Origin of the sequence: Hymenobacter lucidus (assembly GCF_020447265.1) — a bacterium.
Lineage (GTDB): Bacteria > Bacteroidota > Bacteroidia > Cytophagales > Hymenobacteraceae > Hymenobacter > Hymenobacter lucidus.
The window spans coordinates 57,672-115,342 of the sequence record NZ_JAJADR010000002.1; the positions used below are offsets into that span (position 1 = coordinate 57,672).

Annotated in this window: 49 protein-coding genes, 1 other RNA gene and 1 riboswitch (2 of these 51 cut by a window edge); of the genes, 29 read left to right on the forward strand and 21 right to left on the reverse strand. The window is 60.6% G+C overall.

The genetic code is table 11. The annotated features are described in order from the left end of the window. On the forward strand, nt 1–1,641 hold the 3' portion of the coding sequence (locus tag LGH74_RS07010; protein ID WP_226173846.1) for a heparinase II/III domain-containing protein. Its footprint begins 1,341 nt before the window's first position; 1,641 of the gene's 2,982 nt are visible here — the last part of the coding sequence; its start codon lies off the left edge, out of view; its stop codon occupies nt 1,639–1,641. Between the two features lie 148 nt (nt 1,642–1,789). Here the strand turns inward: LGH74_RS07010 and ffh are convergent, their stop codons facing one another. Next, nucleotides 1,790–3,133 carry a signal recognition particle protein gene (ffh, locus tag LGH74_RS07015; protein ID WP_226173847.1) on the reverse strand — a complete coding sequence of 448 codons (1,344 nt, stop codon included), beginning with the start codon at nt 3,131–3,133 and terminating at the stop codon, nt 1,790–1,792. Nucleotides 3,134–3,417: 284 nt separating this feature from the next. Here ffh and LGH74_RS07020 point away from each other — a divergent pair, with 284 nt between their 5' ends. After that, nucleotides 3,418–4,713: a glycosyltransferase family 4 protein gene (locus LGH74_RS07020; RefSeq protein WP_226173849.1), complete on the forward strand. Its 1,296-nt coding sequence runs from the start codon at nt 3,418–3,420 to the stop codon at nt 4,711–4,713. A gap of 42 nt (nt 4,714–4,755) precedes the next feature. Here LGH74_RS07020 and LGH74_RS07025 read toward each other — a convergent pair whose 3' ends face one another. Next, a complete protein-coding gene (locus LGH74_RS07025) occupies nt 4,756–6,606 on the reverse strand; it encodes a hypothetical protein (protein WP_226173851.1) in 1,851 nt (616 codons plus the stop codon). Between the two features lie 203 nt (nt 6,607–6,809). Here LGH74_RS07025 and pseB point away from each other — a divergent pair, with 203 nt between their 5' ends. Further along, nucleotides 6,810–7,829, forward strand: a complete 1,020-nt coding sequence (gene pseB, locus LGH74_RS07030) for a UDP-N-acetylglucosamine 4,6-dehydratase (inverting) (RefSeq protein ID WP_226173859.1) — start codon at nt 6,810–6,812, stop codon at nt 7,827–7,829. An 85-nt stretch (nt 7,830–7,914) separates the two neighbouring features. Here the strand turns inward: pseB and LGH74_RS07035 are convergent, their stop codons facing one another. Beyond that, nucleotides 7,915–10,968, reverse strand: coding sequence for a T9SS type A sorting domain-containing protein (locus tag LGH74_RS07035; protein ID WP_226173861.1), 3,054 nt, complete (start codon nt 10,966–10,968; stop codon nt 7,915–7,917). Between the two features lie 161 nt (nt 10,969–11,129). On the opposite strand from LGH74_RS07035, the gene pseC reads away from it, so the two are divergent. From pseC to LGH74_RS07080, 9 genes are all read left to right on the forward strand, one after another. Next, a complete protein-coding gene (gene pseC, locus LGH74_RS07040) occupies nt 11,130–12,281 on the forward strand; it encodes a UDP-4-amino-4,6-dideoxy-N-acetyl-beta-L-altrosamine transaminase (RefSeq protein ID WP_226173863.1) in 1,152 nt (383 codons plus the stop codon). Between the two features lie 4 nt (nt 12,282–12,285). Further along, nucleotides 12,286–13,029 carry a glycosyltransferase family protein gene (locus LGH74_RS07045; protein ID WP_226173865.1) on the forward strand — a complete coding sequence of 248 codons (744 nt, stop codon included), beginning with the start codon at nt 12,286–12,288 and terminating at the stop codon, nt 13,027–13,029. Continuing rightward, nucleotides 13,029–14,519, forward strand: a complete 1,491-nt coding sequence (gene pseG, locus LGH74_RS07050; RefSeq protein WP_226173867.1) for a UDP-2,4-diacetamido-2,4,6-trideoxy-beta-L-altropyranose hydrolase — start codon at nt 13,029–13,031, stop codon at nt 14,517–14,519. The genes LGH74_RS07045 and pseG overlap by 1 nt, the downstream gene beginning before the upstream one ends. Before the next feature lie 8 nt (nt 14,520–14,527). Next, nucleotides 14,528–15,580: a pseudaminic acid synthase gene (gene pseI, locus LGH74_RS07055; RefSeq protein ID WP_348532988.1), complete on the forward strand. Its 1,053-nt coding sequence runs from the start codon at nt 14,528–14,530 to the stop codon at nt 15,578–15,580. Nucleotides 15,581–15,619: 39 nt separating this feature from the next. Beyond that, nucleotides 15,620–16,567, forward strand: coding sequence for an acyltransferase (locus tag LGH74_RS07060; RefSeq protein ID WP_226173870.1), 948 nt, complete (start codon nt 15,620–15,622; stop codon nt 16,565–16,567). After that, the gene (locus LGH74_RS07065) at nt 16,554–17,258 is read left to right on the forward strand and encodes a PIG-L deacetylase family protein (protein WP_226173872.1); all 705 of its coding nucleotides are present in this window, start codon (nt 16,554–16,556) and stop codon (nt 17,256–17,258) included. The genes LGH74_RS07060 and LGH74_RS07065 overlap by 14 nt, the downstream gene beginning before the upstream one ends. A 36-nt stretch (nt 17,259–17,294) precedes the next feature. After that, nucleotides 17,295–18,575 (forward strand): glycosyltransferase family protein, encoded by a 1,281-nt coding sequence (locus LGH74_RS07070; RefSeq protein WP_226173874.1) that lies wholly within the window; start codon nt 17,295–17,297, stop codon nt 18,573–18,575. 64 nt (nt 18,576–18,639) lie between these two features. Further along, entirely contained in the window at nt 18,640–19,995 is a 1,356-nt protein-coding gene (locus tag LGH74_RS07075) for a DUF7033 domain-containing protein (RefSeq protein WP_226173876.1), read from the forward strand. Between the two features lie 80 nt (nt 19,996–20,075). Continuing rightward, nucleotides 20,076–21,551 (forward strand): lipopolysaccharide biosynthesis protein, encoded by a 1,476-nt coding sequence (locus LGH74_RS07080; protein WP_226173878.1) that lies wholly within the window; start codon nt 20,076–20,078, stop codon nt 21,549–21,551. Between the two features lie 366 nt (nt 21,552–21,917). On the opposite strand, the gene LGH74_RS07085 is transcribed toward LGH74_RS07080, so the two are convergent. Beyond that, complete coding sequence (locus LGH74_RS07085) at nt 21,918–23,366, reverse strand: amino acid permease (protein ID WP_226173880.1); 1,449 nt, start codon at nt 23,364–23,366, stop codon at nt 21,918–21,920. Nucleotides 23,367–23,693: 327 nt separating this feature from the next. Continuing rightward, nucleotides 23,694–23,787: riboswitch (SAM riboswitch) on the reverse strand. A 204-nt stretch (nt 23,788–23,991) separates the two neighbouring features. Here LGH74_RS07085 and LGH74_RS07090 point away from each other — a divergent pair. Together LGH74_RS07090 and LGH74_RS07095 are read left to right on the forward strand one after the other, a co-directional pair. Then, nucleotides 23,992–25,836 (forward strand): glycoside hydrolase family 13 protein, encoded by a 1,845-nt coding sequence (locus tag LGH74_RS07090; protein WP_226173882.1) that lies wholly within the window; start codon nt 23,992–23,994, stop codon nt 25,834–25,836. A gap of 70 nt (nt 25,837–25,906) precedes the next feature. Then, complete coding sequence (locus tag LGH74_RS07095) at nt 25,907–26,680, forward strand: TIGR02117 family protein (protein WP_226173891.1); 774 nt, start codon at nt 25,907–25,909, stop codon at nt 26,678–26,680. Here LGH74_RS07095 and LGH74_RS07100 read toward each other — a convergent pair. Continuing rightward, nucleotides 26,644–27,372, reverse strand: coding sequence for an EcsC family protein (locus LGH74_RS07100; RefSeq protein ID WP_226173893.1), 729 nt, complete (start codon nt 27,370–27,372; stop codon nt 26,644–26,646). The two genes, LGH74_RS07095 and LGH74_RS07100, sit on opposite strands and share 37 nt — an antisense overlap. A gap of 116 nt (nt 27,373–27,488) precedes the next feature. Continuing rightward, a complete protein-coding gene (locus LGH74_RS07105; protein WP_226173895.1) occupies nt 27,489–28,361 on the reverse strand; it encodes a hypothetical protein in 873 nt (290 codons plus the stop codon). A 240-nt stretch (nt 28,362–28,601) separates the two neighbouring features. Here LGH74_RS07105 and LGH74_RS07110 point away from each other — a divergent pair, with 240 nt between their 5' ends. Both LGH74_RS07110 and LGH74_RS07115 read left to right on the forward strand, forming a co-directional pair. Further along, a complete protein-coding gene (locus LGH74_RS07110) occupies nt 28,602–29,612 on the forward strand; it encodes a fasciclin domain-containing protein (RefSeq protein ID WP_226173897.1) in 1,011 nt (336 codons plus the stop codon). 163 nt (nt 29,613–29,775) lie between these two features. Continuing rightward, a complete protein-coding gene (locus tag LGH74_RS07115) occupies nt 29,776–31,410 on the forward strand; it encodes an alpha/beta hydrolase family protein (protein WP_226173899.1) in 1,635 nt (544 codons plus the stop codon). Between the two features lie 182 nt (nt 31,411–31,592). On the opposite strand, the gene LGH74_RS07120 is transcribed toward LGH74_RS07115, so the two are convergent. Together LGH74_RS07120 and LGH74_RS07125 are read right to left on the reverse strand one after the other, a co-directional pair. Beyond that, entirely contained in the window at nt 31,593–32,618 is a 1,026-nt protein-coding gene (locus tag LGH74_RS07120) for a Gfo/Idh/MocA family protein (RefSeq protein ID WP_226173901.1), read from the reverse strand. 480 nt (nt 32,619–33,098) lie between these two features. Further along, entirely contained in the window at nt 33,099–34,265 is a 1,167-nt protein-coding gene (locus tag LGH74_RS07125; protein ID WP_226173902.1) for a DegT/DnrJ/EryC1/StrS family aminotransferase, read from the reverse strand. A gap of 160 nt (nt 34,266–34,425) precedes the next feature. On the opposite strand from LGH74_RS07125, the gene LGH74_RS07130 reads away from it, so the two are divergent. Then, nucleotides 34,426–35,337, forward strand: a complete 912-nt coding sequence (locus LGH74_RS07130) for a DUF6565 domain-containing protein (RefSeq protein ID WP_226173904.1) — start codon at nt 34,426–34,428, stop codon at nt 35,335–35,337. 31 nt (nt 35,338–35,368) lie between these two features. On the opposite strand, the gene LGH74_RS07135 is transcribed toward LGH74_RS07130, so the two are convergent. The 7 genes from LGH74_RS07135 to LGH74_RS07165 all read right to left on the reverse strand — a co-directional run bounded on the left by LGH74_RS07135 (nt 35,369) and on the right by LGH74_RS07165 (nt 39,557). Next, nucleotides 35,369–36,301, reverse strand: a complete 933-nt coding sequence (locus LGH74_RS07135; RefSeq protein ID WP_226173906.1) for a glycosyltransferase — start codon at nt 36,299–36,301, stop codon at nt 35,369–35,371. Between the two features lie 5 nt (nt 36,302–36,306). Next, nucleotides 36,307–37,011: a cell division ATP-binding protein FtsE gene (locus LGH74_RS07140; protein ID WP_226173908.1), complete on the reverse strand. Its 705-nt coding sequence runs from the start codon at nt 37,009–37,011 to the stop codon at nt 36,307–36,309. A gap of 105 nt (nt 37,012–37,116) precedes the next feature. After that, complete coding sequence (locus tag LGH74_RS07145) at nt 37,117–37,323, reverse strand: fructose-6-phosphate aldolase (protein ID WP_226173910.1); 207 nt, start codon at nt 37,321–37,323, stop codon at nt 37,117–37,119. A gap of 73 nt (nt 37,324–37,396) precedes the next feature. Beyond that, the gene (gene fsa / locus LGH74_RS07150; RefSeq protein ID WP_226173919.1) at nt 37,397–38,053 is read right to left on the reverse strand and encodes a fructose-6-phosphate aldolase; all 657 of its coding nucleotides are present in this window, start codon (nt 38,051–38,053) and stop codon (nt 37,397–37,399) included. Nucleotides 38,054–38,138: 85 nt separating this feature from the next. After that, nucleotides 38,139–38,235: signal recognition particle sRNA small type (gene ffs, locus LGH74_RS07155), an RNA gene on the reverse strand. A gap of 111 nt (nt 38,236–38,346) precedes the next feature. Further along, on the reverse strand, nt 38,347–38,760 hold the full coding sequence (locus tag LGH74_RS07160; RefSeq protein ID WP_226173921.1) for a carboxypeptidase-like regulatory domain-containing protein: 414 nt from the start codon (nt 38,758–38,760) through the stop codon (nt 38,347–38,349). Between the two features lie 278 nt (nt 38,761–39,038). After that, a complete protein-coding gene (locus LGH74_RS07165) occupies nt 39,039–39,557 on the reverse strand; it encodes a carboxypeptidase-like regulatory domain-containing protein (protein ID WP_226173923.1) in 519 nt (172 codons plus the stop codon). A gap of 270 nt (nt 39,558–39,827) precedes the next feature. On the opposite strand from LGH74_RS07165, the gene guaA reads away from it, so the two are divergent. Continuing rightward, nucleotides 39,828–41,360 carry a glutamine-hydrolyzing GMP synthase gene (gene guaA / locus LGH74_RS07170; RefSeq protein ID WP_226173925.1) on the forward strand — a complete coding sequence of 511 codons (1,533 nt, stop codon included), beginning with the start codon at nt 39,828–39,830 and terminating at the stop codon, nt 41,358–41,360. A gap of 164 nt (nt 41,361–41,524) precedes the next feature. Next, on the forward strand, nt 41,525–41,713 hold the full coding sequence (locus LGH74_RS07175; RefSeq protein WP_226173927.1) for a hypothetical protein: 189 nt from the start codon (nt 41,525–41,527) through the stop codon (nt 41,711–41,713). Between the two features lie 24 nt (nt 41,714–41,737). Here LGH74_RS07175 and LGH74_RS07180 read toward each other — a convergent pair whose 3' ends face one another. Then, entirely contained in the window at nt 41,738–43,612 is a 1,875-nt protein-coding gene (locus LGH74_RS07180; RefSeq protein ID WP_226173929.1) for a DUF4153 domain-containing protein, read from the reverse strand. Between the two features lie 232 nt (nt 43,613–43,844). On the opposite strand from LGH74_RS07180, the gene LGH74_RS07185 reads away from it, so the two are divergent. The 7 genes from LGH74_RS07185 (at nt 43,845) to LGH74_RS07215 (ending at nt 51,569) form a co-directional block, all read left to right on the forward strand. Next, the gene (locus LGH74_RS07185) at nt 43,845–44,513 is read left to right on the forward strand and encodes a hypothetical protein (protein WP_226173931.1); all 669 of its coding nucleotides are present in this window, start codon (nt 43,845–43,847) and stop codon (nt 44,511–44,513) included. A gap of 2 nt (nt 44,514–44,515) precedes the next feature. Beyond that, complete coding sequence (locus LGH74_RS07190) at nt 44,516–45,223, forward strand: type 1 glutamine amidotransferase (RefSeq protein WP_226173933.1); 708 nt, start codon at nt 44,516–44,518, stop codon at nt 45,221–45,223. 184 nt (nt 45,224–45,407) lie between these two features. Beyond that, on the forward strand, nt 45,408–47,444 hold the full coding sequence (locus LGH74_RS07195; RefSeq protein WP_226173935.1) for an ABC transporter substrate-binding protein: 2,037 nt from the start codon (nt 45,408–45,410) through the stop codon (nt 47,442–47,444). 164 nt (nt 47,445–47,608) lie between these two features. Next, complete coding sequence (gene hemL, locus LGH74_RS07200; protein ID WP_226173937.1) at nt 47,609–48,922, forward strand: glutamate-1-semialdehyde 2,1-aminomutase; 1,314 nt, start codon at nt 47,609–47,611, stop codon at nt 48,920–48,922. A gap of 249 nt (nt 48,923–49,171) precedes the next feature. After that, a complete protein-coding gene (locus LGH74_RS07205; protein ID WP_226173939.1) occupies nt 49,172–50,038 on the forward strand; it encodes a hypothetical protein in 867 nt (288 codons plus the stop codon). Nucleotides 50,039–50,151: 113 nt separating this feature from the next. Next, a complete protein-coding gene (gene dcd, locus LGH74_RS07210; protein WP_226173941.1) occupies nt 50,152–50,691 on the forward strand; it encodes a dCTP deaminase in 540 nt (179 codons plus the stop codon). 365 nt (nt 50,692–51,056) lie between these two features. Then, nucleotides 51,057–51,569 carry a DUF4890 domain-containing protein gene (locus LGH74_RS07215; RefSeq protein WP_226173943.1) on the forward strand — a complete coding sequence of 171 codons (513 nt, stop codon included), beginning with the start codon at nt 51,057–51,059 and terminating at the stop codon, nt 51,567–51,569. Nucleotides 51,570–51,741: 172 nt separating this feature from the next. Here the strand turns inward: LGH74_RS07215 and gldC are convergent, their stop codons facing one another. Together gldC and dnaN are read right to left on the reverse strand one after the other, a co-directional pair. After that, complete coding sequence (gldC, locus tag LGH74_RS07220; protein WP_226173945.1) at nt 51,742–52,080, reverse strand: gliding motility protein GldC; 339 nt, start codon at nt 52,078–52,080, stop codon at nt 51,742–51,744. Nucleotides 52,081–52,201: 121 nt separating this feature from the next. Continuing rightward, the gene (gene dnaN / locus LGH74_RS07225; RefSeq protein WP_226173947.1) at nt 52,202–53,326 is read right to left on the reverse strand and encodes a DNA polymerase III subunit beta; all 1,125 of its coding nucleotides are present in this window, start codon (nt 53,324–53,326) and stop codon (nt 52,202–52,204) included. A 224-nt stretch (nt 53,327–53,550) separates the two neighbouring features. On the opposite strand from dnaN, the gene LGH74_RS07230 reads away from it, so the two are divergent. Further along, entirely contained in the window at nt 53,551–53,994 is a 444-nt protein-coding gene (locus LGH74_RS07230; RefSeq protein ID WP_226173949.1) for a BLUF domain-containing protein, read from the forward strand. Here LGH74_RS07230 and LGH74_RS07235 read toward each other — a convergent pair. Both LGH74_RS07235 and LGH74_RS07240 read right to left on the reverse strand, forming a co-directional pair. Then, nucleotides 53,991–54,479 carry a hypothetical protein gene (locus LGH74_RS07235; RefSeq protein WP_226173951.1) on the reverse strand — a complete coding sequence of 163 codons (489 nt, stop codon included), beginning with the start codon at nt 54,477–54,479 and terminating at the stop codon, nt 53,991–53,993. The two genes, LGH74_RS07230 and LGH74_RS07235, sit on opposite strands and share 4 nt — an antisense overlap. After that, nucleotides 54,476–55,588: a radical SAM family protein gene (locus tag LGH74_RS07240; RefSeq protein WP_226173953.1), complete on the reverse strand. Its 1,113-nt coding sequence runs from the start codon at nt 55,586–55,588 to the stop codon at nt 54,476–54,478. The genes LGH74_RS07235 and LGH74_RS07240 overlap by 4 nt, the downstream gene beginning before the upstream one ends. 125 nt (nt 55,589–55,713) lie before the next feature. Here LGH74_RS07240 and LGH74_RS07245 point away from each other — a divergent pair, with 125 nt between their 5' ends. Beyond that, nucleotides 55,714–56,268: a hypothetical protein gene (locus LGH74_RS07245; RefSeq protein ID WP_226173955.1), complete on the forward strand. Its 555-nt coding sequence runs from the start codon at nt 55,714–55,716 to the stop codon at nt 56,266–56,268. Nucleotides 56,269–56,335: 67 nt separating this feature from the next. Then, a complete protein-coding gene (locus LGH74_RS07250; RefSeq protein WP_226173957.1) occupies nt 56,336–57,202 on the forward strand; it encodes a DUF7003 family protein in 867 nt (288 codons plus the stop codon). A gap of 25 nt (nt 57,203–57,227) precedes the next feature. On the opposite strand, the gene LGH74_RS07255 is transcribed toward LGH74_RS07250, so the two are convergent. Beyond that, nucleotides 57,228–57,671, reverse strand: partial view of an ABC transporter permease/M1 family aminopeptidase gene (locus LGH74_RS07255; RefSeq protein ID WP_226173959.1) — the 3' end only. Its footprint extends 3,120 nt past the window's final position; only the last 444 of its 3,564 coding nucleotides appear in the window; the start codon falls outside the window, past its right edge; it ends in the stop codon at nt 57,228–57,230.

Genomic DNA, 57,671 nt, shown 5'->3' on the forward strand with positions numbered 1-57,671 from the left:
CACAGCCAGGCCGATGCCGGCAGCTTTCAGCTCTATGCTCACGGTCAGCTGCTGGCCCTCGACCCGGGCTACCTCAGCTACGGCCGCCGCGACTCGCTGGGCCAGGCTACCAACCACAATATGCTGCTGGTGGATAATGCCGGCCCCGCCATTGGTACGCCCGGCGCGCCCAACGATGCGCCGGCCACTATTCGCAATGCTTTCCAGACTGGCCAGCTCACCTACGGCGAAGTGCAGACGACGTACCAAACGGCCAGCATCACGCGCAAAACGCTTTTTGTCCGCAACCGCTACTTCCTGCTAGCCGACTTCGTGCGGGCCAGCGCGGCCCACACGTATACCTGGCAGCTGCACGGCTACGGCCTCGAAAATGGCCCGGCCGCCACCGGCAGCTTCACCGATATACTGACCGGCCACGAGGGAATCTGGCGGAAAAACGGGGCGGCGCTGCAGGCCCACGTAACGGCCACCGGCGGGGCCAGCACCTACGCCAAAGCCACCAACCGCCACGAGCTGACCTACAACGTGTCGGAGAAGCACACCACGCTGCTTGTGCGCAAAAGCGGCGCGGCCCAAACGCAGTTTCTGGCGGCCCTCTACCCCTTTACGGCCGATGCCCCGGTTATTACCACCACCAGCACCGCCTCTACTGCCGCCCTGGCCGCTACTACCGACTTCCGGGACGTCGCCTTTGCCCAGGCCGATACCGTGCTGACGACTGATACCGGCAGCCTGCTCCCGCAAGCTGTGCAGGCCGATGGATTGGTTAACTTTTACTCAACGGACCTGGCCGGCAATTTCGCTCAGCTTTTCCTGGAACAAGGCACTACGTTGCGCTACGGAAACTTAACCGTCCTCCAATCGGCCCGGCGGGCCACCGTGGCCTGGCAGCGCACCGATGCCACCGCCTACGCCGGCTATATCAGCCGCGCTACTACGCTCACCGTGGCGCTTAGCAGTGCGCCCACGGCCGTCACGGGTGCCGGCGTGGCCGCCTTCCGCTACGATGCCACTACCCAACAGCTCAGCATTACGCTCACGCAGGCCACCGACTTCCGGGTGAGCGTGGCCGTACCGAATGGTAATGTGCTGCCCGTCGAGCTGACCGCTTTTACCGGTATGCGGCAGGAAAACACCGTGCAGCTGGCCTGGAAAACCGCTTCGGAGCACAACAACCGCGGCTTTGTCGTGGAGCGCCGCATTGCGCCGGAAACCGGTTTCCGGGAAATTGGCTTCGTAGCGGGCAACATTAATTCCACCACCACCCGGCGCTACCAGTTTGTGGACGAAGCCGCTCCCGCCGGGCCAGCGTACTATCGATTAAAACAGCTGGATACGGACGGCAAATTCACGTATTCGCCCGTCGTGGCGCTGGCAGCCAGCCCCGCCCGGGCAGCACTGACGGTAGCCCCCAACCCGGCCCACGACTTTCTCCAGGTTTCCTACTCCGGGCCGGCCGACCAGGAGGATTTGCAGTTGCAGTTGACGGATCAGCAGGGCCGCACAGTGCTACGGCAGCGCATGCGGCGGGCAGTGCAGCTCAACGTCAGCAGCCTGGCACCCGGCCTATATTTCCTGCGGGCTACCGATGCAGCCGGCCACGCGGTGGGCAAAGGCCAGAAGGTACTGCTTGGGCTATAAGCCGCGTAAATAGCTTCCTGTTGCCTGTTGCCAGCTCTTAATTACCCGCACGCATACGTGTGGGCACTGTTAAAACGTCGACCGTTGCTGCAAAGCAAAAGCCCCGGGCCATCTGCATGACTCGGGGCTTTTGCTTGTTCAAAAGAAGTTATTTGCCGCGCATACCCATCATTTTGGCCATTTGCTGCATGCCACCCTTGGTGGAGCTCATCTTGTTCATGGTGCGCATCACCTTGCGCATGTCCTCAAACTGCTTCATCAGGTTGTTTACCTGCTGAATATCGGTGCCGCTGCCTTTGGCCAGGCGGCGGCGGCGGGAGCCGTTCAGCACTTCGGGCTGGGCGCGCTCCTGCGGGGTCATGCTCTTGATGATGGCCTCAATGGGCTTGAAGGCGTCGTCATCGATGTCCACGTCCTTGATGGCCTTGCTCATGCCCGGAATCATGCCCACCAGGTCCTTCAGGTTGCCCATCTTCTTGATCTGCTCCAGTTGGGAGAGGAAGTCGTCGAAGTTGAACTGGTTTTTGCGAATCTTCTGGTTGATGCGCTTAGCTTCATCCTCGTCGAACTGCTGCTGGGCGCGCTCCACGAGCGAAATAACGTCGCCCATGCCCAGAATCCGCTGTGCCATCCGGTCGGGATAGAACATGTCGAGGGCTTCCATCTTTTCACCCGTGGAGATGAACTTGATGGGCTTTTCGACCACGGCCCGAATCGAGAGGGCCGCGCCGCCGCGGGCGTCACCGTCGAGCTTGGTGAGCACCACGCCGTCGAAGTTCAGCCGGTCGTTGAAGGTTTTGGCCGTATTCACCGCATCCTGACCCGTCATGGCATCCACCACGAACAAAGTTTCGGAGGGGTTGATGGCGCGCTTTACCTGCTCGATTTCGCGCATCATCTGCTCATCCACGGCCAGGCGGCCGGCGGTGTCGATGATGACTACTTTCTTGTTGTTTTTCTTGGCGTAGGCAATGGCATTCTGCGAAATCTCGACCGGATTCTTGTTTTCCGGCTCCGAATACACTTCCACGCCCACCTGCTCGCCCAGCACTTTCAGCTGGTCGATAGCGGCAGGACGGTAGATGTCGCAGGCCACGAGCAGCACCGTGCGGTTTTGCTTCTTGATGAACGTGGCGAGCTTACCGGCGAAAGTAGTTTTGCCCGAGCCCTGCAAGCCCGAGAGCAGAATCACGGCCGGGTCGCCTTTCAGCACCACGTCTTCCTTCGTGCCGCCCATGAGCTGGGTGAGCTCGTCGTACACGATTTTGGTCATCAGCTGGCCCGGCGAAACCGTCGTCAGCACGTCGCGGCCCATGGCCTCGTCCTTAATCTTGTCGGTGACTTCCTTGGCCACCTTGTAGTTCACGTCGGCATCGACGAGGGCGCGGCGGATTTCCTTGATGGTCGCCGCAACGTTGATTTCGGTGATGCTGCCCTGGCCTTTGAGGGTTTTGAAGGCTTTGTCGAGCTTGGTACTTAAATTATCGAACATCGGTAGATGTGCTGCTTGGTTGCGTGGGGAATGAGGCGGCGGCCAAGCTACAAGGCTTTGGCAGCACGCTGTTTTTCAGCAAGATGGAAACGACAAAAAGCAAGTTTCAACCGCTGCACACCGCCGAAAAAATGGACGGGCCGGGTGAGTTTCGCCTTTGCCCTAACAGACAAGGTACGCGAATCGTCGCCGCTTCGCTCCCCAAAATTAGCCAGAAAACCCCAAAAGCCGATAGGTGCTTACCTTCGCGCTCCGAAACCGCCCAAATCTGCCCCTTCTGCCCTATGCGCCTGCTCGTCATTACGTATTACTGGCCGCCTTCCGGGGGGGCCGGCGTGCAGCGGACGCTCAAGTTCGTGAAGCACCTGCCCGGCCTTGGTGTAGAGTGCACCGTCATTACCGTGGACCCCGAAAAAGGCGCGTACCCGGTGCTCGACGAGTCGTTGGCAGCCGAAATTCCGGCCGGGGTGCGCGTCATTCGCACGGGCACTTCCGAGCCGTTTGGAAGCTACAAAAAGCTCACCGGCCGGCAGCAGATTCCTTACGGCGGCTTCGCCAACGAAAGCAAAACCAGCCTACAGCAGCAGTTTTTCAAATTCGTGCGCGGCAACCTGTTTATTCCCGACCCACGCCGGGGCTGGAACAGCCACGTGCTGCGGGCTGTGGATGAGCTGATTGCGCAGGGTGAAACCTTCGATGCGGTGCTCACCAGCTCGCCGCCCCACTCGACCCAGCTCATCGGGCTGGCCCTGAAAAAACGCCACGGTCTGCGCTGGCTGGCTGATATGCGCGACCCTTGGACGGATATCTACTACACCAAGGAGCTCAACAAAACCCGCTTTGCCCGCTGGCTCGATGCCCGCTACGAGCGCCAGGTGTTGGAACAGGCCGACGAAGTGCTAACTACCAGCCCCGACACCAAGCGGCTGCTGCTGGGCAAGTCGCCGGCGCTGACGGCCAGTAAATTCCACGTCATTCCGAACGGCTACGACGAGAGTGACTTCCAGATGCCTTCTGCTCCACCCGTCGATGCGCTGCTGATAACGCACACCGGCACTATTTCGGAAACCTACCATATAGAGGAGTTCCTGCGGGCCTGCGCCGAATGCGCCCGGCGCCACCCCACGGTGCCGCTGCGGCTACGCTTCGTGGGCAAGGTATCGGCGGGCGTGCAGGCCCAGATTGCCGCCGCCGGCTTGGCTAGCCGCACCGAGCTGGTTGCCTTCGTGCCGCACGACGAGTCGGTGCGCTACCTGCTGCGGGCCTCGGTACTGCTGATGGCTATTCCCGATGTAGACCACAATTTCGGGATTTTACCGGGCAAGGTGTTCGAGTATCTGGCGGCCAATAAGCCCATTATCTGCATTGGTCCCGTGGGCTCGGACGCCGACAACCTGCTGCAGGAATGCAGCGCCGGCCATGCCTACGCCTACGATGCCTACGAAACCATGCTGGACTACCTGGAGGAACTAGCCGCCCAGTGGCAGCAAAACTCTAACCTGGACTTGCCGGCCCTCAGCCACACCCGCTACTCGCGCCGCGCCCTGACGCAGCAGCTGGTGCAGCTTATCGCCAGATAAACACGACGCACCAGACCGCAAGCACAAGCAACACGTTATGAACTACTTGCGCAGCTTGCCCAACAGCCCTTTGAGCTTGGCCGGCACGCGGCTGGCAACTTCGGCGCGCAAATCGACCCAGGCGGAGCGGGCCAGCTGCCGGCCCTGCCACTGCCCGATGGCCTCGGCCGTACGCTGGGCCAGGGTGCGGTAGTGCTGGCGCTGGTAGTGGCGCAGGTTGTTGGTCACATCGGCGGGGGTTTGCACGAAGTCGCGCACGTCGATGACAAAGCAGTTTTCGGCCGCAGCCACGAAGTCGGCTAGTGCCTGGTTCATGACCTGGTGCCGCTGCAGCGCCCCGGTTTCACCGGAGCCGGGTATGTCAATTTCCGCGCCGTTGAGGAAGAAAATTGGAACGGTGGCGGGCACCTGTTGGCGCAGCCAGCGCAGGTTGTCCTTAAATCGAGCGGGGGTAATCTGGCCCTCGAAACTAAATTCCTGCTGAAACCGGCGTAGAAAAGCTTCATCCATCCCCTGGAAACGACGTTGGCTATACTTGGCAGCTTGTGCAGCCGGCTCGGCCGTGGTCAGGTTCTGGTAGCCGCCGAAGGGAATTTCAGCGCCCGTGGCTTTTTCGCGGTACAGCTCCTGGGTGTAGTCCATCAGGGGGCTGTACACCAGCACATCGAAACCGGCGCCCCAGAGCCTGGTGTCGAAAGCCTCGCGGCCAAAAAATGGCAGACTGAGTGCCAGGCGCTGCTTCTCACTTTCCGGCAGCTCCCGGCCCTGGCGCAGCAGCGCGGTGTGCTCCATGTGCACCGGAATCTGGTTTTCGTTGTTAAAGTTGAACTCCTCGTCTACTGCCAACTCGTAGGCCTGTAAAAACGGCGTGAGCTGCCCCAGGTCACAGCCGCCTTTGAGCAGCACCCGCAGCCGGCCGGCCGCGGGTTTAGCGGTTAACTTATTCGTTACGGAAGCTTCAGCAGCTTCCGTGGTTTCGACGGTAATCCAGTCAGGCCGGTCGTGCTGGTTGAGCTCGGTGGCTACGTCGCCCTGCACAGCCAGGGCCGGAAAGCCCAGCTGGGCGTAGGTAAACTGCTCGACGCCCAGGTGCAAAATGCGGCAGGAGAAAACAAGCTGCGTCAGCCGGTTTTGCGCCAGATCCACGCCGTACACGCCCACCAGGCCGTAGTCGCCGAACCGGTCCTGCACCCGCACGGCGCCCCAGCGCTGCCTTGGGTTCTGCACGTCGGCCCGCAGGCTTTCCTTCGTGACGCGCTGCTTGGTAAAATTCAACTGGTTGGAGCGGTTGATGAGCTCCTCCACCCGGTCGAGGTCGGGCAATAAGGCCGCGCCTTCCTGGAACTGGATCCGCACCTGGGAGTCGCGCAGAAAGGCCAGGTTATCCTGGTAGCCGGAGCGGGCTTCCTGCTGGCGCTCCAGCAATTTATACTGCTCCAGGCGGCTGAGAGTGGGGTCGGGCTTGCCGCTGGCGCGCAACAGCGGGGCCAGCTGGGTTAGCTCGGCGGGGTCGGCCACTTGCAGCTTGGGGTTGTAGAACTGCGCCTCAGCCCGGTTGATGGGGTTGTCGTCGAGGAACAGCGCATTGGGAGCCCGTAGCTGCATTTTCTCCAGCAACTCCTTGATAATAGGACCTTTGGGCTGCCAGCTGATTTGGGGAAACACGAACAGGTCGCGGATACCCAGCTCGATGAGCTTGGCCTCGGCCGGAGCGAAGTCGTTCTTGGAAACGATGGTGTGCACGATGCCCCGGGCGGCGGTGTCGCGCACCAGCGCCAGGTTTTCGGCCAGCGCCTCTACCGCGCCTTCCGAGAGCGTGCCGCGCCAGAAAGTATCGTCCAGGTCCCAGATGACGACTTTGATGGGTTCGGGGAAGGTGAAATCGTTGGTCATGCTGAGGGACGAAGCATCTCTACCGCAGTGGTAACTAATAAGGTATTGCAACGAAGCGGTAGAGAGTCTTCGACTGCGCGGGCGCCAGATGAAGCATGACGACCGTAAAAAAGCCGACAGCGCACAAAAGTACGGAAGCTAGGGCGGGAATGCCTACTTTTGCCCTCCTTTCGCCCGCCGGGCGCCACGGCTTTCCTCTACTTATGAGCCTCGACTTAAATCATAAATCCATCCTGGTAACGGGTGGTACCGGTTCTTTCGGCAAAAAATTCGTGCAAACGGTCTTCGAGAAGTTTCCGCAGGTGAAGCGCCTAGTGGTGTACTCACGCGACGAGCTGAAGCAGTACGAGATGTCGCAGGTGTTTCCACACGATAAATACCCCGCCATCCGCTACTTCATTGGCGATGTGCGCGACGGTGAGCGGCTCAAGCGCGCCTGCGAAGGCATCGACGTGATTGTGCACGCCGCGGCCCTCAAGCAGGTGCCCGCCGCCGAGTACAACCCGATGGAGTGCATCAAGACCAACATCTTCGGCGCCGAAAACGTCATCAACGCCGCCCTCGACTCGGGCGTGAAGCACGTAGTGGCGTTGAGCACCGACAAGGCCGCCGCACCTATCAACCTGTACGGCGCCACCAAGCTCTGCTCGGATAAGCTCTTCGTGGCCGCCAACAACATGAAAGGTTCGCGCGACCTGCGCTTTTCAGTGGTACGCTACGGCAACGTAATTGGCTCCCGGGGCTCAGTGGTGCCGTTTTTCCTGCAGCGCCGCCACACCGGCGTACTGCCCATCACCCACCCCGACATGACTCGCTTCAACATCTCGCTGGAGCAGGGCGTGGACCTCGTGCTGTATGCGCTGGAGCACGCCTGGGGCGGCGAAATATTCGTACCCAAGATTCCTTCCTACAAGATTACGGAAGTGGCCGAAGCCATCGGGCCGCGGTGCAAGCAGGAAATCGTGGGCATCCGGCCCGGCGAGAAGCTGCACGAGGCCATGATAACCGAAACTGACGCGCTGAGCACCGTGGAGCTAGCCAAGTACTACGTGATTCTACCCTTCACCCCGCGCTGGGACGTGGAGGAGTTTATCCGGCATTTCAATGGCAAGCGGGTGCCCGACGGCTTTTACTACGATTCGGCCAACAATCAGGAGTGGCTCACGGCCGAGCAGATACGAGAGGAAATCCGCCTGCACGTCGACGCCGACTTTGAGGCCTAAGAATCTCATCGACCTTTTATTTCAGTCTACAAAAAAGGGCTCCGCAGTACTGCGGAGCCCTTTTTTGTAGACTGAAATCAGGCTTTTAGTTTATCACCAACTTTTTGGCCGCCGTACCGGCAGCACTGCTCAACTGCACCATGTACACTCCCTTGGCTAAGCCCGACAGGGGCAGCACCACCGGCGCGCTAGAATTCCGGGCGGTGGTCAGCGTGTGGCGCAGCACCGTTTGGCCCAGCGTGTTGACAACGGCTATGGTTACGGCCTGCTGGCGCATGACCTCGGGCAATGTCAGGGTTACTTGAGCTTGGGCCGGATTGGGGAATAGGGTCAGTTGCTCACTAAGACGGGCGGTGGCGCTGCTCAGCACCTGGGCCGGGCCGAATACCAGGGCAAAGCGGGTGGTGCTGTAGAGTCCGGCCCCGCTGCTAAAGGCGTAGGAAGGCTGCCGCTCCAGATTCACCAGTGTGCCGGTTTGCGCGTCGCGCAGGTAGGCCACGGTGCCGGTGGGCAGGTTCAGGAGCTGCGCGGCTTCCAGCGTGTAGGTACCGGCCTGAGGCGTGTACACCGACAGCGGCACCGTTACGGTAGCGCCGGAAGCCAGCGTGTTGGGCAGCCCGCTGATGGACAGCGGCTCGGCCCCATTGTGCACGGCTAGCGCCGCCACTTCCCCGGTCGTGATTTTGTAGGCGTCGAAGGCGGCATCGAAGTCGCCGGTGGCGCCTCGCTCGAAATACACGTAGGCCGCGTCGTGCCGCTGGCCGCCCACCAGATCCAGCTGCACCAGCGGCCGGGTTTCTGTGGTAGTGGCCCGGTTGAAATCGGGATTCAAGTAGGACGTCAGGCGGGCGCTGTTGGAAAACGTCAGGCTGCCGGTGGCCCCGACCAGGGGGGCGCGCACAAAGAAGCCCTGGCCCGCGGCAATGTAGCGGGCACTGCCCACGCCATTGACGTAGCTGGCGTAGCTGCCATCATACTGCCCCGAGGATTTGAACACGTACACGGAGTTCAGCAGGTTGGCCGCGCCGCCAAAAGCCAGATTCCAGTCGATGGGAGCCGGATACGGGTTGCCCAGCAGGTGCCAACCGCCCTCAGCATCGGCGGTGCGCGTGAGGCCGCCCCGCGTGATGCTGCCGTTGTTGAGCGTGCCCACGAAGTCAACTAGGTTGGCCGCGTCCAGATTCACGGTGTAACCCACACCGGGCGTCATGGCTTCGGTGGCCGCGCCGGGCGAAAACCAGCCGGCGTTGAAGCCACCATTGGCGGCGCTGGCCGTGGCCAGCCGCTGCTGGCTGTAGCCAAAGACTGTGGGAAACGGCGTCACCGTACCCGGCTCGGCGGCCGTGTTATAATCGGTATTGAATACCGGCGAGAAGCCGGCCGTTGTCAGATCGGCCAGCGTGGTATTGCTCACCGGCGCCGAATAGTGCCGGTAGCCCAGGCCCCCATTCAGGCCGGGTGCAATGTAGCGCTGCACCGTCACAGCCCCGTTCACTGCCCACGGGCCGTAGTTGACGACCATGGCCGTGCCAGCGGCGTTGGAAAGCAGCGTTAGAGTATTGCCGTTGGTGGTCAGGTTTTCGCTCAGGGCCAGCACGCCGCTCAACTGCGCTGGGCCGGTGAGGGTGGTAACGGCACCATTGGTAAGCGTCAGGTTGCGGATACTGAGCAGGCTGCCGCCGATACTATGCGCACCGGCTTCCACAATCTGCAATTCCCCGTCACCGTTGAAAGTACCTTGGTTTATCAGGTCACCGCCCAGGAAGAACGTCCCGTCCACGGTCATCGAAGCGCCGCTGGCCACGGTGAAGGTGTGAGCTGAAGCGGAGGTAGAAGCCGTCAGTACCGGCATCCGAATGGCCGTGGCCTTGATAACAACGTCGTCGGTGGCGCCAGGAACGTAGCCCGCACTCCAGTTGGCCGCATCGGTATAGGTGGTGCTTACCGCGCCGGTCCATTCGTTGGCCACGAAGGCAAAGGCATTGGGGAAGTTGGGCAGGCCATTCTGACTCAGCTTTGCACCCAGCGCTACTGTACCCTCCCGGAAATTACAAGCGGAGCCCAGTGCATTGGGCTGCGCAATAGAGCTCAGATAGGCCTTATTCAAAGCCGACACGTATATTTTGCCATCAGGACCATTCTGCAATGCCGCAGCCAAGCCATTGACGAACCCAACTGTTTGCCGGGAATTCTGAATAGCCGCTCCGGAGCCAGCCAGCAGGTTGTACTGGTAAATCGTGCTGCTGGTAGCTCCGTCAGCATACATGCTGGTGTACAGGCGACTGTTATCGGGCGAAAATTCTACTCCATAGTAGAACGTACTGGTTCCCAATAGCCCAATGTAGTTGGAGACGGAACCAGTAGCCTTGTTGAAATCATAGAGCTCAAATTGCGAATCGCGCAACGCCAGGGCCAGCTTGGAGCCGTTCGGCGAAATCCGCATGTAGCCGACGGCATTGGCAGCCCCAAAGAAGCTGCCTCCCCCTTGGTGCACAGGCCCAACGGCACTAACTACCGGCGTAGTGCTAATGCCTGACGAAGAAAGCAGGAAGCTGTAGAAGCTGTTGGACTGCCAGCCATGCACTACAATCCAGTAGTCACTTCCATTGGAATGCAGGGCTGCCGTCAGCTTTTCCGTGACTTTACCCGCCAGCGTAGGAGTCGGCAGCCGCACCGATTTGGTGGCGGTTACGTCGCCCAAGCCGCCGCGTAGCGTCATATCTATGATGGAGTAGCGCAGCCCGCCGACTAGATTATTGTCGATGGCATCGACGGTGAAAACGTAATAAAGCGAAGTACTGCCCGGGGCCCGCAGAATAAGGGCACCTTGCGTGGCGGAGTTCTGGCCGCCCAGGTTGCTGCCGTTCGGCATTACCTGGTGGTTGGCATCCCAGACCTGCTCACTGTTGCTATAGAGCAGCAGTTGACCAGCAGCATTAGAAATGGAAGCACTGCCTTCGTACGAGGTCATGGCGCCATTGGTCACCGCCACCGGGCTGCCCGTAGCAAAGCTGACGCCGGCTTGGTTGCCAAAGTACCAGTTGTTGGCCTCCCGTTGGGCCTGGGCCTGGAAAATGGGGAATAAGGCACAAAACAGCCAACCCAGAAACAATAGTGTTCCTTTGTAGATACTCTTCATAGACGCGCGGCAACAGGTGTAGATATAGAGTTGGTAAAAACAATTCCGCCGCTTACTCCAAGCGACGGACGTACCAAACCAAAGGTACCGGTTTTTGTAGTCAACCTTGCCAGTTGCCTGCGTTTTTAGAACTTTGCGTGCTTTGCCCCTTTCCAGTATCTATGCTTCCCATTCCCTACGGCCGTCAGCACATTACCGAAGCCGATATCCAGGCCGTCACCGAAACGCTGCTTTCCGACTTCCTGACCCAGGGCCCGAAGGTGGCAGAGTTTGAGCATAAGTTCGCCGACTATATCGGGGTGCAGTATGCCGTGGCCGTGGCCAATGGCACGGCCGCCCTGCACCTGTGCGCCCTGGCACTGGGCGTAGCACCCGGCCAGCGGGTAATTACCACGCCCATTACGTTTGCCGCTTCGGCCAACTGCGTACTCTACTGCGGCGGCGAAGTGCATTTTGCCGACATCGACCCACTGACCGGCCTGATTGACTTGCAACAGGTGCGGCAGTTGCTGGAGGCTCACCCCAAAGGCTATTTCCACGGCCTGATTCCCGTTGACTTTGCCGGCCTGGCTGTTGATCTGGAACAGGCGCGGGCCTTAGCCGATGAGTTTGGCCTCTGGATAATTGAAGATGCCTGCCACGCCCCAGGCGGTTTTTTCACCGATTCGCAGGGCCGGGAGCAGCGCTGCGGCAACGGCCAGTTTGCTGACTTAGCTATTTTCTCCTTCCACCCCGTCAAGCACATTGCCACCGGCGAAGGCGGGATGATAACCACCAACCGCGCCGACCTTTACGACAAGCTCCTGATGCTGCGTACCCACGGCATTACGAAGGACCCGGCCAAGATGCACCGCAACCACGGCGGCTGGTATATGGAAATGCAAACCCTGGGCTACAACTACCGGATGCCCGATATGCTCACTGCCTTGGGTATCAGCCAACTGGAGCGGGCCGATACAGGCCTAGCGCGCCGTCGCCAGCTGGCCGCCCGTTATGACGAGGCGTTTGCCGGAATATCTCAGGTGCGGCCCCTGGCCGGCGCGCCGGGCCATGCCTATCATCTATACGTCATTCAGGTAGCTGACCGCAAAGGGCTATACGATTTTCTGCGGGAAAAGCAGGTGTTTGCCCAAGTGCACTACATTCCGGTACACACCATGCCTTATTACCAGGAGCTGGGCTGGCAGGCCGGCGCTTTCCCGCTGGCGGAAGCTTATTACGCGCACTGTCTGAGTATTCCGCTGTTTCCGAGCCTGACCGACGAGCAGCAACAGTACGTAATCGGCTGCATCCGGGAGTTTATTGGGGAGTAAGTACATGGCCGCATTTCCTTCTTTGCCCCGCGTAGGCATCATTTCCCAGGCCCGCATGACCAGCACTCGCCTGCCGGGCAAGGTACTTCTGCCTATCGGTGGCCGGCCCATGCTGCACTATCACCTAGCTCGCCTGCGCACTGCTGGTTTGCCGCTGTATCTGGCCATTACGACCAATACGGCGGACAACTCGCTGGCCGATTTTGCCACTACCCAGGCCATTCCCTGCGTGCGGGGCAGTGAGGATGATGTGCTGAGCCGCTATTGGCAATGCGTGGAGCAACACGAGTTGGATATCATCGTGCGCGTCACTTCCGACTGTCCGCTGCTTGACGGCGCGCTTATCGGGCAGGGTGTGGCCGAGTACATCAAGCAGGCCGATTCGCGTCTGTACCTGTCGAATGTGCTGGAGCGCACGTTTCCCCGGGGGCTGGACTTCGAAGTATTTTCCCGGGAGCTGCTCGCTGAAGCCTTTCACAACTCCACCCTGCTCTCCGACCGGGAGCACGTCACGCCCTACATTCACCAGAACCGCTCCGGCACCGTGCGCTTCCAGCACATCACTCACCCAACCGACCGCAGCAACTACCGCCTGACGGTGGACACGGCCGAAGATTTTGAGCTGGTTCGGGTGCTGATTGAGCAGTACCAAGCTCACCAGCTGACTACTACCGAGTTGCTCGACTTGCTGGCCGCTCACCCTGAGTTGGTGGCGCTGAATGCCCACATTGAGCAAAAGAAAGCGTGATGCCTACCTCTGCTTCTCGAGTGGTTTTTCGGGTCGATGGCAACGCCACAATTGGGTTGGGCCACGTCGTGCGCTGTTTGGCACTGGCCGATATGCTGCAGCCCGGTTTCGACTGCGTTTTTGCTATTCAAGACATGGACGTAAGCGGGCAGCAACAAATCCAGCCGTTGTGTTCTGCTATCTGGTCGGTGCCGGTATTTGAGCAGCCGGAACAGGAAGCTCAGTGGCTGCTGCGGCAAATGCGGCCTACCGATATCCTGGTGCTGGATGGCTACCATTTCGGCCCGGCCTACGCCCATATTTTCTGGCGCCAGGCCCGGCCGGTCGTCTGCCTCGACGACCTGCTGGCCCAGCCACTCTGGGCCGATGTGGTTATCAACCATGCGGGCGGAGTTGGCCCCGAAGCGTATGCCGATAAGGTAGTGCCCGGGGCCGCCTTGTGCCTGGGACCCCAGTATGCCCTGCTGCGCCGGGTGTTTCAGCCGGCCGCCCGCCAGCCCGTTGCTGCCCCCGACACCGACCGAATTTTCCTGAATATGGGCGGGGCTGATCCGGAAAATCACACGCTGCGGCTACTGCGCGAGCTACGGCAGCGTTTTCCGGCCAAGGCTATTGAGGTGGTCACGGGAGCAGCGTATCCGCACCAGACCGAGCTTGCAACGCAGGCACAGTCGATAAGTCGGATTACGCTGCACCACGCCATTTCGGCCGAGGCTATGGCCGCGCTGCTGCGCCGGTGCGGCATTCACGTCTGCCCGCCCAGTGGGGTGGCCTACGAGTGCTGCGCCGTGGGCGGACTGCTGCTGTTGCACCCCATTGCTGATAATCAACGCCTGCTGCTGGCATATCTAACCGGGGCGGGGCTGGCCTTGCCGTATTCGGATTTGGCAGCCATATCTGAAACGCAGCTCCCCTGCCTTGCCCAGCAGCTGCAGCAACGTCAGTGGCAGGTATTCGACGGCAAAACCGGGCCGCGCTTCCGGGAGGTATTCACGGCCCTGCACGCGGCCTATCAGCTTACGGTACGCCGGGCTGAGGCCACCGACGCGCACCAGTATTTCACCTGGGCCAACGACCCCGACGTGCGCCGCAATGCCATTCAACCGGAGCTCATTGCCTGGTCCAACCATCTGGACTGGTTTGCGCGCCGTCTGGTCGATGCGGACTCATTTCTGTATATTTTTGAGCGCGCCGGCACCCCGGTTGGGCAGGTACGCATTGAATTCACTGGCTCCGAAGGCACCATCGACTACTCCGTCGATTCAGCCTTCCGGGGACAAGGCTTGGGGCTGGCTATACTGCGGCGGGCCCTGGGCCAGCTGCGCCGCGACAAACCCAGTGCCTGGGCGCTGGTGGGGCAGGTAAAGGCCGGCAACCTTCCCTCCTGCCGTGTGTTTCAACGCCTGGGGTTTGCTCAATTGGCGGCCCTGCGGCTGCACAATGAAACCTATGAAGTATTTCGGCTGGAGGTAGCTCCTGCCGTTTCCTGATGAATACCATGCAGAATATCCTTTTGGGCGGCCACCAGATTGGCCCCGGACACCTCCCCTTTATCATTGCCGAAATGTCGGGTAACCACGGCCAGTCGCTGGAAAAGGCGCTTGCTATTGTGGATGCCGCTGCCGATGCGGGTTGCCAGGGCCTGAAAATCCAGACCAGCACGCCCGATATGCTCACCCTCGACAGTCGGGAGCCCGATTTCATTGTGCGCGGCGCCAACGACGACTGGGAAGGCCAGTCACTTTACGAGCTGTACACCACCAACCACACGCCGTTTGAGTGGCACGCGCCCATTTTTGCCCGTGCCGCCGAGCGGGGCATGGTTGGTTTCAGCTCACCGTTTTCGGTAGAAGCCATTGATTTCCTGGAAAGCCTGAACTGCCCGGCCTACAAGATTGCCTCGTTTGAGAACAACTGGCCCGATTTGATCCGGCGGGCCGCCCGCACCGGCAAGCCCGTTATTATTTCTACCGGTATGGCTAGCTTGGCCGATCTAGAGCGGATGGTGCGCATCGTACGCGAAGAGGAAGGTAACGACCAACTGGTGCTGCTCAAATGCACCAGTACCTACCCGGCGCTGCCCCACAACACCAATCTGGCCACTATTCCCCACCTGCAGGCCATGTTCGGCTGCCACGTTGGCCTTTCCGACCACACGATGGGCACCGGCGTGAGCGTGGCGGCTACGGTACTCGGGGCCACCGTTATTGAGAAGCACCTCACGATGCGCCGCGCCGATGGCGGGCCCGATTCGTCGTTTTCGATGGAGCCCGACGAAATGGCGCGCCTGGTGCAGGAGTGCCGGCAGGCCCAGCAGGCAATCGGCAGTGTGTTTTACGGGCCTACGGCCGCCGAGCAAAAGTCGCTGGGTTTCCGCCGCTCTATTTATGTGGTGGAAGACTTGGCGGCCGGCGACGTGCTGACGGCGGACAATATCCGCGTGATTCGGCCCGGGCACGGCTTGGCCCCGCACCACTTGCCGGAGGTGCTGGGCCACCCGGTACGCCAAGCTATCCGGCGTGGCACGGCCCTTACCTGGGATGTCCTGTAGCCCGCGCCGCGACCCTGACTGATTTACTACCTTCACGACATGGAAATCCGGAAATTCGACAACGGCAGCTATATCATTGCCGACACGCTTTCGATTGGCAGCAACTTCCGCATCGGCCCCAACACCACCATTCGCGCCACCTCGTGCGTTATCGGCGACAATGTGACGCTGGGCGCGAACAACGTGTTTCTGGTGGGCCAGGAGCTGCAGATCGGCAACCTGACCATCTTCGGCAATGCCAACAACCTGACGGCCCGCACGATTCACGTGGGCGAGTACGTCTACTGGGATTCGAACGTGGTAGTGGGCCACGGTGGCAAGTTCAGCGAGGATGCCCACCTGCGCGTGGGTTCCTATTCCATGATCTGCGCCCGGATTACGCTCAACGTGAATCACGCCATCCACATCGGGGAGTACGTCGGCATCGGGGAAGACGTAGCGGTGTGGACCCACGGCTCCTACCTGCCGATTCTGGAAGGCTTCCCGGCTGATTTTGGCCCCGTGCACATCGGCGACAAAGTGTGGCTGCCGGCCAAATCGACGGTGCTGCCCAACCGCCGCATCGGCAACAATGTGGTGATTGGCACCAACTCGCTCATCAACAAAGACCTGCCCGATGGCTGCCTGGCCGGCGGTATTCCGGTCCGGATTATCCGGGAGAATATGTACCCCAGCCACGATCCAGCCCGCAACGAGCAGCTGGTGCGGCGCATCGTGGAAGATTACGAAAAGCTGGCCGCCTACAAAGAGCTGGCCGTGCGGATTTCGTACAAGCCTGCCACTGCCGAGCTGCGCTGCAACGAGGTAGTTTTCAACCTCGACACGATGAAAGTGCAGGGCTCATTCACCGCCGTAGAGGAAGATTTCCGGGACTTTCTGCGACGCCGGGGCATCAAGTTCTACACCGGTCAGGCCTTCTCTTCTATTCTGCCCGAAGAGTACCGCCGCCTGCTGGCCTTTTCCCCCGATACCGATGGAGTGGAGTAACAAAAAGATACTGGTAGTAGTAGCCCACCCCGACGACGAACTGCTAGGCCTGGGGGCCACTGTTCACCGCCTCGTGCGCCAGCAGGGCTGCACGGCCCGCGCCGTGATTCTGGGTGAGGGCATCACGTCTCGCAGCGCCGTGCGCGACGCGGAGAAATGGGCCGCTGAGCTGGCCGTGCACCGCGGCAACATTCAGCGGGCCGCCGAGGCCATCGGCTACTCGTCTACCGGCATCTACGACTTCGCCGACAACCGCTTTGACTCCGTGGATCTGCTGGATCTGGTAAAGGTGGTGGAGCAGGAGAAAGAAGCGTTTCAGCCCGATATTATCTTCACCCACCACGGCGGCGACACCAATATCGACCACCGGCGTACATTTGAGGCCGTTATTACGGGCACCCGTCCGCTGCCCGGCGAGCCAATGCGCACCATCATTGCCTGCGAAACGCCTTCTTCCACTGAGTGGCAGGCGGCCAATTACCCCAACCCGTTTCTGCCTAATTTTTTTCTGGCGGTTTCGGAAGAAGATGTCCAGGCCAAGATTGCGGGCATGGAAGCCTACGAGTTTGAGAAGCGTGCCTATCCGCACCCCCGCTCCCCCGAAGCGCTGCGCATTCAGGCCCAGCGCTGGGGCGTGGTCATTGGGCAGCCGTTTGCGGAGGCGTTTATGCTAATTCGACACATCGGCTAGGCAGTGGCAGCGCATGGCCAGTCGTATTCGTCTTTAGTGCAACAGCTCACCGAGCGTTTTCAGGATATCCTGTATGCGCGGCTTACCAGCCATTTCGCCTCGTTTCCGGCGCATTTGCTAGCTTCTATTTCGCCCCCTAGTCCGCTGCGCCGCCTGCTGAAGGTACTCGGGTACGCAGCTGTGCGGCTAGTGGGCAACGTGTTCCGGCCCATTCGCAACCCCGAGCAGCTGCGCGGCGCGGTGTGGCTGTACGTGGTGAGTCAGAACAACTACGAGGCCTTGTATTTCATCCGGGAGGCGCTACCCGGCAGCGTGCTGGTGGCCGGACAAAGCAAGGAAATCGGGCGTTACAACGGGGCCGTAAACCGCCTTTCGCTGCGGGGAAAACTGCTCTATTACTGGCAGTTTCCGCTGGTGTTGCTGGGCCTGCGGAAAACTGAGGGTAGCCGGGCGTGGCGCTTTTTCGATTTGATTTTCAACGCCATCGGCTACTTTGAGGTGTACGGGCAGGCGTTGCGGCACTACCGGCCCCGCGCCATCGTATTTGCCAACGACCACAACGACGACAGCCGGGCTCTGCTGCTGGCGGCCCGCGCCGCCGGGGTGCCCACGGCCTACGTGCAGCACGCCAGCGTAAGCACCAACTTCCCCCCCCTGAGCTTTGACCTAAGCTTGCTCGAAGGCCAGGATGCGCTGGACAAGTACCGGCAGTGCGGCCCGGTGCAGGGCCGGGTGGAGCTGGTAGGAATGCCCAAAGCCGATGCGTTTCTGCGCGACAAGAACCAAAATCCGGCGGTGCGGCGCGTGGGCCTGGCCATCAATACGCTCGACGAAACCGAAGCCGTAGCCGCCGCGCTGGCCTACTTGTTGCCCGCGTATCCCACGCTCACCTTCACGCTGCGCCCCCACCCCTCCGACCGGCGCGACTTCTCGTTTCTGGCCCGGCAGCACCCACAGCTGCTTTTCTCCGATGCCCGGCAGCAGAACGTGTTTGAGTTTCTGCGCCAGCAGGATGCTTTGGTAGCAGCCGATACCAGCACCCACCTAGAGGCCGTGCTGCTAAACGTGGCCAGCTTCTACTACCGCTTTGGTACCCATGGCGTGGCCCACGACTACTACGGCTACGTGGCCCACGGCCTCTCGGAGCCGGCCGACACGCTGCCCGAACTGGCCGCGCTGCTCGGGCGCTACCAGCAGCACAAGCCGCTCGACCTCTACCAGCGCGCCACCTACTACAACGCCACGCTGGGCACCGCCGACGAAGGCCACAGCCAGCAGCGGGCCGTGCGCCTGCTAGCCGAGTGGCTCGACGGCTGAACAGCTCTGTGTACCCCTCTGCGCTCCGCTGCGGGAACCGCTGCCAGAACGTTACTTTGCCCTCATGCTGCCACCACTCCCTGTCCTTGCGCCCATTATTACTGCCGAAACCCGCCTGGCCTACGTACTGCGCCACTTCCGGGAGGCATATACCAACGTGCCCGCCGTATCGATTGGCTACGAGGAAGCACAGGTGCGGATAGCCGACGGGGCCGGACAATTCTTCGAACAAACCCACCCCTACCCGTCCGCGCCTGCTTACCGCGACTACCGGGGCCAGCGGCTACCGTTCTTCTTCGATGCAGCCCCCGAGAACTCCCTGCTGGAACTGCTGCCGGCAGGCCGGGCTATTATCCACGCCGACATTGTTGCGGCGGCTTTTTACCTGCTCAGCGGTTGGCAGGAGTTCTTTTCCGAGGAGCGTGACCGTCATGGGCGCTTCCCCTACGCGGCCAGCGTGCAGCACCGCTATGGCTTCGTAACGGTGCCGGTGGTGAACTACTACTTCGACGTGCTCAAAACCGCCGTGGAGCACGTCTCTGGGCAAGCATTGACACCCAAAGGCTGGGCCGGTGCACCCTTCGCCGCCTTCGTCACCCACGACATCGACAACCTGCACAGCGCCTGGAAACAGCCAGCCAAGCAGGCTCTCAAAGCCGGCCACCTGCTGGGCTTCTCGCGGCAGCTCTGGCAGCACCTCACCCGGCCCGATGCCTGGGACAACCTGGCCCGGGTGCAGCAGACGGTGGCCGGCTACGGCGCGAAAAGCACGTTCTTCTTCCTCCCTGAACACCGACCGGGGGCCAACGGCACGCCCAACGCCGACTACGCGGTAGCAAAAGCCTGGCCCCGCATTGCGGCGGCCATCGGCAACTCGGAAGTGGGGCTGCACGGCAGTATCGGACGGGCGCGGGAAGGCAGTAACCTGAAAGCTGAGCAGCACCGCATGCAGGACTGCACCCGGGGCCCGGTTGACGGTATCCGGTTTCACTACCTGGGTTGGGAGCCCCGCGTTACGCCTTTCATCCTCGATACGCTCCTCTTTGCCTACGACTCCACGCTTGGTTTTGCCGAGCACTACGGCTTCCGCAACTCTTACTGCCGGCCTTTCCACCCGTTCAACTTTGCTGCCGGCAAGCCCTGCACCTTCCTCGAAATCCCGCTCAACGTGATGGACGCCACGCTGTACCATCCCAACTACCTGCAGCTGGCCCCCGACAAAGTGCTGCCGGCTCTGCGGCCTATGTTCGAGGAAATCGAGCGGTTCGGGGGGGTGTGCACGGTGCTCTGGCATAACGAGAACTTCGACCCGGCCAACCAGCACAACGGCCCGCAGCAGTTCCACGCCCTCATGGAGTACCTTCGCAGCCGCCGGGCGGCTTTCGTGAATGGCACTGATATTTGCGTAACGATGAGCTAGCGTGCTGCGAAAGAAGCGTGTCGCCTCGCAATGACACGCTGGGCAAAAACTCACAACTTCACCTTTCACAACTTCACCATTTGGGTATCGTTCAGCGGCAGGGGCTGCGTAATACGGTTATTTCTTACCTCGGGCTGGCTCTGGGCTTTGTCAATACGGCCTTTGTGCTGCCTACACTGCTGGCCCCGGCCCAGCTGGGCCTTACTACGCTGCTCGTGTCTATTGCCACGGTGTACGCGCAGTTTGCGGCTTTTGGCTTTGCCAGCGTAGGCATCCGGTTCTTTCCGTATTTCCGCAACCGCGAGGCCGGGCACCACGGGTTTCTGCCGTTTCTGCTGGGAGTGCCCATGCTGGGCTTCGCCCTGATTACGGCAGTATACTTGGTGGGTAAACCGCTGATTCTGGCCCAGTACAAGCCCCACGATGTAGGCCTGCTGCAGCCGTACTACGCCTGGGGCACGCTGCTGGCCTTCTTTACGCTGCTCTATTCGCTGCAGGATGCCTACCTCAAGGGGCTCTACCACACCGCGTTTTCCTCGTTTCTGCAGGACATAGTGCTGCGGGTGCTCATTGCGGGGCTGGCCGTGCTCTACGGCAAGGGCGTGCTCACCTTTCAGGAGTTTGTGCTGGGCTACATCGGGCTCTACGGAGCTATATCGTTGTTGCTCACGGGGTACCTGGCCTTTATCGGGGAGCTGCACCTGCGGCCGACGCTGGCGGCGCTGCGAGTACGGCCGGTCAGTGAAATCGTGCGCTTCGGCGGCTTCGCGCTGCTTTCTAGCCTGTCGGGCAGCATCCTGGGCTTTATCGATTCGTGGATGGTCAGCGCCCAGATCAGCCTGGCAGCGGCGGGCATCTACGGCATTGCTTACAACATCAGCACGGCCCTGACCATACCGGCCCGCTCGCTCAACAAGATTGCCTTTCCGCTGCTGGCCCAGTACTGGAAAGACCAGGACCTGCTCCGCATGGCCGACTTCTACCGCGACACGACCCGGCTCAACACCATTCTGGGCTGCTACCTGGCCCTGGGTATCGGGCTCAACCTTGACTTTATCTACTCCCTCATCAAAAACCCGGTGTACGCCACGGGCACCACGGCGGTGCTGCTGCTGCTGGCCGGCCGCTTGTTCGACGGCATCACCGGCGTCAACGGCCTCATCGTTGTCACCTCGCCCCGCTACCGCTTCGATTTGATCTTCAACCTTTCGCTGGCCGCCATTACGGTGCTGCTCAACCGCCTGCTCATCCCGGTGCTGGGCCTCACCGGCTCGGCCCTGGCCACGCTTATTGCCATTGTGGGCATCAACACGGCCCGCACCTGGTTTGTGTGGTACAGCTACCGGCTGCAGCCCTTCACCTGGCGCATTCCGGTGGTGCTGGCCGTGGCGGCCGGCTCGGGCCTGCTGGTGTGGTTGCTGCCGGCTCTGCCCTCCAAGCTGCTCACCATGCTCATGCGCGGCACGGTGCTCACGGCTTTGTATGGCGGTACCTTGCTGCTGCTGGGCCTGGTGCCCGAAGCCCAGCCCCTGCTGAAGAAGCTGCTGCGCCGCTAAGGTGTAGTGGCGTGACCCTTCGCGTCTCTTCGTCGAACGATACCCGTTGCCACAGCAGCAACACTTGGGACGCCATCATGCGTCTCTACCCGTTCTTAGACACTCATCCCAAGTGAAGGTTCAGCACATATAGCTATGTGCCTTGCCTGCACCGGTGCAGATAGTCTCCAAGGTGCATTGCATTTGTTCTGCACCGGTGCAGAACAAATGCAGTCGGCTTTGGATAGGCTCTGCACCGGTGCAGAGATACTAAAGGGTTCCTGACAATCATCTTGCACCGGTGTAGAGCCAGTAAAAAGCCCTTGACACTTACTCTGCACTGGTGCAGGATGGGTGCCAAGGGCTTTTACAATACTCTGGAGCCAATTATTCGGCCGCCTGGGCCTGCCGCAGCTTGCTGTGCTTCTTGCCGTAGCCATAATAGATGGCCAGGCCGATGGCGAGCCACACGAAGAGCCGCAGCCAGGTGTCGAGGGGCAACGATACCATCATCAGCAGGCAGGTGACGATGCCCAGGATGGGCACCACCGGTACCCAGGGCGTGCGAAAGCCGCGCGGGGCGTTAGGCTCCTTCTTTCGCATGATCAGAATGCCCAGGCACACCATCACGAAGGCCAGCAGGGTACCGATGCTCGTCATTTCGCCCACCACGGAAATGGGCACGAAGCCCGCAAACAGGCTGATAAAGGCGCCCAACAGCAGGTTGGACTTGTGGGGCGTGCGAAAGATGGGGTGAACTTCGGCGAAGATCTTGGGCAGCAGCCCGTCTTTCGACATGGAGAAAAACACCCGGCTCTGGCCCATCAAATCAACCAGGATGACGGAGGTGTAGCCGATAAGAATGGCAATGATGATGGCCGAGCTGAGCCAGCCGTAGGGCGTTTTCTCGATGGCAATGGCCACCGGCGCGGCGCTGTCTTTAAACTCCTTGTAGTTGGCTACCCCGGTAAGCACGTGGCCGAAGAGCACAAACAACACCGTACACACCAGCAATGAGCCGATGATGCCGATGGGCATATTCTTCTGCGGATTCTTGGTTTCCTGGGCCATGGTGGCCACAATATCGAAGCCGATAAAAACGAAGAATACCACGCCCGCCCCGCGCAGGATACCGCTCAGGCCAAACTCGCCGAAAGTGCCGGTGTTCTGCGGAATGTAGGGTTGGTAGTTGGCCGGATCAATGTATTGCCAGCCCAGGGCAATGAAGACCAGCACCACGGCCACCTTCAGCGTCACCACCAGCGCATTGAACCAGGCCGAGCCTGAGGTGCCCCGGATGATGATGGCCGTAATAGCCAGCACGATGAGCATGGCCGGCACGTTCACTATGCCCGATACCACCGCGCCGTCGGCCAGGGTGGCCTTTTCAAACGGCGACATCACCAGCTGGGGCGGAATGTGCAGGTTGAACTTGTCGAGCACCCGCACCAGGTACTGCGACCAGCTGATGGCCACCGTAGCGGCCCCCACGGAGTACTCGAGGATGAGGTCCCAGCCGATAATCCAGGCAAACAGCTCGCCCATGGTGGCGTAGGAATAGGTGTAGGCCGAGCCGGCCACGGGCACCATAGAGGCAAACTCGGCGTAGCACAACGCGGAGAAGGCGCAGCCCACGGCGGCCACCAGGAAGGAAAGCGTGACGGCCGGGCCGGCGTTGTTGGCGGCGGCAATGCCGGTGAGCGAGAACAAGCCCGCCCCGATGATGACGCCAATGCCGATGGCAATGAGGCTAAAGCCGCCCAGGCTCCGCTTGAGGGTGCCCGTTCCGGTTTCGGCCGCTTCTAAGCGAAGCAGCTCCAGTGATTTTTTAAGCATACGAATAGGTAGGAACACGCCACGGCGTGCTCAGGCGAGAAAAAGGATTCTGGCCGCGGCCGGGAGCCGGCTGCTGCAACAGCCGGCCACCCCCACGCGCTGCGCCGGGCCCGACAACGACCAGAAATGAGAAGAAAGAGGAAAAGGGAATGGCCTACCGGCCCGCGCTGCCGGCTATTCTACGCCGCGCAACACACGTAATTGGGCCTAAAGCCCGCTACTTCAACAACAGCAACAACACCCCGGCGCCTGGCCCAGGGGCGCAGACGAAACAACGGTGGCAAAAACTCGAACGGGCTGGGCAGGGAAGCAATCCACGGCAACTTGTTTTTATATGAGCAGGACTTGGCACCGTTCCGGTTCATCACCGGGGGTTGCCGACGCTTCATCGAGCCTGTCTCTCAGCGCCTCTGTATAAAAACAATCCTTTGGGCAATAAAGAATTGATGGTGCAAAGGTAAACCGGGCCGGGCCGCATTTGCAACGGGAGCCGCAAATTGAGCCGGGAAGCGCGCCAGCCACGCCGGGCAGGGTCCGACGGGTCCGGAATAGGTTGCGGCGTTGTTAGAGCTTGCTACGGCCCGATTGTGTTATTTTGACTGCCCGCTCCCTCCTTCCCGCGCTCATGAGAAAGACCTTACTGTGCCTGCTGCTGGCTTTTGGCAGCCAATTACCGGCCCCGGCCCAACCGGCCCCTAAGTCCGCCACGGCCCTGCCCCCGGCTTGGGCGCAGAAGGTGGTGTGGTACCAGATTTTTGTGGAGCGCTTTGCCAATGGCGACCCCAGCAACGACCCTAAGCCAGAAAACATGCGCGGCAGCTTCACGGTGCCCGCCGGCTGGAGCATCACGCCCTGGACGCACAACTGGTACCAGCCCGAGCCCTGGGCCACGGCCGCCAAGCTCAACTTCAACGATACCCGCTCGTTGCGCCGCTTCGGCGGTGATTTGCAGGGCGTGCTCGATAAGCTCGACTACCTGCGAGAGCTGGGCGTTACGGCGCTCTATCTGAACCCCATCAACGACGCGCCCTCCCTGCATAAGTACGACGCCCGCAGCTACCACCACGTCGACGTCACCTTCGGGCCCGACCCAGTGGGCGACAACAAGCTCATTGCCTCCGAAAACCCCAACGACCCGGCCAGCTGGAAGTGGACCAGCGCCGACCGGCTCTTTCTGAAGCTGGTGGCCGAAGCCCACAAGCGCAATATGCGCGTGGTGCTCGACTACTCCTGGAACCACACCGGCGTCGAGTTCTGGGCTTGGCAGGATATTGTGCGGAAGCAGCAGCAGTCGGCTTTCAAGGACTGGTACGACATTACCCGCTTCGACGACCCCAAGACGGCCGCCAACGAGTTTGACTACAACGGCTGGGTGGGGCTCAAAAGCCTGCCCGAGATTAAGAAGGTCGACATTACCACACCCCGCAAGGCCGGCAAGCCTTACGAGGGCGAGCTGAACTCCGGCGCCCAGGCCCACATCTTCGCCGTCACGAAGCGGTGGCTAGCTCCCGACGGCAACGCGGCCCAGGGTATCGACGGCTACCGCCTCGACGTGGCCGACCAGGTACCGATGGGCTTCTGGCGGAAGTACCGCACCTTCGTCAAGTCGGTGAAGCCCGAGGCTTATCTGGTGGGGGAAATCTGGTGGGAAACCTGGCCCGACAAGCTCATGAACCCGGTGCCCTACACCAGCGGCGACGTATTCGATGGAGTCATGTTTTACCAGGCCTACCGCCCGGCGCGCAGCTTTTTTGCCGCCGTCAAGGCCCCGCTCACCGGTCCGCAACTCATCGACTCGCTGCAGTTTCAGTGGAACCGCCTGGGCAAGCCCTTCCGCTACGCCATGATGAACGTGGCCTCTACTCACGACGCGCCCCGGCTCCTCACCTGCTTCTACAACCCGGGCCAGTATAAGTACAAAGCTACCCCCGGCGACGACCCGAATTACAAGACCGGCAAGCCCGACCCCGAAACGTACCAGCGCGTGAAGCTCTACCTGCTCCACCAGTTTACCAGCATCGGCGCGCCCCAGATCTGGAACGGCGATGAGCTGGGTATGTGGGGTGCCGACGACCCCGACTGCCGCAAGCCGCTCTGGTGGCCGGGCCTCACGTTTGAGCCCGAAACCCGCACCAATTTCCAGCCCACTACCACGTCTACCTTCGACCCAGTGGGCTATAATGCCGCCCACTACGCCTACTACCGGCAGCTGGCCCACCTGCGCAACGGCAACCCCGTGCTGCAAACCGGCGAGTTGACGTTCTTACCCACCAAGGGCCAAACTCTGGCCTACCAGCGCACCGCCGTCCAGGAGCGTATCGTAGTACTGTTCAACCTGGAAGGCAGCCCTCAGCAATTTACCTTGCCGGAAAAAGGCTCCTGGCTCAACTTATTGACCGGAAAAACAGTAGTTGCCAGCACCGCCACGTTGCCCACCCTGTCGGGCATGGCGCTCAAGAAAGTCAAATAGCTTCTGTCGGCGGGTCGAGGAAAAGCCACGTAGCAATGGGGCTTTTCCTCGGCCCGCCCAACCTCATTGCATGCATCCAGCCGTAAAGAAGACGTTGAAAATAACCGGTTACGCCGCCGGTTCCCTGGTCGGTATCGTGGGCCTGTACGTGGCCTCCTCCTTCCTTTTGTCCCGGATTCCGGTCAACGCGGAAGATGCCGACCCGGCCGAAGACGTCGATATCTACATCCTCTCCAACGGGGTGCATACCGACATCGTGACGCCGGTGCGCACCAAGTACATCGACTGGAGTCAGCTGGTGAAGTTCTCGGATACACCAGCCGCCGACGCGTCGGCTGAGTACGTGGGCTTCGGCTGGGGCGACAAGGGCTTCTACCTCGACACGCCCACCTGGGCCGAGCTCAAGCCCAGCACGGCCTTCAAGGCCATGTTCCATCTGAGCTCCTCGGCCATGCACGTCACGTTTCACCGCTCGATGCGCGAGTCAGAGTCGTGCGTGAAAATCCGCATCAGCGAGGCCGAGTACGCCCGCCTTATCGACTACATCAAGACCAGCTTCGACCACAACGCGCAGGGCAATATTCAGCACATCGAAGGCCACAGCTACGGGCAGCACGACGCGTTTTACGAGGCGCAGCGCACCTACAGCTTCCTCTTCACCTGCAACACCTGGGCCAATAACGGCCTGAAGTACTGCGGGCAGCGCGCCTGCTTCTGGACGGCCATGGACTCGGGCATCTTCTACCAGTACCGCCGCAAGGGCCCCAACGTGGTGCGCAATGCCGCCAAAGCCGTCGTGAAGCACCGCTACGCCACCGCGTCGAGCCCGAGGCGCATCCGGTAGCAGTTGCGGGCCGTTTCGCCGAGTTGCTCCAGCAGCTTGTAGTTGGCCACCGCCCCCACCGCCGCCCCGATGACGGGCACGAGCTGGGCCATTTTGGCCAAGTCGATATAGTCGCGGTACTCCTGTTGAAAAGTGCGCCAGTCAAATCCCTTCGGGTCGAGGGGTAGCGTGTGGCGGTAGTTTTCCCAGGTAGCCACGCGTTGGTACACCTCGTTGCGGCTGTGCTGGCTCGAAAAGGCCAACTGAAAGATGTGCAGCAGATAGAGCCGCTCGGTGTAGTCGTGCCCGTCGAAGCCGTAGAGGGCCGCAATGTCGAAGAGCAGTTTGAGCTTGATGCCGAGCAGTAGCGGAAAATCGGCCAGGCCCAGCAGAAAGCCGCCCGCGCCCGTTACGGCTCCTTCGGCGGAAGCTGTGTTGCGGTAGTATTTCACGCGGGTGCGCACGGCCATTTCCCGCTCTTCCAGCGTGCCTACCAGCAGCGGGCTGCGCGTAGTATAGCGGGAGCCCAGCAGCACGCCGCGCACCATCTCCCGAATGGCCACCGTAATGGCCTGGTGCACCTTTTCGGGCAGCAGATTATTGAGCCGCACCTGCAGCTGCCGCGTGAAGCGGTTCAGATACGACGGGGCCCGCTGCATCTGCTGCTGCCACGCTACTAGTTCCCGGTGGGCCTGCTGCTCGTAAGAGGTCATGCCCCGAAGGTAGCTAAAGCGGGCTTGCAGTGGCTATAGTAGCGCGAACTGTGTAGTTCGCGTCTCCACGCCATTTGAGTCGTTCTGGCACACGAACTACACAGTTCGCGCTACTACTAATAGTTGTAGGAAATGCCCGCCGACAGGGCCGTCGATTTGCCCAGGTTGCGGCCCGAAACGTACTGGCTGGCGCCCAGCACCACACCCACGCCCTTGGCAATGGGCCGGAACACGCTGGCCCCGATACGGGCGAAATTGACCCGCGTAGCCGGGAAATACAAGTCGAAGCCGGGCTGCAGAATGTCGGTGCCTTTGTTGCTCGACTGCTGAAATGAGGCCCAGGCTTCAGTGTAGAGCTTCAGGCCGGCGTAACCCACCTTGGCATCGGCAATGAATGCGTTGGGTACGCGGTTGGTGCGCAGGCTGTAGCCCGCCTGCCCCGTAATGAACACGCCCGACGGAGTTTTAAGGTGGGCAATGCCGAGCGTATTATACTTGGTAGCGCCGTTGCCAATAGCAATAATGTACTCCAGACCTTTGTTCGACTGGTAGTTGCTGGCCGGTGTGCTCACGCCCACCACGCCCAGTAGATCGAGCACACTATAGCCGATGGTGGTGGAAAAGGCCTTGAACTTGAGCAGCCCCGAAACATCCTGTAGGCCGCTGCGGGAGTTAGTATAGCCTTGGCCGTTGCCTTTGCCCTCAGAACTGATGTAAGGCAAACTCACCACGGCTTCTATTTTGTCGCTGATGCCATAGGTGGTATACACGCTTACCGACGAAACTCGAATTTCCTGGAACACCGGCACCTCGTCCACCTTTTCCGGCACCAGAAACACGCTTTTATACCGCTCGGCCGTGCCCGTAAACGATACGGAACCGTGCCCCTTGCCTACCATAAAGCCGCTCACCAGGCTCTGAGCCCGGACTTGAGTGCCCAGCAGCAAGGCGGCCGAAACAAGAAATGAAAACGCGTAAGAGTGTTGCATACAAGCAGAAAAAGGTAGTGTGAGGTCGGGCGCCTGGGAGGCGAAGTGCCGGGAAAACAATACCATCCTGCTATTGTTCAGCCTCCGGAAGCGCCAGACCTACGGGTAGTATCCAAATCTGGTTTTCTCTTTGCGGGATTTTTTTCACAAAGTCTCATAAAGAGAAATCCGGTTCTCGAATTGACTCGTTTGTATGCCGCCTCTGGCCTCAACTCTGCCTCTGCATCACTCCTGTTGCCCATGAAACACCCTTTACGCTCTCTGTTTGCCGGCCTGTCACTCGGCGCACTCCTACTCAGTGGTTGCGCCAAAGACACGGAGTCTGATCCTTCTATTGCTGGCATTGCGGTGTCCAACAATGATTTTAGCGTGCTCGAAGAAGCCGCCATTCGCGGAGGCGTGGTCGAAATTCTGTCGAACCGCAACCCGAATGACCCGCAGGGCAACTACACCGTTTTTGCGCCCAACAACGCGGCCTTCGCCCGGCTAGGCCTGCGGCAGGCCACCGACCTGCAGGCCCTGCAAACCAGCTTCCTGACCAGCACGCTGTTCTACCACGTGGCTGGCGGTACACTCTCGGGCAATTCGCTGGTGGCCGGCACCTCGTCGGGCTCGGCGCTGGGGCCGGTGCGCCGCATCGTGAGCCGCAATAACGCCCGCTACGTCAACGGTTCCCGCATTCTGGCCACCGATGTGAAGGCATCTAACGGTACGGTACACGTGGTGGATAAAGTGCTGCTGGCTACCGGAGCCGACGTGGTCAACTCGGCCATTGCTCTCAGCACGTCCAAAGTGTTTGTGAAGCCCGAGTTGCAGTACCTGGTGTATGCCGTGGTGTATTGCGGCCTGGCCGGCGCGCTGTCGGAAGGCAGCCCCCAGCTCACGGTTTTTGCCCCTACCGATCAGGCATTCAAGGATTTGTACCAGCAGTTCGGCATTCAGCTCAACGAGCCCAAAGACCTCGAAAAGCTGCCCAATGCCAAAGCTACGCTTACAGCAGTGCTGCTCAACCACGTGCTGCTGGGCATACAGGGTGGCAAGCTAACCCAGTTCACATCGGAGCTGCCCGATAATGCCGCGCTACCCACGCTGGGTGGCGGCAGCCTCACCTTCGGCACCTTTGCCAACGGCCTGCTGCCGGTGAAGGGCGAAGGCAACGGCACCAACAACGCCAATCTGGTCATTCCCGATATTCAGTGCACCAACGGCGTCGTACACGTCGTTGACCGGGTTTTGCTACCGAAGTTATAAACCGACTTAAAATTCATACTTTTGGGGCTAGAATTCACAGGTTCAGCTCCCTAGGTTTGTTGGCTGAGTCAGTTTGTTCCTACTTTCCTGCTCTGCTTACACCCTATTGTCATCCGGGTCGCGCTTTATGCTAAAGCGTTGAGCCCATGCTTATTTTCTCTGTATGAAGAATGTTTTTGCCGGCTTTCTGTGGAGCTGGTTTCTTCTACCGCTGATTCCGCTGGCGGCCAGCGCCCAGGATCAGCCCACGCCGGTAGCCCCGGCCGCCACTACCCCGGCTACCACCACGCCGGCTGAAGTACCAGCTCCGGCCGCTGCCGCGCCGGCTAAGCCCGCTGCCGCTAAAGTGGTGCTCGAAGGCCAGTGGAAAGGCGAGCTGGCCCTGCCCGGTGGCAGTCTGCCCGTTATCCTTACCATTACCGATTTGGCGGGCGGTGGCCATTTTGCCGTGCTCGACGTGCCGGCCCAGCGCATCAGCCACGCTATTATGAACGTGGAGCAGCGCAACGACACGCTGCTATTTGTGTCCGACGAGCTGGGGTGCCGCTTTATTAGCCAGCGCTCCGCCGACGGGCAGCAACTGGCCGGCCAGTGGCAGTTTCAGACGTTTAAAGCTCCGTTGGCGCTGAAGTTTTCGCCCAAGGCCGGTCCTTCCAAAAACTTCAAGTTTCCGCCGCCCTACCGGGTGGAGGAAGTGGCTTTTTCCAACTCTCAGGACAACATCCGCCTGAGCGGCACCCTCACGATTCCGCCCGGCGAAGGGCCGTTTCCCGGGGTGGTGCTGCTTTCGGATATGGGCCCGCAGGACCGCGACGCGGCCCAGGGCGACTACCGGATGTTTGGCGCCCTGGCCGATTTCCTGACCCGGTACGGCATTGCCGTACTGCGCCTCGACGACCGGGGCGTGGGTCAGTCGGGTGGCGACTGTACGACGGCTACTACTGCCGACCGGGTGCGCGACGCCCAGATCAGCCTGAACTTTCTGCGGACCCGTCCGCTCATCGACTTCGGCAAGCTGGGCCTGATTGGGCACGGCGAAGGTGGCAACGTGGCGTTGCTGGCCGCCGCCCAGCCCCTGCCACCCGCCTTTGTGGTAACGATGGCAGCCTCAGGAGCCGGCGGCAACGAAGTGCTCAGCCAGCAGCCGGTGGGCTTTCTAAAAGCCGGCGAGGCTGACACGGCCCAGGAGGCGCAGGTAAAGAAGCTGCTGCAGAATCAGCAGGTGATGGGCGAGAAAATTGACGAGATGCGCGCTAAGGGCGCCAATGCCGCGCAGGTCGAAACCTACATTGCCCAGCAGCAGATGCGCCAGCGCGCTGATGACAAGAAGCGGCAGGAAGCCATTGCCAAGCAGCAAAAAGCCCTGCTGGAAGTGATTCGCCAGACGGCCGACAACGCCCAGGCCCAGGCCATCGTGAGCAATATGATGAGCCAGTCGAACCCCGGCATCGACCCCACGAAGGTGCAGGCCCGTACGGCTCTGATGACCAGCCGCTGGTACCGCTACTACCTCGATTTCGACCCGCAGCCGGAGCTGGGCAAAGTGAAAGGCGCCGTACTGCTGATGCACGGAACCGACGACGACAAGGTGAACGTGAGCAACCTGGCGCTGCTCGAAAAAGGGCTGAAATCAAAGGGCAATAAGCGCGTAGATGCCCGCCGCTTGGGTGGTATCAACCACCAGTTTCAGGCCCCCGTTACGGAGTGGCCCTTGATGGGCGGCGTGCCCCGGCCGGTACTTTCGCCCTTGGTGCAGCAAACCATTCTTGACTGGATCAAGCTGAAGCTGGCGGAGTAAATTACCGGTGTTTTTAGCTACAAAAAAGCGCCCCGTTGCTAGCAGCGGAGCGCTTTTTTGTAGTGTTTGAACGGTGTAGAGACGCAACCTTGCGTCTCAATCGTTGCTGATGTTGCAATGGTTGTCGTTCAACGAGGAGACTACACCGTGCTGGTAGCACAAACGCCCGACCCTGGCACGGGCTATTTCAAGCTGTAGATTCGCTCGATGATTTCTACCACTTTCAGCCCTTCGAGGGCGTTGGTGGTGGCAGTGCTGCGTTTTTGCACGGTATCTACCACGTTTTCGATGACCTGGACGTGGTTAGCGGCGCTGCCCTGGTAGGGGCCGTAGTCGTTGGCGGGGTTGGTGGGCGGCAGCGTAGGCAGCGTGTAGTCGCGCAGGTGGCAGTATTCTACCTTGTCCATATACTGGCCGCCGATGCGCAGGCTGCCGTGCTCGGCTACCACGGTGAGGCTGCTTTCCAGGTTTCGGTCCCAGACGGCGGTGCTGTAGTGCAGCGTGCCGCTACCGCCCCGCACCAGGTCGAAAGTAACCAGGCCGCTATCTTCGAACTCAGTGATGCCCTGGTGGTTGAAGTCGCGGAAGCGGGCCGATATGTTGGTAATGTCGCCGAAAACCCAGTAGAGCAGATCGACGAAGTGGCTGAATTGGGTGAAGAGCGTGCCGCCGTCCTGGGCCTGGGTGCCTTTCCAGCCGCCGGCTTTGTAATAGCGCGCATCGCGGTTCCAGAAGCAGTTGAGCTGGAGCAGGTAAATCTGGCCCAGGTGGCCCTGCTCGTAGACCTGTTTGAGCCAGGCGGCGGGCGGCGAATAACGATTCTGCATCACCCCGAAGACCAGCCGGCCGGTTTGCAAAGCGGTGTGGACAATGGCTTCCGCGTCGGTTTTGCGCAGGGCAATGGGCTTCTCGACCACCACGTGCAGGCCGTGCCGCAGCCCGGCAATGGCCTGGGGCGCGTGCAGATTGTTGGGTGTGGCTACGGTGAGCACATCGGCGGTGGGGCCGTGGGCGAGGTAGTTGTCGAGGGAGGTGAAGAATGGTACGCCGGGAAACTCGGGGGCCAGGGAAGCAGCCAGCTCCGGCCGGCTGTCGATGAGGGCTACTAATTGGGCGCCGGGGTGGTGCTGCACGAAAGTAGCGTGGCGACGACCGATGTGGCCGGTGCCACAGATGGCAAAGCGGACGGCGGGTAACAGATCAGACAACGGGAAGAGTTTTGCGAAGGAGGTAAGCCGGCAACTGGGAATACACAAGCGGACCAGGCAAAACTAACGAATATCAGCCGGGGCCGCGCCGCTTTATAGCCAGACCGTAAAAGGCCGCACTACCGCCGGAATACTGAATTTATACCTTAAATGGTTGCGGCTATACCTTGGAGCACTGAGGCTAAGGCTTAGAGCACCGCGGCGGAGGCTTGGAGCATTGCGTCCATGCCTTAGAGTACTGCGGCGGAAGCTTAGACGATTGAGGCGGAGGCTTGGAGCATCGTGGCGCACCCTTGGACGATTGAGGCGAAGTCTTGAGAGGTTGGGACTATGCCTTAGGACGTTGCGCCCCTACCCTGGAGCATTGAGCCTGTGGGTTGGGTTTTAAAATGTTTATCGGGCTGATGAAACGCCTTTGCCCCACCGCAACTACCTGAAGCGCAGACCCTCCGAAAAATAAAACGGGAGCCTGGCAAAATCTCAGCTCACGCGGCAAAAGTCGCTTACTGTGGCACTGACATACGCCATTTGTGCCTCCGTAAGCGTGGGGTGAATGGGCAATGACAGCACCGTGCCACAGAGCGTTTCGGCCACCGGAAACTGTCCCGGCTGGTACCCCAGATACTGATAAGCGGGCTGCAAATGCGTAGGCACGGGGTAATACACTACGCTGGGCACGCCCCGCTCCCGCAGAAACGCCTGCAGCTGGTCGCGCTTTTCGACGGCTACCGTGACGGTATACTGGTGAAAAACGTGGGTGCTGCGCGGGTCTCGGGTGGGAATGTACAAGCCCGGCAGGCCAGTCAGGGCCGCGTCGTAGTGGGCCGCGACACGCTGGCGGGCGGCCGTCCAAGCGGGCAGCTGGCGCAGCTTCACGCGCAGCACGGCGGCCTGCAGCGTGTCGAGGCGGGAATTGAGGCCGATGTGCTCGTGGTAGTATTTGCGGGTCTGGCCGTGGTTGGCGAGCTGGCGCAGGTAGGTGGCCCGGGCTTCGTCGCGGGTAAACAGCGCCCCACCGTCGCCGAGAGCCCCCAGGTTTTTGGACGGGAAAAACGACGTGGTGCCCACTTCGCCCACCGTGCCGGCGAATACTGGCGTCTCGCCCGCCGCAAGCTGAAACGTAGCCCCGATGGCCTGGGCATTGTCTTCGATAAGGGCCAGGCGGTGCTGCCGGGCAATGCGGGTGAGGGCCGCCAGATCGGCACACTGCCCGAACAGGTGCACGACGATGATAGCGCCGGTGCGGGGCGTAATAGCTGCTTCCACCGCCGCCGGGTCGAGGCCGAAGGTATCGGGCAGCACCTCGGCGCATACGGGGCGCAAGCCCAGCACGGCCACGGCTTCCATGGTAGCCACATAGGTGAAGGCGGGCACAATAACCTCACTACCGGCCGGCAGCCGCAAGCTCATCAGGGCCAGCTGCAGCGCGTCGGTGCCGTTGCCGCAGGGAATTACTTGGGTTTGGCCGAGGTAGTCGCCCAATTCCCGGGCAAATTCGCCCACGGCCGGCCCCTGAATAAAGGCCGCCTCGCGCAGCACCTGCTGGATGGCCGCCTCAATTTCCGGCTGAATAGGGGCGTGCTGGGCCGCCAGGTCCAGCAGTTGGACGGGCGCGGTAGAAACGGTGGAGGTTGGGGAAGGCGGCAAGGCGAGTGGGTTTTCGTCAAAGATAAACGCCCCCGGCAAACCAGCCGACTTGTGGGCCGGCGCAACCTGAACCGAAAAGCCTGCGTTAAGCGGGCCAGACGGCTGTATTACAAGCCGGCTATATTCTCCCCTCAACTTCTCCCCACCAACCGTTCACACCATGTTCAAGAAAAGTCTCACCATACACACGCTGGCTGCTTTTATGTTGCTGGGCGGCACTACGCTCACCCAAACCAGCTGCTCCCAGGCCGATAAGAAAGAGGTTTCGCAGGAAAGCGACCAGGCTTACGAAGACTTCAAGACCTTCGTGACTAACGCCGAAACCAAGGCCGACAACGTAGGCGACCAGCTGGAGGCCGACTACGAGCGGGAAACCGGCGAAATGAAAACCGAGTTTGACTCGAAAGTTGCCGCTGTCGATAAGTACGCTGACCAATACGATGACACGCGCCGCCAGGAAATTGAGCAGTTGCGCACCCGCTACACCACGGCCTACGACAAGCGCGACATGGCCTGGAAAAACCGGCCGAACACCGTAGCCGGTACCACTACCGGCACCGCCGGCAGCGGCACCCGCTACTACCAGCTGGCCGGCGACAAATACGGCGCGCTGACGGCAGCCAACATCCGCGGCACGTATGAAGCCTTCACGGCCCAGATCAAGCAAAACGAAAACCGCTACGGCATCGAAGACTGGCGCGACGTGAATGCCGACTGGAAAGCTCTGGACGAGCGTTACGACCAGATCAAGAAGGATGTAAGCACCGCCGACCGGGCCGAAATTGCCAAGGAAAAGCTGAAATACGCCGCCTTCAAGTCGTATGACAAAGCCGAGGCCCGCGTGGCCCAGGGAGCTGATGCCGTAGAAGGAGGCGCTAAAAATGCCGAAGTAGAAACCCGCGACGAGCGGCAAGCTGTGGGCACCGCCGCCACCAATACCGCCTCCGACGTGAAGGATGCTGGCAAAACGGTAGGCCAGAAAATCGGTAACGCCGCCAAGAAAGTAGGCGAGAAAACCAAAGAAGGCTACAAGGAAGTGAAGTCGGAAGTAAAAAACACCGACAACGACTAAGTGCTACACGCATAGTAAAAAGGCCGCCGGACTATGTCTGGCGGCCTTTTTTGTTGTCGTTTATTGGCTGACCTAGCTCCTGCAGTAGCCAGTAAAGCTTGAGCAGATCGAGGCGACGCAGGTCGGGCCGGGCGGAGAGCAGATTGCGGCGCAGCGCAGGCAGCAACAGGTGCAGCAGGGCTTGGGTGGGCTGGCAGAGCTTGGTGTGCCGCACCCGCAGGGCCAGCCGCAGCAGTCGGGTATCGGTGCCCAGGTTTTCGTGGCGGTAAAGCAAGGCCAGGTTGCGCACGGCGGCGTGGGACTTTTCCAGAAACAGGGCGGCCGGTTCCAAGCCGTCGTGCAGCACGGGGTTGTCAATATGACGCACTGGCACTTGGGCCTGCCGCAGTAGCCAGCCGAACTTGGTGTCTTCATGACCGTAGCGGGTCAGGCTTTCGTCGAGGCCGAAGCGCTGAAACACGGCGGCCTCAATCAGCATGTTATTCAGGGTGAGTTGGGCGTGCGGGGCCTGTTGCCGCTGCTGAGCCCGGCGTGCCTCCCGCTCCCGGCCGTAGTGCCAGCGCAACTGCAGACTGATATCGGCGGGCGGCGTGGGGTCGTAAGTGGTGCCGCCCACCAGCACCGGTGCCAGGGTGCGGGCCTGGGCGTAGCGGGCCAGAAACTGGTCGTCGGGCAGCAGACTGTCGTTGTCGAGCAGCAGCAGCCACGGATACAGCGCGGCGGCGGCCAGTTGGTTGCGGATGCTGGAGCGGCCCACGTTGCGCGGCAGCTCCTGGTAGCGCACGGCGGGCAGTACGCTCACCAGCCGGTTCAGTTCCCGGAACTCCGGCGTCGAGGCATCATCCAAGCAGACGATTTCAACCGGGCCGCCCCAGTCGGGCAGCTGCTCCAGCAGGTTGCAGACGAGCGTTGTTACGTCGCGGTTGTATACCGGAATCAAGACCGAAAGGCCGGGCGCAGGCATAGCGTTTATTCGGTCAACGAGACGTTCACGCGGGCCGAATCAAGCAGTTGACCATTCTCGCACTTAAGAATCCGCTTCGGATACTGCCGGATGATCTGGTAGTTGTGCGTGGCCATAAGCACAGCGGTACCGGCGTTGTTGATTTCGATGAATAGCCGCATGATGCTGTCGGCCACGTCGGGGTCGAGGTTACCGGTGGGCTCATCGGCCAGCAGCAATACCGGCTCATTGAGCAATGCGCGGGCAATGACGACACGCTGCTGCTCGCCGCCGGAAAGCTGGTGGGGCATCTTGCTGGCCGAGCCCGACAAACCCACGCGCATCAGTACCTCGGAAATGCGCTGCTGAATCTTGGCCTTGCCGCTCCAACCGGTGGCCTTGAGTACAAAGAGCAGGTTTTCGGCCACCGAGCGGTCAAAGAGTAGCTGGAAATCCTGGAAGATGATGCCCAGCTTGCGGCGCATGTAAGGCACTTTGCCCGAGTCGAGCTTCTGCAGGCCGTAGCCCGCCACGGTGCCCACACCGCCGCCCATCGGCAGATCGGCGTACAGCGTTTTCAGCAACGAGCTTTTGCCCGAGCCGGTGCGGCCTACCAGATACGCAAACTCGCCCTTATCGAGGGTAAAGGAGACTTTCTGCAGAATCGTATTCACGTCCTGCATCACGTACACGTCGTGCAGCTCAATTACCGGCGCTGATGAGGTAGGCATGCTGTTGAAAAAAGGGTTGGAGCGTAACTGAACGGCATCCAAGATAGAACGTCATGCCGACCAATCCACGCTTCAAACAGAGAGGAGCCGTAACGGGATGGATAATTAGGCAAGCTCCAGCTTCTGCAGCTTGCCGAAGGTGAGGCCTTCGATGACGGCGGCCAAGGGTGCTTCCTTGCCCTCCAGCCCGTAGCGGTGCAGATCCTTCAGCGGCCGGTCGGCCCGGAAATAGGCGATGAGCACGAAGTTCTCATCGCGCAGCTGAATGTAATCCGGAATCTTGGCCTTGCCCTTTACCTTGATGATGTACATAGTGTTTGCTGATTGTTGATTGTTAATTGCCGGATGTTGAAAGCAAAAACAATCAACAATCAGCAAGCAACAATTAGCTATTAACTTTTTTGTGGTCAGCCAGGAATGTAGCCAGGCCGGCGTCGGTGAGCGGGTGCTTGAGCAGACCGGTAATGACGTTGAGCGGGCAGGTTACCACATCAGCCCCGATTTCGGCACACTGAATCAAGTGGGGTACGTGGCGCACCGAGGCGGCCAGCACCTGCGTGGGGTAGCCGTAGTTGCTGAAAATATCCACAATCTGCTGCACCAGCACCAGGCCGTCGTGCCCGATATCGTCGAGGCGGCCCACGAAGGGCGACACGTAGGTAGCACCGGCTTTGGCGGCCAGTAGGGCCTGCCCGGCCGAGAAAATCAGCGTGCAGTTGGTTTTGATGCCTTTTTCGGAGAAATACTTGATGGCCTTTACCCCGTCGCGGGTCATGGGCACTTTCACCACGATGTTCGGGTGCAGATCGGCCAGCATCTCCCCTTCCCGCACCATTTCCTCAAAATCCACGGCAATAACCTCGGCCGATACGTCGCCATCCACGATTTCGCATATCTGCTTGTAGTGGGCCATTACGTTGTCGACGCCTTTGATGCCTTCTTTGGCCATCAGCGACGGATTGGTGGTTACGCCGTCCAATACGCCCAGGTCAACTGCTTCCTGGATATCCTTGAGGTTGGCGGTGTCAATGAAGAATTTCATGCGGGAATTGGGTTAAAAAAGAATGCCCCAAAGCTAACCGTTTGCCGGCAAATGCGGCGCGGGGAAGCGTTGGGGACAGGACAAAAAAATAGCGAGCCAAAATCGCACCGCTCAACCACTTACCCTTGCTACCTTCCGGTCCTGGGGGAGTTCAGCAGGAGCTGGTCGTTCTGACTCGCCGGTACAAATATACGAGCCTTATTGAGCCGCACGCACAAATGGCGCTAAGATTTTTGTCTTAACGCCATTTATGTGCAGAGTATCAGGGGCTTTATTTTTAAATAAGCCCCACTCTAGTGCTTCCAGGCCTTGTTGGCCGCCTTGCTTTGCTTCTTGAGCTGCCGCTCGTAATTCTCAATCGGGTCGAGGCGGAAGGTAGTGGGCTGCATTGTGTTGATGGGCAGCTGCAGTTCCTGGTAGCCCGCGTAGCTGGCCCGCAGCACCGGCGTAGCCGCCACCGACTGAATCATGAATTGCCCGTCGGCATTGGTAGTAATGACTTCGCCTTTCTCGGAAATGATGGTGGCGCCGGCCAGCGGCTCTCCTTCTTCGTTGAGTACATAGCCAGTCAGGGTTTTGACGACGGGTTTGGCTGCCACTGCTTTTTTGGGGGCCGCAGCTGCACTGGGTGCGGGGGCCAGCACTGCTATTTGCTCAGCCCCGGCCTTTGGCCGGGTTGCCGCTGATTTGGGGGCCGATTGGGCCATTCCTACTAATGGAAGAAAGAGGCAGGCGGCGCTGCACACAGAAAGGGTCAAGTGTTTCATCCAGATGGGGTAAAATGAAAAACTATCTACCGGCCAGGCTTTCGGCGGGCAAATGACGCTCTTATACGGAAGGATTTGAATTATACACACAGGAAGTAGCAAAAATTCATTTTCCGCCGCATATACTAAACGCTAGAAAGCCCCCGACTGATATAGCCGGGGGCTTTTTTTAGGACCTTGACGCATTGCTGCCTAGCCTTATCTGGGGCGCAGCTGGCTTAGCGGCGGCTGATACGGTCCAGCTTCTTTTTGTTGCTGGCCGGTAGCAGCTGCACGGCCGTGGGCAGAAAGTTGCTGGCGCTGAGCTGCTGATCCTGGTAGCCGGCGTAGCTGAAAGTCAGCGTATTGACGCCGGCCGGGGCTTCCAGGCTGTATTCACCGTTGGCATCGGTAGTAGCAATGGAAGAGGCATCCTTCACGGGCGCATCCTTTATATAGACCACCACCCCGGCCATTGGCTTGTTTTCTTCGTCGAGCACTTTGCCTTTCACGGTAACGGTAGCAACAACCTGCCGCGCCTCGGTGGCTGTGGTGGCAACCGCTGCTGGGGAATCGAGAGCGGTGGTTTCGGATGTGGTTGTGACCTCTTCAGCAGGCTTGGTATAGGGCGAGGCAGTCGAAGCGTGCTGGCTTACCGGCGTCGCTGTACCCGAGGCCGCCGGCGTGGATTGAGCCTGTACCGCCGCAGCGGAACCAAGCAGGCAAAACAGGCTGAATAAGCGTGAAACGTGGTTCATGACAAAAGGCGTTAGTGGATTCCCGTCAAAGATGCGCTGGTTACCACCATTGTGAAAGGCGCAAACGCTGCTAGCTGTGATTGTAACAATACCCTTTATTACATAGGAAAAAACCTATTAAAGTCTGCCCGTTTGCTTAACTGAGCACTCGAACCATGCCTATTACCCGGCGTTTGTGACATGAATTGCCGCCGACCGGCTGATGATACTCCCGGCAAAGGATAACACGGCAGGGCTTTGCTCGCGTGCTAGTGCTCCTTACCTTTGCCCATGCCTCAACAAATTCTGATTCTCGATTTTGGCTCCCAGTACACGCAGCTCATTGCCCGGCGCATCCGGGAATTGAACGTCTACTGCGAGATTCACCCCTATACCAGCGCCCCGGACCTCACTGAGGACATCCGGGGCGTTGTGCTTTCGGGCTCGCCCTGCTCGGTGCGCGACCCGGAGGCGCCCAACCCCGATTTGAGCCGCTACCTGGGCCGCGTGCCGGTGCTGGGCGTGTGCTACGGGGCCCAGCTGCTGGCCCAGCAAAATGGTGGCGAAGTGCTGCCCGCTACCATCCGCGAATACGGCCGCGCCCGCCTCAGCCACCTCGACGACAGCAACCCGCTGATGCGCGAGCTGACCAGCGGCTCGCAGGTGTGGATGTCGCACGGCGACACGATTCAGACACTGCCCAACGGCTTCGACATTATTGCTAGCACCCCGGAAGTGGCCGTAGCCGCCTACCGCGTGCAGGGCCAACCCACCTACGGCATCCAGTTTCACCCCGAGGTAACGCACTCTACGGAGGGCAAGCTGCTGATGCGCAACTTCGTAGTGGATATCTGCGGCTGCGACCAAAGCTGGACTCCCGAACACTTCGTGGATAGTATGGTGCTGGCTTTGCAAAACACCATTGGCCCCGACGACAAGGTTATTCTGGGCCTTTCGGGCGGCGTCGATTCGAGTGTGGCGGCGCTGCTGCTGCACCGGGCCATCGGGCCGCGCTTGCACGGTATTTTCGTGAACAACGGGCTGCTGCGCAAAGACGAGTACGAGAGCGTGCTGCACTCTTATAAGGACCTGGGCCTGAACGTGCGCGGCGTGGATGCTTCCCGGGAGTTCTACGCGGCCCTGGCCGGCATCTCCGACCCGGAGCTGAAGCGCAAGGCCATCGGGCGCACCTTCATCGAGATATTCGACCAGGAAGCCCAGAAGGTGGAAGGAGCCCGCTGGTTGGCTCAGGGCACCATTTATCCGGATGTCATCGAGTCGGTGTCGGTGAAAGGGCCGGCCGTGACCATCAAGAGCCACCACAACGTGGGCGGGCTGCCGGAGAAGATGAACCTAAAAATCGTGGAGCCGCTGCGGGCCTTGTTCAAGGACGAGGTACGGCAAGTGGGCGATGCGCTAGCCTTGCCCCACAACATTCTGCACCGTCACCCTTTCCCCGGCCCCGGCCTGGGCATCCGCATTCTGGGCGACATCACGCCCCACAAAGTAGACCTGCTGCAGCGCGCTGACGCTATTTTCATCGACGGCCTGCGCGAATTCGGCCTCTATGAGCAGGTATGGCAGGCCGGCGTGATGCTGCTGCCCATCCAGAGTGTGGGCGTGATGGGCGACGAGCGGACCTACGAGCAAGTAGTAGCCCTGCGCGCCGTGACCAGCGTGGATGGCATGACGGCCGACTGGGCCCACCTCCCCTACGATTTCCTGGCCCACGTGTCCAACAAAATTATCAACCAGGTGCGCGGCATCAACCGCGTAGTGTACGACATCAGCTCCAAGCCGCCGGCCACGATTGAGTGGGAATAATGCCTGAACCAAGGATTCGGCGGATTTTGCAGACGATTGTTTTCCTGTTTTTTTAGCGCAAAAGCCGCTTCGGTTACCCGAAGCGGCTTTTGCTGTATTGGGGCGCTGTGCTTTTTCCGCCGCTGCTGCTCTTACTTTTGTTCCAACTTTATAAATACGCTTTTATGCTGTTTTTCGCCCTAATTGTTGCCCTTATCAGCTTGTGGCTGGCCTGGCCGGGCTTGCAGCGCCCGGCTGCCGCTTCGCCGCTGGGCTACACCCTGCGCTGGGTGTTATTTGGCCTGCTGGCCGGCAGTGCGGTGTTTCTGCTGTATCTGTTCTACGGCTTGCGCACCGGGGCGCAGGCGCACTAGTCGGCACCTGCAACGGCCCCAGTCTTAAGGGCGCAACTCCAGCAAGGCTTGCCCCTCAATATCGTAGGATGCAGTATCCTGCCGCTGACGGCGCATTATTTCCTGCAGGAATACGGTGAGACTGGCCCTGGGCGTCGTAGCGCGTAGCGTCAGGGTGGGGTTGGGTACTTCCACCCATTGCTGCCGGTTGCGGCCGTGCACGCGAGCCAGCGAATCGGCCACGGTGCCCAAATCGACGCTCAGCTGCCGCTGCCAGGTGCCATCGGCGCGCTGCTGTTCCAGCCACAGGTCGTGCCCCTGGTTTTCGGTGCGCACCCGGAATATGCCTTCCTGAGCCGTTATCTCCAGGTTTAGGTCGTGCTCATTATAGCTATACGAGCTGATGGACGACAGCCAGTAGCGCCCCCCACCCAGCTTCTGAAACTCGGGCCGCCCGGTGTGAAATCGGACCGACAGCTCTTTGGACTCGTTCAGATTGTAGGGATTGTAGATCGGAATACCGCTCAGGCCCGCGAGCCGGTCGGTAGCCCAGTCCCGCTGTTGCCAGCTACGCAACTGCTGCAACGAATCGGGCGGGGCCAGGCTGGCAGTGAAGTAGGGCTGCAGACGCTCTAGGGCATTACGCTTACTGAAATACTCGAAGATGGAGCTGATGCGCTGCTTGGTGGGCCGCGACATATTGGGCACCCGCTGCGCGGCGCTGTCCAGCTTGCCGTTGCGGAGCCGCGGGTACTGCGCCATCAGTTCCCGCAGCTGCCCCAGCTGGCTGCGCTCCGATATGGCGAAGGCACCCCAGGGTCCGCCGGCGGCTACCAGCGCCACCAGGGCCAGGGAAGCCGGAATCCAGATGATGCCCTGGCCGCGGCGCATCAGGAAATAAATGGCTACCAGGGCCAGCCACCCGGCCAGAATCAGCACGAAATAGCGTTCTTCGGTGAGGCCGTACTGCCGCACCCGGGTACCGATGGCTACGGCCAGCAAGCCCAGCAGCGGAAATAGGGCCCGGTAAAACCAGCGCGCGAAGGTGCGAATCCAGGTATTTTCGGCCGCGTGGCGGATGGGGTGAATCAAAAGCAGGGCGAAGATGCCGGCCACCGAAAAGGCCAATACTAACAACGACACCCATCCTTTGGGCAGCTGCCACTGCCCCAGAATGCGGCCCAGATAGGCATACAAAATGCCCAGATAGAGCACCACCAGGGGCAGCAGCACAAATTGGGTAAACATCTTCAGTCCCTTTGGGTAGGGCGCTTCCTGCTCCAAAGCGGCAAAATCGGCGGGCACGCCGGCCAGGAAAAACCAGGTATTGAACACCGTGCCTAGTACCGTGAACAGGTGCTCGTAGCTATGCTCGCCCAGCTTAATATCAAACAGATTCTCCACCGCCAGCATGGCCAGCGCGCACCCCGCATACAGCACGCCCGAGTAGAGGCCGGCCGTGAGAATGCGCAGAAACAGGGTTTCGTTGTAGCGCCAGAAACCGGGCGTATCGGCCTGGCGGCGCAGTTCGGGCAGATACGGCACCGCGGCTACCAGCAGGTGCAGCGCCAACAGCAACAGCAGCAGGCGCAGGCTCCAGACGGTATCGGGCTCGGCGGGGCAGACGGCGTACCACAGCGCCAGCAAAGCCAGGGCCGCGGCCTGCCCCGCCAGCGCGGCCCAGCGCGGCCAGCGGTAACGCTCGGCGGCCAGAGCGACGCACAAGGTAAGCGCGAGGCCCAGCCCGGCCGCCGACACCACCGGAAATAGCCAGGCCAGCTCTTTTTCTTCCTCGGAGCTGAGGCGCTGCCAATAAATACCGACCACGCACAGCACCAGGCTACTCAGCAGGGTAAGGGGAAAGCGGCGCACCACGCGGGCGGCCTCGGCAACGACACGTTGCAAAGAGGGAAGAGCCATTAGGAATATTGAATATTGAGGCAAGAAACAGCTTTCCCGGCAGTTCCCATCCTTGCAGCTCATCAATTCGGGTATGCCGCCCACGCCGGCCTTGGTTTACCCCATTCCCTTATCTTTGCCCCGGTGCCGCGTATTGGCAATCCCCTTTTTTGTCCGCTGACAAATGCTTGATACCCCACTGCGGGTTTGGCGACGCTTACTGCTCGCCTCCTTTCTCTTCCTAGCCAGTTTATTGGCCCAGTCCCAGCACCACTCCGCCCCCACCGCCGGCCCCGACCAGCCCGGGGTGCATGGCATGCTGGTTTTTGGCAACCACCGCGTTTATGCTTCCCATCTGCCCATGTTTCGCAGCCCGCACCACTACCAGGTGCTGCTGGAGCTGACGCTCAGCGACTCAACTAAAGCGGCCTACAAAAGCAGCCAGCAGCAATTTCCCGGCGAAACCGTGTATACCCTGGAGCCCGAGCCGTTTGTGCTCCCCGACATGCTCCGCCAGCCCCGGCCGTTCCGGGCTACGCTCTACCGGGGGCATTTTGAGCGGGGCGGCACGGCCATTGCCCGCCACGTCACGGTCCAGATCCGGCAAGTGTTGTACGCTGAAAAGCTGGAAGCGCGGCGCATGGCTAAGCCGGCTCTGCTCATCATCGGGGAAGAGCCGCTGATGTTTGCCATCCACCGCATTGCCCGCCAGCCCGATTTCGACCAGGTAGTGGCCCTGCAGGTACCGAGCTACGTTGGTATCAGAAAGGCGCCCCCGCTCCTGCAGATTGTGCCCGCCAAGGCCGCCCGGCGCCCCCTCAAACCAGGGCACGTCATCAATATCAAGGCCCAGCCGAAGCTGGCGGAGCAGCAGCTGACGGTAACTCGCAGTGTGTATCTGGAACACGCCGACCTGCGGTAGCCATGCGCATTCACTGCCTGCAGCACGCCGCTTTCGAAACGCCCGGCACCATTCTGGAATGGGCCGCCCGGCACGACCATTGCTGGTCGTACACCCGACTCTACGAGCCACAGCCGCAGTTTCCGCCCCTGACTGGGTTCGACTGGCTCCTGATTCTGGGTGGGGCCATGGGCGTGCGGGAAGAAGACCGGTATCCGTGGCTGAAACCCGAAAAGGAGTTTATCAAGGCCACCATTGAAAGCGGCAAAATCGTGCTGGGCATCTGCCTGGGGGCGCAGCTGCTGGCCGAGGCTCTGGGCGCCGACGTGTACCCTAACCCCGTACCTGAAATCGGCTTTTGGCCCATCCATCCCACGCCCGCGGCGGCGACCCACCCGCTTTTCGGGCACCTCACCGGCCCGCTTACCGTGCTGCACTGGCACGCCGACACGTTTACCCTACCCGTTGGGGCCATGGCGTTGGCTTCGTCGGCAGCCTGTGCCCAGCAGGCATTTGTGGCCGATGGCCGGCTCGTGGGCCTGCAGTTTCACCCTGAGCTGACGCCCGAGCTGCTACACGCCATGCTGCACCACGATGGCCACGAGTTGGTGCCAGGAGCCTGGGTGCAGCCCGCTGACCTTGTACACCAGCAAGCAGTTGAGCTGGCGGCCGGGCAGGCGTTTTTGTTCCAACTGCTCGATCAGCTGGCCTTGCGGCAGGCGAACTTCTGATAGCACTGGCCGGTAGTGGCGTACCCCCGGCCGAGCTTGTTTCTACATTCTGGTTGGGAAGCAGCCGGACCGGCAGCCGTTCCCCATATCTTCCCCGCCGATCCTGCGTACCTTTGCCCGAATGCAGCCGCAGGCCCTGGGCCGGGCTTCTCCCGTTTTAAACCAAACTCCCCGGCCCTCGGCTATGAGGCATTTCTTTGCTCTTCGGCTCGCAGCTACGCTGCTGACTTTTGCTCCCACGGTTGCCCTGGCGCAACAGTCCACGACCAAACCGGCCACTCCGGCAACCAAGCCGGCTAGTACGCCGGCGGCGAAAAAGCCAGTAGCGGCCCCGACCAAAACTACCGCTGCCCCAGCGGTGGCACCCGGCAAAACGGTCCTGACTCCTCCCAAAACCGGGGCCGCGACTCCCAAAGCGGCAACTACACCCAAAGTCACGCCCGCTGCTGGCGTTGCCAAACCTGCTACCACGGGCACCACCAAGCCGGCCGCTGCCGGCACCACGCCGGCCAAACCAGCCTCTTCTGCCACGGTAGCGCCCAAGCCGGCCACACCGCCCAAGCCAACTGGTCCGCCGCTGCCGGCTAATATGGGCTCCTCGGACCCGAACGTGCGCTACCAGAACGGCAAAATCCTGATAACCCAGACCCGCTACGACCTGGCCATGCAGGAGCTGGAGACCCTCACCCCGCCCGCCGCTAAGTTTGACCGTGCCCCCGAAGCCGCCTACTTATATGCCGTAGCCGCCACCCGCGCCAAGAAATGGGCCGAGGCCGAGCAGATGCTGAACCTGCTGCGCAATGAGTATCCTACCTGGCCGAACATGGCTGAGGCGTTTTTCCTGCAGGCCCAGATTTCCTTCGAATTGGGTGAAGCCGATAACGCCCTGAAAATGCTGGCCCAGCTGCCCGCCGGCCGCCTCACCACCGAGCAGGAAGCCATGAAAGCGGTGTACCTGCCGCGCGTGAAGGACAAGCTGGTGTTTCAGGCCCTGCTGACGCGCTACCCCCAGGATGCCGCCGTGGGCCGGGCCTATGCCGATAAGCTCGTGACTGGCGGTTGGTATACCGAGGCCGACAAAGCCACCCTCGACCAGCTCGTTACCCAGCTCAGCCTCGACCGGACCCGCTATACGCCTCGGCCCAAGGCCCAGAAGAAAAGCAGCTACAACGTGGCCGTGCTCCTGCCCTTCGAGTTTGACGACCCGAGCTGGGAAAAGCAGCGCAAAAATCAGTTCGTTACCGACCTCTACGCCGGCATGCGCCTCGCCCAGGATTCGCTGCAGCGCGAAGGCCGACCCGTACAGCTCTACTCCTACGATACCGGTGCCGACACGCTGCAGCTTAAGCAGGTGCTGGCCCTGCCCGAGCTGGCTTCGATGGACATGATTATCGGGCCAGTGTATAAGTCGGGCAGCAAGATTCTGGCCCGCTACGCCCAGCAGAAGCAGATTATCTGTATCAACCCCCTCTCCCAGGATGCCGACCTAGTGCTAGACAACGGCTGGCACTACCTCTTCGAGCCCAGCACCGTAACGCAGGCTAAGCAGGCGGCGCAGTTTGCCATTGGCCGCTTTACCAGCCGCACGGCCGTGGTGCTCTACGAAGACACCAAGGACGAAGCCGCGTTTGGCCAAGCTTACAAAACGGCCTACGAAGCCCTCGGTGGCAAAGTACTCCAGCTGCGGCGCATCAATTCCGACGTGGACGAATCCATCGGCAGCGGCTTCGCGGGCCTCGACCTGAAAACCGTGGGCCACCTTGTGGTAGCCTCCGACCACCGCAAGTCCGGGCCCTACACGCTGGGCGTGATGCAGAGCCAAGGTGCCCGGGTGCCGCTGCTCACCTACGCCTCGTGGCTGGAAAACAACCGCATCAGCCTGGGCCAGCTCGACTCGCGCGACGTGTTCTTCATTCATCCCAAATACCTGGACAAAACCCTGCCCGGCGTGCGGCGCTTCCGCCAGCTTTACCTCCAGCGCCAGAACCTGCCGCCCTCGGTATTCGCCTTCACCGGCTTCGAGCTGCTCTACTACTTTGCTTCCCAGCTGCACCAGCACGGCCCCGGCTTCCAGCAAAACTTGGCCGCTTCCGGCCCAGTTTCCGGCGCGGTGTTTCAGGGCATCGGCTACCCCAGCGGCGCCCACGACAACCAATACGTGCCCTTCACCAAGCTCGAACGACTGGAAATAGAGGTGCAGAACCCGGTGGGCATCCGCTAGGTTTGTCAATAAGCACCTCCTCCAGAACGTCATGCTGAGCGAAGTCGAAGCATCTCTACCGCTTCGTTGCACTGCTAATTGAATACTATTGCGGTAGAGATGCTTCGACTTCGCTCAGCATGACGTTCTTCTCTATTCCTTCCCTCCCCTTCTTTTTCTTTCCTATGCCTGCTTCTTCCGACCTCAACCTCTCTACTTCCGACGCGCTGTTTACCCGGGCCAAAGACCATATTCCCGGCGGCGTCAACTCGCCGGTGCGGGCCTTCCGGGCCGTGGGCGGCCACCCCGTGTTCATGCAGTCGGCCAAGGGCGCGTGGCTGACCGACGTGGATGGCAACCGCTACATGGACTTCATCAACTCCTGGGGCCCGATGATTCTGGGTCACGCGCCGGAAGTGGTGCTGGAGGCCGTGCAGCAGGCTATTCCGGCTTCGCTGTCGTTTGGCGCGCCCACCCGCCGCGAGGTGGAAATGGCCGAGCTGATTAAGAAGATGGTGCCCAGCATCGAAAAAGTACGGCTGGTAAATTCCGGCACCGAGGCCTGCATGTCGGCCATCCGGGTGGCCCGCGGCTACACGGGGCGCAACAAGATTATCAAGTTTGAAGGCTGTTACCACGGCCACGGCGACTCGTTCCTGATTGCGGCTGGCTCCGGCGCCCTCACCCTGGGCACCCCCGATTCGCCCGGCGTCACCGAAGGCGTAGCCCAAGACACCATCACGGTGGCCTACAACGACTTGGCTGCCACCCGCGCGGCCGTCGAAGCCAATAAAGACCAGGTAGCGGCCCTCATTCTGGAGCCCGTAGTGGGCAATATGGGCCTCGTGGCCCCGGCCGAAGGTTACCTGCAGGGCCTGCGCGAGCTGTGCACCGAGCACGGTATCGTGCTCATTTTCGACGAGGTCATGACCGGCTTCCGTCTGGCCCGCGGCGGCGCGCAGGAGCTTTTCGGCATCACGCCCGACATGACCACGCTGGGCAAAATCATCGGTGGCGGTATGCCCGTGGGGGCCTACGGCGGCCGCCAGGATATCATGGACTGCGTGGCCCCGGCCGGCAAGGTCTACCAGGCCGGCACGCTCTCCGGCAACCCCATTGCCACCGCCGCTGGCATTGCCCAGCTCACCTACCTGCAGGAGCACCCCGAGCTCTACACCGAGCTGGAGCGCATCACCACCCGCATTGCCAACGGCACCCGCCAGATTGCCGCCGAGCTGGGCCTGAACTACACCGTGAACCAGGTGGGCTCCATGTTCAGCGTGTTCTTTACCGATAAGCCGGTACACAACCTGGAAGACGCCAAAACCTCCGACACCGAAGCCTTCGGCCGCTACTTCCGCGCCATGCTGCACCGCGGCATCTACCTGGCCCCGGCCCAGTACGAGGCCCTGTTCGTGTCCACGGCCATTACCGACGAGCTGGTCGACCAGTACCTGACCGCCTGCCGCGAGTCGATGCGCGAAGCCCACGGGTTGTAAGCTCATTTTCTGTCATCCTGAGCAGCGCGAAGGGCCTTCTGGCCTACCCCACTGAGGGTTTTACCAATGTAACGAAGCCCTTTACTGCTGCGGTAGTAGAGGGCTTTTGTACGTTTAATGGGGCTGCTCATTAAGGTGAAGAAGGTACTTCACTGCATTCAGCATGACAGGTGGAAACACAGTTTTTTCACTCCTTTTCTGAACCACGACGGCAACTGGTTACCTTTGCGGCCAATCTGCCTTGCTGCTATGCGCCAATTTCGCCTCCTATTCTCCCTTGTTTTCGTGCTCGTAGCCACCCTGGGCTCCCTGCAGGCCCAGGTAGAAGCACCCGCCGTAGCCAACAAGCGCCTGTTCGACCGTACCGTGGACGAGCTGAATTTCCGGACGATGGAAACGGTCTACGACAAGTCGTTTACCCGCAACAAGTTCCCCGTGACGCTGCGCAGCCACAAGGCCCGCAAGGAATTCGACGGCTTTGGCGGCAACGCCAACCTGCGGAAGCTGTTTCTGAACTACAACGACGTGGCGGAGCGCTTCAAAAACCGCTTCGGCAAAGGTCGCACCGATCTGGCCGAGTTCGACAAGCAGCTCAACACACTCCTGATTGACAAGAACTTCGAGTTCTTTATCCGGGTGCTCCCCCGCGACGAGCGGGTGGCCCTGATTCGCTCCCTGCAGCGCGTCATTAAGCAAGCCTCCGCGCAGTTCAACGCCTCCGAAGACCCCAATCCGGAAGATGTGGCCGTGGATGAGGCCGCCGTGCCCCCCGCCGATGCCGACGCCGCCCCGGCTACGCCCGCCGTGGCCGAAGACCCCGCGCCCCAGCCCGAAACCCTCAGCTCCACCGCCCTTACCTCGCCCACTCCCAACAACCGCGCCCTCGACGTAGCCGTGCGCCACGACTGGGTCGACTACCTGACGCTGCTCTTCGCGGTTACGGCTACCCTGCTGCTGTTCTACATCATCACCACGGTGCTGCCCGACTTACGCGCCCGCCTCGATGGCTTGGCCGAGGAGCTGGAAGAGCGCCAGCCCGATGCCAGCCGCCCCCGCAAGCGTTCCACCAACGCCTTGCCCGAAGACCGCTACGGCGACGAGGACGACCCGGAGTAGGGGTAGTTGTTAGTTGTTGGTTGTCAGTTGTTAGTCAGGGAGAGCACCTTGCTACTTATGGAAACCAATACCTAACAACTAGCAACGAACAACTGACAATTAACACCCCTTCCATGATTCTTACCGATCAGCAGATTCTGGCCGAGATTGAGCGCGGCAACATCGTCATTGAGCCCTACGACCCGGCCTGCCTGGGCACCAACTCCTACGATGTGCACCTGGGCCGCTACCTGGCCACCTACCGCGACACGGTGCTGGATGCCCGTAAGCACAACGAAATCGACGTATTTGAAATGTCGGCCGAGGAAGGCTTCGTGCTGCAGCCCGGGGTGCTCTATTTGGGCGTCACGGAAGAATACACCGAAAGCCACGCGCAGGTACCGTTCCTGGAAGGCAAATCGAGCGTGGGCCGCCTGGGCATCGATATTCACGCCACCGCCGGCAAGGGCGACGTAGGCTTCTGCAACACCTGGACCCTGGAAATTTCCGTAACCCAGCAGGTGCGCGTGTACCCCGGTATGCCTATCGGCCAGCTCATTTACTTCGCCGTGCAGGGCGACGTGACGACCTTCTACAACCGCAAAGCCAACGCCAAGTACAACGACCGCACCGACAAGCCGGTGGAGTCGATGATGTGGAAAAACAACTGGTAATGTGGGCTAATGTGCTAATGATTAATGGCTGATGTGCTAAACTCGTGTCATTGCGAGGCGTAAGCCGAAGCAATCCGTCCGCTACACAGTGGCAAACGCGCTTTTACCAAAAAGCCCTTTACTACACGCGGTAGTAAAGGGCTTTTGGCTTCAGCACATTCAGCCATTGCAGAGGACGGATGGTCGCGGCTGCGCCTCGCAAGGAGGCATTTCTCACGCTCTTTCCCCTGCCTCTTACAGTAGCGCCTAAAACTTACACGAACTCCCTGGCACAGTTTTTCGTTAGTTAATGACAACTGCTGGCTGCTGAGGCGTTCTTTTCAGCTACCGGCAGTTTTCCATTCGCCCTAAAACGCTTCTATATTATGAGAAACCAACTTGCCACCGCCGCGCTGATTCTGGCTGCTACGCTGGGCGCGCAGGCTCAACAGAAGCCTTCCATTGTGCAGCCCCAGGATAAAACCAAGGCCACGCCCCGTCTGAACCCGGTGCAGGAGCGCGCCAAGCGCCTCTCCGACCAGATGGCCCGCGACCTGCGCCTGAACGGCTACCAGTCGACGCGCCTGCGCGCTATCAACGAGGATAAGGTAGCCAAGATGGCGGCCATTGAGCAGAAGAATGCCGGCAACCCCAAGCTCATCGACGAGCAATGCGGGCTTGTGTGTCGGGAGCGTGACAAGGAACTGCGCACGGTACTGAGTACCTCGCAGTACAGCGCCTACTACGATTCCCGCGAGGATTTCTATAAGTACGACAAAGATTACGCAAAGCTGACCAACGCCGTCTTCGTGCGCTCGGTACAAAGCCCGCTGCCAGCCAGCAGCCGCGGTACTACCATCGGTCCGGCCCGTACGGCCAGCCCCGAAGCTTCCCGTTAGCAGTTGCTTATTGTATATAGAAAAAGCCCCGTCGGACGATTCCGGCGGGGCTTTTCTGTATATCAGAACAATGTAGAGACGCATACTTGCGCCGCATCGTTGAACGACCGAAGGCCACAACTAAAATAACGTCAGCAACGATTGAGACGCAACTATGCGCCTCAGCATCGTACTAGCGCTGCTCGGCTTCCTGCTTGTTGAGGTAGTCGGTCAGTTCGCGGCAGAGGTTGCGCATTTTGGTGGCCATTTCCGTGTCACTGGTGGCCGTTACGATGCTTTCGGCCATAGCGCCCATCGTGTCCACGCAGAAGCGCTTCATTTCGTCGACGGGCATTTCCTTGGTCCAGAGGTCAATTTTCATCGTGCCCCGCTCATCCCGGTCCCAGAGGGCAATGTTGATGGCCTTGGCAAAGTGAATATCGGGGCCCGCGTCGGTGGCCGTCCAGCTGATGGCCTCGGGTACTTTCTGGTCGTCGAGGGCAATGCTGAAGCGGATTTCAGACTTCTTCATTCTAATGTGCTAATGTGAGAAATGTGCAGAATGTGCTAAATGAGAAAATGTGCTGACGCGCTAATGGAGCCGTTTGGTCATTAGCACATCAGCACATTTAATCACATTCGCACATTAAAGTTTAAACGTAGTTGTTCAGCATCACTGGCATCACCAGCATCAGGATGCTTTCGTTGTCGTCGGCTACTGTTGGCATGAGCAGGCCGGCGCGGTTGGGCGTGCTCAGCTCCAGGGTGATTTCCTCGGAGTCGATGTTGGAGAGCATTTCGGCCAGGAAGCGGGCGTTGAAGCCGATTTCCATGTCTTCGCCTTCGTACTGGCAGGCCAGCCGCTCGTTGGCTTCATTGCTGAAGTCGAGGTCTTCGGCCGAGATGGTCAGCTCGGAACCAGCCAGACGCAGGCGTACCTGGTGGGTGGTTTTATTCGAGTAGATCATGATGCGCTTCACCGAGTTGAGCAGCTCGGCGCGGCTGATGATGAGCTTGTTGGGGTTGCTCACCGGAATTACGTTCTCGTAATCGGGGTAGCGCTCATCAATCAGGCGGCACACGAGGCGCATCTGATTGAAGCTGAAGAAGGCATTGGAATTGTTGAACTCGACGCGCACGGTAGTTGCCTCGGAGGGCAGAGCACCTTTCAGTAGATTAAAAGCCTTGCGCGGCACAATCAGGTTGGCCGTCTGGCCCGCGCCCACGTCGGAGCGGCGGTAGCGCAGCAGGCGGTGGCCGTCGGTGGCTACGAAGGTTACCTGGGCGTCGGCCAGCTGCACCAGAATGCCGGTCATGGCCGGGCGCAGCTCGTCGGTGCTCACGGCGAAGATGGTCTTGTTGATGGCGCGCGACAACGACGAGGAGGGCATCTCAATCGGAGCCGAGCCTTTCACCACGGGCACGCGGGGAAAGTCGGTGGCGTTTTCGCCGGCCAGCTTGTAGCGGCCGTTGGCCGAGGCAATTTCGATGGTGTAGGTTTCCTCGTCCAGGGTGAAAGTCACAGGCTGGTCGGGCAGGTTCTTCAGCGTATCGAGCAGGATGCGGGCGGGAGCGGCAATGCGGCCACTCTCGCGGGCTTCCACGGGCAGCTCGGTAATCATGCTGGTCTCCAGGTCGGAGGCCGTAATCGTCAGCTTGCCATCCTCGATTTCGAAGAGAAAGTTCTCCAGAATCGGCACCACGGGGTTGTTGGTCACCACGCCGTTAATGCTCTGGAGCTGCTTGAGCAAGGCGGAAGACGATACGATAAACTTCATATAGGCGGGGTTGGCTGGCGTTTTTTGGAAGACGACAAAGATAGGAAACCCAAGCGGGGTTTTCTAGTGCCGACGCGGGCGGCTTTGCAGGCAATATAGCGGCTTTGCACCCCTCACAGGAGTGCTAACGACCCCAGCCGGGCGTATTTTATTCCAGCTCAGCCATTGCATACCCGCCCGAAAGCTTTTTACTTACTTGGACTACGCCCATTTGAATTTGCACCATGCCTGCTGCCCCGCTCTACCACCTGGTTTACCAAAGCAATGTAACGGCCCCAATGAGTGAGGCCGAGCTGGAGGCGCTGCTGGTGCAGGCCCGCGCCTGGAACCACAGTCACGACCTGACCGGCGTGCTGCTCTACTGCGACTCGAACATCATTCAGGTGCTGGAAGGACCCGAGGATGAGGTGGAATATATCTTCGGCCGCATCGAGCAGGACCTGCGCCACTACGACGTAACCAAGCTGGCCGACGGGCCCGTGCAGGAGCGCAACTTCGCGCAGTGGTCCATGGGCTTCCGGGCAGTGCACCCCAAGGACTTTGCCTACCTCACGGGCTACCTCGACCCAGCAGCTCCCTCCTACCCAGCTGCCGTTGTCCAAACCGACTCGGCCTCCCTGCGCGAGCTGCTGGCTTCCTTCGTCACCGACCAGAAGATTCGCTACTAGCCCGGCCCCAGCGGCAAACTAGCCCGGTACTGGCGCAGCATTTCCTGGTCGGCGGGCCGGTTGCGCCGGGCACACTGGTCGAGCAGGTGCTCCAGTGTAGCCAGCGGCAGGCCCTGGTGCCAGTGCCGCCCGGCCGCAAACTCGGCCCAGGGCCGGAATTCGTTTTCGTAGCACAAGTCGAGGATAGCCTCCTGCCGCCGGGCGCGCAGGTAATACTTGCCCTGCAACTGCGCCTGAGTCAGGGGCAGCGCTACGGGCTCTTGCCAAAGTTTTATTTCCCAGCCTACGGCCTGCAAGTGGCGCACGGCGGCCTCCAGCACCGGCACCTCGAAGGGCAAGAGCAGGTCGCAGTCGTGGGCGGGCCACCGGGCCAACGTGGAGCACTGCCAACGCACCGCCAGGGAGCCGATAACGCAGAACTCGACCCCGGCCGCTACCAGCTCGTGCAGCGTGTGGCGGTAGAGCTGCTCATGTTCGGGACTCATGCCGAGGGGTAGTAGTCGAGTGAGGGCGCGGGCACCCGGCTGAGCACCCGACTGTCGGGGTCCCAGTCGCCGGAAAGGGTGCCATCGGAGTGCAGAATCAGCTTTTGCAGCACGCCGGTGGCATTAGCCGCCTGCAGGGCCGGGTAGCTGCTGGTTTCGAAGATGACTTCTAAGTCCTGCCAGCGGAAATGCTCGTTGTAATAATAGTAGCCGAAAGTGCTGCCCGCGTACTGCCAGCCGGGCCGGATGGCTTCCAGCGTGGGCGCCACGGCCGTCAGCAGGGGTTCGATGGGTACCCGGTTCAGCTCAATCCAGTCGGTAAACACGTTGGGCAGGTAGCTGCCCTCCAGGCGGCTCAGCTCCCGAAATACCACTTGGCGCACGCCCATCCCACGGGCCCAGGCCAGGTAGCGTTCCACATCGGAGAGGGTAGCAATGCCAGTCTGGGTCAGGATGCAGGAGTTTTTCACGGCCAGCTGCTCGTGTAGCCCGCGCACGGTGGCCTCGTACACGGCGTTGCGCCAGATGGGCTGGTTGCGGTTGAAGCGCATGATGCGCTGGTTCACGTCCTCATCATCGTGGCAGCGGGAGAGTTCGAGCCGGCTCAGGCCGAAGCCGTGCAGGGCTGGCACGAGGCTGGGCTCGGTAGCCAGGCCGCTGCCGTTGGTATAGAGCACCTTCTCATCGAAAACAACGCCCTCGGCTTCCAGCCCACTAAGGCAGGCCAGCAGCCCGCGTAGCCAGCGCGGCTCGGCCGTAGCCTCCAGTCCCGACAAGCTCAGGCCCAGCGCAAAGCCCCGAAAAGGGAGCAACACCGCGCGCAGACGCTGAAAGTAGGCCGGATAGTCGTCAATCAGGCGCTTGGCCGTAAGCTGGTGGCCCTCATGGCGCACGAGCTCCTCCGAGCAAAAGGCGCAGTGGGCGTTGCAGCGCACCGCATTGGCAAAGGGAGTGAAGGTGAGGCCTGGCCGCAGCCGGTGCTCCTGCCCAAACGCCTGCCACAAAACGGAAGCCACGGGCTGGTAGAGCCGCCAGGTAGCCTGCCGGAAATACACCAGCTCTGGGGAGGAAGTGGCCGTCTGGTACTGGTTGCGAAGGGAAGCCGCCATAGGACTGCCAAGCTAGCGGTTTTGGGGGAATTGAAGGGAAGCAGCATAGACCAAACAATTCTGAGCAAACAATTTAAATTGTTTGCTCAGAATTGTTTGTAGTTTGAAGCCTTCCTGTAAATGCCATGTCGCAATACATCCGTACCCGCCTGAGTCTGACCCAGGAGCGCCTGGCCAACTGGCTTGGCATCCCGCGGGCCAGCCTGGCCCTGGCCGAGCGCGACCATCAGCCCTTGCCTTACGCGGCCGGGGTGCAGCTGGCCCGCCTGCTGCTGGCCCTGCACGGGCAGGTATTTGACCCCGCCGGCAACCGCCCGGCCCCTCCTCCCCTGCCTATACCATTACCCGAGCAAAAGCCGCTGCTTAAGCGCATCCGGTACTGTGAGCACCACGCGGCCCGGTTGCGGCGGAAAGTGGAGATGATGCGAACTATAGTCGAAGCCTATGAAACCCGGTTGGCGGTATTACCAGCTCTGTGGGCTTGGACGGGCGAAGTGCGCAACCCAGCGCTGGAAAAAACCTGGCTAGCCCTGCTGGAAGGCGAGGCCATGAGTGCCCTGCTGGATACCTACGGCGCCGGACCCCAGAAGCTGCTGGAAGCGCGCATTGCCGGGCTGGAGCGGGAAGCCGAGGTGCTGCGGGAGCTGGTGGAGAAGCTGCCGGCGGCTCCGGCTGGTTAACTATTACTGTTCTGGTAATTACATAGACTTGTACTCCCACCCAAAAGCCGCGTTTTATCCCAACCCGATGCTTTCAGAACAAGAAATACTCCGTACCCTCGACCATGCTAATGATGGCTACTATTGCCACTTCATTCCGCTCAATCATCCCTACAATTATCTTATTGATACCCGGCTGAACCTGTTTCGCAGTGAAAACGAATGGGCCATTGCAGCCGAGATTCTCAGTTTTCCTCCCCGGGGCGGCTTTATTGAGCTTAATATCTATTATTATGGCAACTGCCTGATCAACCTGGAAGAGTACAACAACCGCCACACCAACACCTACACAGTATATCCCATCGACGAGGACTCTTTCCGGGAGGCTACTCCGGAGGAGGCTTTGAGCCCGGCGGCTACTACGCTGCTGGTGCGCGGCGTACCCGTACGGGTGCAATATCCGAAGGAAGAGTACGCCCGATTAGGCATTGAGCTGATGGAGTTTGAGCCGGGCCGCATCGAGCTTGATGAATTGGGGCGCATGCTGATTACCGAGCGGCAGGATTTGTTTCGGGCCACAGATGCGGAACTGTATAAGTCTATTCCGGCCCACTTGAGCAAGATTCTCGTGCTTGATGAATGGCACCACAAGGACTTCACGGTGAGCCCACCCAAGGTGCTGTCGGATATGGAAATTGTGCAGGCCTTCGCGCTTACTATCCGCAATGGTGGCTTACCCGACATGAGTCTGGAGGACTTGACTACCACGATACGCCGGCAGGAAACGCTGCTCAACCGCCAGGACCAGCAAGAGTGGAACAGCAGCCGTCCGAGCAGCTACGAAACATGGCCGCAGCTGGCCCGGGTGCTGACCACCGGCGACGTGCAGCACTACCGCCCCACGCTGCCGCCCAACACGCACTGGTCGAACTGGCCGGAATCCGGGGCATTGTAACAAGAGCCCGCCGGAGCTTGTACACCTAGTTGATCTGGATGGCGGCGTGGGTGTTGTCTTCGGGCCGCCGGTCGATGAGCAGGTAGTCGGGGTCGATGACGGCTTTGACGGGCGGCTCAGCCACGGTGAGGCGCACTACTTTGCGGGCATTGGTAACCAGCAGGCGTTGGCGGGCCAGCACTTTGTTGTGGGCCCCGTACAGAGCTAGGTCGAGGTAGTCGTGCAGGGGGGCTTCGGTTTCCTTGCCTAGGGCATCGGCATAGCGCTTGTGAGCCTCCAGCCGGATAATGGCCTGGTAGCGGCCGTCGGGCAGGCGCTGGTAAGCCACTTCCTGCACCTGGTTGTCATACAAGGTGATGCGTTTGAGTTGGTCGGCCACGAAGTACCGCAGCGAATCGGGGGCGGCACGCAGAATGTAGCCGTAGAGGTCGTCGGAGGTAGGGTACGGCGCCGGGCGGCCCTGGTAGTC

Coding starts and splice junctions, on each gene's coding strand:
- LGH74_RS07045 (WP_226173865.1), top strand. CDS start 12,286: ATGGCCGCATTTCCTTCTTTGCCCCGCGTAGGCATCATTTCCCAGGCC.
- dcd (WP_226173941.1), top strand. CDS start 50,152: ATGATTCTTACCGATCAGCAGATTCTGGCCGAGATTGAGCGCGGCAAC.
- gldC (WP_226173945.1), bottom strand. CDS start 52,080: ATGAAGAAGTCTGAAATCCGCTTCAGCATTGCCCTCGACGACCAGAAA.
- LGH74_RS07085 (WP_226173880.1), bottom strand. CDS start 23,366: ATGCTTAAAAAATCACTGGAGCTGCTTCGCTTAGAAGCGGCCGAAACC.
- LGH74_RS07060 (WP_226173870.1), top strand. CDS start 15,620: ATGGAAATCCGGAAATTCGACAACGGCAGCTATATCATTGCCGACACG.
- LGH74_RS07110 (WP_226173897.1), top strand. CDS start 28,602: ATGAAACACCCTTTACGCTCTCTGTTTGCCGGCCTGTCACTCGGCGCA.
- guaA (WP_226173925.1), top strand. CDS start 39,828: ATGCCTCAACAAATTCTGATTCTCGATTTTGGCTCCCAGTACACGCAG.
- LGH74_RS07095 (WP_226173891.1), top strand. CDS start 25,907: ATGCATCCAGCCGTAAAGAAGACGTTGAAAATAACCGGTTACGCCGCC.
- LGH74_RS07115 (WP_226173899.1), top strand. CDS start 29,776: ATGAAGAATGTTTTTGCCGGCTTTCTGTGGAGCTGGTTTCTTCTACCG.
- pseI (WP_348532988.1), top strand. CDS start 14,528: ATGCAGAATATCCTTTTGGGCGGCCACCAGATTGGCCCCGGACACCTC.
- LGH74_RS07240 (WP_226173953.1), bottom strand. CDS start 55,588: ATGGCGGCTTCCCTTCGCAACCAGTACCAGACGGCCACTTCCTCCCCA.
- LGH74_RS07250 (WP_226173957.1), top strand. CDS start 56,336: ATGCTTTCAGAACAAGAAATACTCCGTACCCTCGACCATGCTAATGAT.
- LGH74_RS07190 (WP_226173933.1), top strand. CDS start 44,516: ATGCGCATTCACTGCCTGCAGCACGCCGCTTTCGAAACGCCCGGCACC.
- LGH74_RS07215 (WP_226173943.1), top strand. CDS start 51,057: ATGAGAAACCAACTTGCCACCGCCGCGCTGATTCTGGCTGCTACGCTG.
- LGH74_RS07160 (WP_226173921.1), bottom strand. CDS start 38,760: ATGGCCCAATCGGCCCCCAAATCAGCGGCAACCCGGCCAAAGGCCGGG.
- LGH74_RS07065 (WP_226173872.1), top strand. CDS start 16,554: ATGGAGTGGAGTAACAAAAAGATACTGGTAGTAGTAGCCCACCCCGAC.
- LGH74_RS07165 (WP_226173923.1), bottom strand. CDS start 39,557: ATGAACCACGTTTCACGCTTATTCAGCCTGTTTTGCCTGCTTGGTTCC.
- LGH74_RS07140 (WP_226173908.1), bottom strand. CDS start 37,011: ATGCCTACCTCATCAGCGCCGGTAATTGAGCTGCACGACGTGTACGTG.
- pseC (WP_226173863.1), top strand. CDS start 11,130: ATGCTTCCCATTCCCTACGGCCGTCAGCACATTACCGAAGCCGATATC.
- LGH74_RS07130 (WP_226173904.1), top strand. CDS start 34,426: ATGTTCAAGAAAAGTCTCACCATACACACGCTGGCTGCTTTTATGTTG.
- LGH74_RS07075 (WP_226173876.1), top strand. CDS start 18,640: ATGCTGCCACCACTCCCTGTCCTTGCGCCCATTATTACTGCCGAAACC.
- LGH74_RS07245 (WP_226173955.1), top strand. CDS start 55,714: ATGTCGCAATACATCCGTACCCGCCTGAGTCTGACCCAGGAGCGCCTG.
- LGH74_RS07135 (WP_226173906.1), bottom strand. CDS start 36,301: ATGCCTGCGCCCGGCCTTTCGGTCTTGATTCCGGTATACAACCGCGAC.
- LGH74_RS07195 (WP_226173935.1), top strand. CDS start 45,408: ATGAGGCATTTCTTTGCTCTTCGGCTCGCAGCTACGCTGCTGACTTTT.
- LGH74_RS07145 (WP_226173910.1), bottom strand. CDS start 37,323: ATGTACATCATCAAGGTAAAGGGCAAGGCCAAGATTCCGGATTACATT.
- fsa (WP_226173919.1), bottom strand. CDS start 38,053: ATGAAATTCTTCATTGACACCGCCAACCTCAAGGATATCCAGGAAGCA.
- hemL (WP_226173937.1), top strand. CDS start 47,609: ATGCCTGCTTCTTCCGACCTCAACCTCTCTACTTCCGACGCGCTGTTT.
- ffh (WP_226173847.1), bottom strand. CDS start 3,133: ATGTTCGATAATTTAAGTACCAAGCTCGACAAAGCCTTCAAAACCCTC.
- LGH74_RS07090 (WP_226173882.1), top strand. CDS start 23,992: ATGAGAAAGACCTTACTGTGCCTGCTGCTGGCTTTTGGCAGCCAATTA.
- dnaN (WP_226173947.1), bottom strand. CDS start 53,326: ATGAAGTTTATCGTATCGTCTTCCGCCTTGCTCAAGCAGCTCCAGAGC.
- LGH74_RS07180 (WP_226173929.1), bottom strand. CDS start 43,612: ATGGCTCTTCCCTCTTTGCAACGTGTCGTTGCCGAGGCCGCCCGCGTG.
- LGH74_RS07205 (WP_226173939.1), top strand. CDS start 49,172: ATGCGCCAATTTCGCCTCCTATTCTCCCTTGTTTTCGTGCTCGTAGCC.
- LGH74_RS07105 (WP_226173895.1), bottom strand. CDS start 28,361: ATGCAACACTCTTACGCGTTTTCATTTCTTGTTTCGGCCGCCTTGCTG.
- pseG (WP_226173867.1), top strand. CDS start 13,029: ATGCCTACCTCTGCTTCTCGAGTGGTTTTTCGGGTCGATGGCAACGCC.
- LGH74_RS07235 (WP_226173951.1), bottom strand. CDS start 54,479: ATGAGTCCCGAACATGAGCAGCTCTACCGCCACACGCTGCACGAGCTG.
- LGH74_RS07230 (WP_226173949.1), top strand. CDS start 53,551: ATGCCTGCTGCCCCGCTCTACCACCTGGTTTACCAAAGCAATGTAACG.
- LGH74_RS07020 (WP_226173849.1), top strand. CDS start 3,418: ATGCGCCTGCTCGTCATTACGTATTACTGGCCGCCTTCCGGGGGGGCC.
- LGH74_RS07035 (WP_226173861.1), bottom strand. CDS start 10,968: ATGAAGAGTATCTACAAAGGAACACTATTGTTTCTGGGTTGGCTGTTT.
- LGH74_RS07175 (WP_226173927.1), top strand. CDS start 41,525: ATGCTGTTTTTCGCCCTAATTGTTGCCCTTATCAGCTTGTGGCTGGCC.
- LGH74_RS07025 (WP_226173851.1), bottom strand. CDS start 6,606: ATGACCAACGATTTCACCTTCCCCGAACCCATCAAAGTCGTCATCTGG.
- LGH74_RS07100 (WP_226173893.1), bottom strand. CDS start 27,372: ATGACCTCTTACGAGCAGCAGGCCCACCGGGAACTAGTAGCGTGGCAG.
- pseB (WP_226173859.1), top strand. CDS start 6,810: ATGAGCCTCGACTTAAATCATAAATCCATCCTGGTAACGGGTGGTACC.